The organism is Pseudomonas sp. MWU318, assembly GCF_016756945.1.
In the GTDB taxonomy this organism is placed as follows: Bacteria; Pseudomonadota; Gammaproteobacteria; order Pseudomonadales; family Pseudomonadaceae; genus Aquipseudomonas; species Aquipseudomonas putida_A.
The window spans coordinates 570595-625104 of sequence record NZ_JAESJL010000003.1 but is presented as its reverse complement, the minus strand read 5'-3'; the positions used below and the strand labels follow the sequence as shown (position 1 = coordinate 625104).

The 54510-nt window shown below is 60.8% G+C and carries 60 protein-coding genes (1 of these 60 only partly in view); 38 read left to right on the top strand and 22 right to left on the bottom strand.

What is annotated here, in order from left to right; translation table 11 throughout:
- Positions 1 to 61: 61 nt before the first annotated feature.
- From JN524_RS10925 to JN524_RS10895, 7 genes are all read left to right on the top strand, one after another.
- Entirely contained in the window at positions 62 to 1555 is a 1494-nt protein-coding gene (locus JN524_RS10925; protein WP_202369339.1) for an acetyl-CoA hydrolase/transferase family protein, read from the top strand.
- 320 nt (positions 1556 to 1875) lie between these two features.
- Positions 1876 to 2091, top strand: coding sequence for a DUF1127 domain-containing protein (locus JN524_RS10920; RefSeq protein WP_007962833.1), 216 nt, complete (start codon positions 1876 to 1878; stop codon positions 2089 to 2091).
- Between the two features lie 253 nt (positions 2092 to 2344).
- Positions 2345 to 2554: a DUF1127 domain-containing protein gene (locus JN524_RS10915; protein WP_027610194.1), complete on the top strand. Its 210-nt coding sequence runs from the start codon at positions 2345 to 2347 to the stop codon at positions 2552 to 2554.
- 134 nt (positions 2555 to 2688) lie between these two features.
- Complete coding sequence (locus JN524_RS10910) at positions 2689 to 3006, top strand: DUF2388 domain-containing protein (protein WP_007962831.1); 318 nt, start codon at positions 2689 to 2691, stop codon at positions 3004 to 3006.
- A 108-nt stretch (positions 3007 to 3114) separates the two neighbouring features.
- A complete protein-coding gene (locus tag JN524_RS10905; protein WP_202369338.1) occupies positions 3115 to 3420 on the top strand; it encodes a DUF2388 domain-containing protein in 306 nt (101 codons plus the stop codon).
- Positions 3421 to 3462: 42 nt separating this feature from the next.
- The gene (locus JN524_RS10900; protein WP_007911662.1) at positions 3463 to 3783 is read left to right on the top strand and encodes a DUF2388 domain-containing protein; all 321 of its coding nucleotides are present in this window, start codon (positions 3463 to 3465) and stop codon (positions 3781 to 3783) included.
- Positions 3780 to 5741: a DUF7844 domain-containing protein gene (locus JN524_RS10895; RefSeq protein WP_202369337.1), complete on the top strand. Its 1962-nt coding sequence runs from the start codon at positions 3780 to 3782 to the stop codon at positions 5739 to 5741. Before JN524_RS10900 ends, JN524_RS10895 begins: the two co-directional genes overlap by 4 nt.
- A gap of 86 nt (positions 5742 to 5827) precedes the next feature.
- Here JN524_RS10895 and JN524_RS10890 read toward each other — a convergent pair whose 3' ends face one another.
- The 3 genes from JN524_RS10890 to trpB form a co-directional block, all read right to left on the bottom strand.
- Positions 5828 to 6268: an anti-virulence regulator CigR family protein gene (locus tag JN524_RS10890; protein ID WP_202369336.1), complete on the bottom strand. Its 441-nt coding sequence runs from the start codon at positions 6266 to 6268 to the stop codon at positions 5828 to 5830.
- A gap of 121 nt (positions 6269 to 6389) precedes the next feature.
- Complete coding sequence (trpA, locus tag JN524_RS10885) at positions 6390 to 7202, bottom strand: tryptophan synthase subunit alpha (RefSeq protein ID WP_202369335.1); 813 nt, start codon at positions 7200 to 7202, stop codon at positions 6390 to 6392.
- On the bottom strand, positions 7202 to 8434 hold the full coding sequence (gene trpB / locus JN524_RS10880) for a tryptophan synthase subunit beta (protein WP_041074734.1): 1233 nt from the start codon (positions 8432 to 8434) through the stop codon (positions 7202 to 7204). Before trpB ends, trpA begins: the two co-directional genes overlap by 1 nt.
- A 114-nt stretch (positions 8435 to 8548) precedes the next feature.
- On the opposite strand from trpB, the gene JN524_RS10875 reads away from it, so the two are divergent.
- Complete coding sequence (locus JN524_RS10875; RefSeq protein ID WP_202369334.1) at positions 8549 to 9466, top strand: LysR family transcriptional regulator; 918 nt, start codon at positions 8549 to 8551, stop codon at positions 9464 to 9466.
- Here the strand turns inward: JN524_RS10875 and JN524_RS10870 are convergent.
- Positions 9439 to 9765 (bottom strand): DUF883 family protein, encoded by a 327-nt coding sequence (locus tag JN524_RS10870; protein ID WP_003220391.1) that lies wholly within the window; start codon positions 9763 to 9765, stop codon positions 9439 to 9441. The genes JN524_RS10875 and JN524_RS10870 overlap by 28 nt on opposite strands.
- 157 nt (positions 9766 to 9922) lie before the next feature.
- On the opposite strand from JN524_RS10870, the gene JN524_RS10865 reads away from it, so the two are divergent.
- A complete protein-coding gene (locus tag JN524_RS10865; RefSeq protein WP_027610201.1) occupies positions 9923 to 10138 on the top strand; it encodes a dodecin in 216 nt (71 codons plus the stop codon).
- 124 nt (positions 10139 to 10262) lie between these two features.
- Positions 10263 to 10484, top strand: a complete 222-nt coding sequence (locus tag JN524_RS10860; protein ID WP_135294675.1) for a DUF1161 domain-containing protein — start codon at positions 10263 to 10265, stop codon at positions 10482 to 10484.
- 168 nt (positions 10485 to 10652) lie between these two features.
- On the opposite strand, the gene JN524_RS10855 is transcribed toward JN524_RS10860, so the two are convergent.
- A complete protein-coding gene (locus JN524_RS10855; RefSeq protein ID WP_202369333.1) occupies positions 10653 to 11654 on the bottom strand; it encodes an LLM class flavin-dependent oxidoreductase in 1002 nt (333 codons plus the stop codon).
- A gap of 241 nt (positions 11655 to 11895) precedes the next feature.
- Between JN524_RS10855 and JN524_RS10850 the strand changes: the two genes are divergently transcribed.
- Both JN524_RS10850 and JN524_RS10845 read left to right on the top strand, forming a co-directional pair.
- Positions 11896 to 12327 (top strand): OsmC family protein, encoded by a 432-nt coding sequence (locus JN524_RS10850; RefSeq protein WP_202369332.1) that lies wholly within the window; start codon positions 11896 to 11898, stop codon positions 12325 to 12327.
- Positions 12328 to 12542: 215 nt separating this feature from the next.
- A complete protein-coding gene (locus tag JN524_RS10845) occupies positions 12543 to 12782 on the top strand; it encodes a DUF1161 domain-containing protein (protein ID WP_202369331.1) in 240 nt (79 codons plus the stop codon).
- Positions 12783 to 12788: 6 nt separating this feature from the next.
- On the opposite strand, the gene JN524_RS10840 is transcribed toward JN524_RS10845, so the two are convergent.
- Both JN524_RS10840 and JN524_RS10835 read right to left on the bottom strand, forming a co-directional pair.
- Positions 12789 to 13208, bottom strand: coding sequence for a PA0061/PA0062 family lipoprotein (locus JN524_RS10840; RefSeq protein ID WP_202369330.1), 420 nt, complete (start codon positions 13206 to 13208; stop codon positions 12789 to 12791).
- 40 nt (positions 13209 to 13248) lie between these two features.
- Positions 13249 to 13671, bottom strand: a complete 423-nt coding sequence (locus JN524_RS10835) for a PA0061/PA0062 family lipoprotein (RefSeq protein WP_202369329.1) — start codon at positions 13669 to 13671, stop codon at positions 13249 to 13251.
- Between the two features lie 58 nt (positions 13672 to 13729).
- Between JN524_RS10835 and JN524_RS10830 the strand changes: the two genes are divergently transcribed.
- Positions 13730 to 14806, top strand: coding sequence for an aminopeptidase (locus tag JN524_RS10830; protein ID WP_202369328.1), 1077 nt, complete (start codon positions 13730 to 13732; stop codon positions 14804 to 14806).
- A gap of 115 nt (positions 14807 to 14921) precedes the next feature.
- On the opposite strand, the gene JN524_RS10825 is transcribed toward JN524_RS10830, so the two are convergent.
- A complete protein-coding gene (locus tag JN524_RS10825; RefSeq protein ID WP_202369327.1) occupies positions 14922 to 15572 on the bottom strand; it encodes an HAD family hydrolase in 651 nt (216 codons plus the stop codon).
- Positions 15573 to 15600: 28 nt separating this feature from the next.
- Complete coding sequence (locus JN524_RS10820) at positions 15601 to 16146, bottom strand: gamma carbonic anhydrase family protein (protein ID WP_202369326.1); 546 nt, start codon at positions 16144 to 16146, stop codon at positions 15601 to 15603.
- Between the two features lie 62 nt (positions 16147 to 16208).
- Between JN524_RS10820 and prlC the strand changes: the two genes are divergently transcribed.
- Both prlC and JN524_RS10810 read left to right on the top strand, forming a co-directional pair.
- On the top strand, positions 16209 to 18287 hold the full coding sequence (gene prlC, locus JN524_RS10815; RefSeq protein ID WP_202369325.1) for an oligopeptidase A: 2079 nt from the start codon (positions 16209 to 16211) through the stop codon (positions 18285 to 18287).
- Entirely contained in the window at positions 18284 to 18568 is a 285-nt protein-coding gene (locus tag JN524_RS10810) for a YheV family putative zinc ribbon protein (protein ID WP_007962808.1), read from the top strand. The genes prlC and JN524_RS10810 overlap by 4 nt, the downstream gene beginning before the upstream one ends.
- 45 nt (positions 18569 to 18613) lie before the next feature.
- Here the strand turns inward: JN524_RS10810 and JN524_RS10805 are convergent, their stop codons facing one another.
- Positions 18614 to 19258, bottom strand: a complete 645-nt coding sequence (locus tag JN524_RS10805) for a dual specificity protein phosphatase family protein (RefSeq protein WP_027610212.1) — start codon at positions 19256 to 19258, stop codon at positions 18614 to 18616.
- Between the two features lie 311 nt (positions 19259 to 19569).
- On the opposite strand from JN524_RS10805, the gene JN524_RS10800 reads away from it, so the two are divergent.
- The 6 genes from JN524_RS10800 (at position 19570) to JN524_RS10775 (ending at position 27136) form a co-directional block, all read left to right on the top strand.
- The gene (locus JN524_RS10800; protein WP_202369324.1) at positions 19570 to 20316 is read left to right on the top strand and encodes a gluconate 2-dehydrogenase subunit 3 family protein; all 747 of its coding nucleotides are present in this window, start codon (positions 19570 to 19572) and stop codon (positions 20314 to 20316) included.
- A gap of 2 nt (positions 20317 to 20318) precedes the next feature.
- Positions 20319 to 22103 (top strand): GMC family oxidoreductase, encoded by a 1785-nt coding sequence (locus JN524_RS10795; protein ID WP_047597066.1) that lies wholly within the window; start codon positions 20319 to 20321, stop codon positions 22101 to 22103.
- Between the two features lie 12 nt (positions 22104 to 22115).
- Positions 22116 to 23417: a c-type cytochrome gene (locus tag JN524_RS10790; protein WP_202369323.1), complete on the top strand. Its 1302-nt coding sequence runs from the start codon at positions 22116 to 22118 to the stop codon at positions 23415 to 23417.
- A 74-nt stretch (positions 23418 to 23491) separates the two neighbouring features.
- Entirely contained in the window at positions 23492 to 24550 is a 1059-nt protein-coding gene (locus JN524_RS10785) for a PA0069 family radical SAM protein (protein WP_027610216.1), read from the top strand.
- 237 nt (positions 24551 to 24787) lie between these two features.
- A complete protein-coding gene (locus tag JN524_RS10780) occupies positions 24788 to 25519 on the top strand; it encodes a carbonic anhydrase (RefSeq protein ID WP_098966495.1) in 732 nt (243 codons plus the stop codon).
- Between the two features lie 90 nt (positions 25520 to 25609).
- Positions 25610 to 27136, top strand: a complete 1527-nt coding sequence (locus tag JN524_RS10775) for a SulP family inorganic anion transporter (RefSeq protein ID WP_202369322.1) — start codon at positions 25610 to 25612, stop codon at positions 27134 to 27136.
- 124 nt (positions 27137 to 27260) lie between these two features.
- Here JN524_RS10775 and JN524_RS10770 read toward each other — a convergent pair whose 3' ends face one another.
- On the bottom strand, positions 27261 to 27893 hold the full coding sequence (locus JN524_RS10770) for a hypothetical protein (RefSeq protein WP_202369321.1): 633 nt from the start codon (positions 27891 to 27893) through the stop codon (positions 27261 to 27263).
- A gap of 370 nt (positions 27894 to 28263) precedes the next feature.
- On the opposite strand from JN524_RS10770, the gene coxB reads away from it, so the two are divergent.
- The 4 genes from coxB (at position 28264) to JN524_RS10750 (ending at position 32654) form a co-directional block, all read left to right on the top strand.
- Complete coding sequence (gene coxB, locus JN524_RS10765) at positions 28264 to 29391, top strand: cytochrome c oxidase subunit II (protein WP_027610220.1); 1128 nt, start codon at positions 28264 to 28266, stop codon at positions 29389 to 29391.
- Positions 29392 to 29473: 82 nt separating this feature from the next.
- A complete protein-coding gene (ctaD, locus tag JN524_RS10760) occupies positions 29474 to 31060 on the top strand; it encodes a cytochrome c oxidase subunit I (RefSeq protein WP_007962785.1) in 1587 nt (528 codons plus the stop codon).
- Positions 31061 to 31189: 129 nt separating this feature from the next.
- Complete coding sequence (locus JN524_RS10755; RefSeq protein WP_003220348.1) at positions 31190 to 31741, top strand: cytochrome c oxidase assembly protein; 552 nt, start codon at positions 31190 to 31192, stop codon at positions 31739 to 31741.
- Positions 31742 to 31766: 25 nt separating this feature from the next.
- Positions 31767 to 32654: a cytochrome c oxidase subunit 3 gene (locus JN524_RS10750; RefSeq protein ID WP_134785096.1), complete on the top strand. Its 888-nt coding sequence runs from the start codon at positions 31767 to 31769 to the stop codon at positions 32652 to 32654.
- 7 nt (positions 32655 to 32661) lie between these two features.
- On the opposite strand, the gene JN524_RS10745 is transcribed toward JN524_RS10750, so the two are convergent.
- Entirely contained in the window at positions 32662 to 32865 is a 204-nt protein-coding gene (locus JN524_RS10745) for a twin transmembrane helix small protein (RefSeq protein WP_003220344.1), read from the bottom strand.
- Positions 32866 to 32935: 70 nt separating this feature from the next.
- On the opposite strand from JN524_RS10745, the gene JN524_RS10740 reads away from it, so the two are divergent.
- From JN524_RS10740 to JN524_RS10720, 5 genes are read left to right on the top strand one after another with little or no spacing between them, the layout of a single operon-like run.
- On the top strand, positions 32936 to 33679 hold the full coding sequence (locus JN524_RS10740) for an SURF1 family protein (protein WP_202369320.1): 744 nt from the start codon (positions 32936 to 32938) through the stop codon (positions 33677 to 33679).
- Positions 33645 to 34238: a hypothetical protein gene (locus tag JN524_RS10735; RefSeq protein ID WP_202369319.1), complete on the top strand. Its 594-nt coding sequence runs from the start codon at positions 33645 to 33647 to the stop codon at positions 34236 to 34238. The genes JN524_RS10740 and JN524_RS10735 overlap by 35 nt, the downstream gene beginning before the upstream one ends.
- A gap of 10 nt (positions 34239 to 34248) precedes the next feature.
- Positions 34249 to 35328 carry a COX15/CtaA family protein gene (locus JN524_RS10730; protein WP_027610226.1) on the top strand — a complete coding sequence of 360 codons (1080 nt, stop codon included), beginning with the start codon at positions 34249 to 34251 and terminating at the stop codon, positions 35326 to 35328.
- The gene (cyoE, locus tag JN524_RS10725; RefSeq protein ID WP_003220336.1) at positions 35316 to 36215 is read left to right on the top strand and encodes a heme o synthase; all 900 of its coding nucleotides are present in this window, start codon (positions 35316 to 35318) and stop codon (positions 36213 to 36215) included. Before JN524_RS10730 ends, cyoE begins: the two co-directional genes overlap by 13 nt.
- On the top strand, positions 36212 to 36847 hold the full coding sequence (locus JN524_RS10720; RefSeq protein WP_007962772.1) for an SCO family protein: 636 nt from the start codon (positions 36212 to 36214) through the stop codon (positions 36845 to 36847). Before cyoE ends, JN524_RS10720 begins: the two co-directional genes overlap by 4 nt.
- Before the next feature lie 182 nt (positions 36848 to 37029).
- On the opposite strand, the gene JN524_RS10715 is transcribed toward JN524_RS10720, so the two are convergent.
- The 3 genes from JN524_RS10715 to JN524_RS10705 form a co-directional block, all read right to left on the bottom strand.
- A complete protein-coding gene (locus tag JN524_RS10715; protein WP_202369318.1) occupies positions 37030 to 37800 on the bottom strand; it encodes a MetQ/NlpA family ABC transporter substrate-binding protein in 771 nt (256 codons plus the stop codon).
- 77 nt (positions 37801 to 37877) lie between these two features.
- Complete coding sequence (locus JN524_RS10710; protein WP_027610229.1) at positions 37878 to 38552, bottom strand: methionine ABC transporter permease; 675 nt, start codon at positions 38550 to 38552, stop codon at positions 37878 to 37880.
- On the bottom strand, positions 38552 to 39559 hold the full coding sequence (locus JN524_RS10705; RefSeq protein ID WP_027610230.1) for a methionine ABC transporter ATP-binding protein: 1008 nt from the start codon (positions 39557 to 39559) through the stop codon (positions 38552 to 38554). The genes JN524_RS10710 and JN524_RS10705 overlap by 1 nt, the downstream gene beginning before the upstream one ends.
- Before the next feature lie 260 nt (positions 39560 to 39819).
- On the opposite strand from JN524_RS10705, the gene katE reads away from it, so the two are divergent.
- Positions 39820 to 41961: a catalase HPII gene (gene katE, locus JN524_RS10700; RefSeq protein ID WP_098966480.1), complete on the top strand. Its 2142-nt coding sequence runs from the start codon at positions 39820 to 39822 to the stop codon at positions 41959 to 41961.
- A 93-nt stretch (positions 41962 to 42054) separates the two neighbouring features.
- On the opposite strand, the gene JN524_RS10695 is transcribed toward katE, so the two are convergent.
- The 4 genes from JN524_RS10695 to JN524_RS10680 are packed head-to-tail and all read right to left on the bottom strand — an operon-like array spanning position 42055 to position 44854.
- The gene (locus JN524_RS10695; RefSeq protein WP_202369317.1) at positions 42055 to 42768 is read right to left on the bottom strand and encodes a PA5502 family lipoprotein; all 714 of its coding nucleotides are present in this window, start codon (positions 42766 to 42768) and stop codon (positions 42055 to 42057) included.
- A gap of 37 nt (positions 42769 to 42805) precedes the next feature.
- Positions 42806 to 43594 (bottom strand): zinc ABC transporter permease subunit ZnuB, encoded by a 789-nt coding sequence (gene znuB / locus JN524_RS10690; RefSeq protein ID WP_008081222.1) that lies wholly within the window; start codon positions 43592 to 43594, stop codon positions 42806 to 42808.
- On the bottom strand, positions 43587 to 44372 hold the full coding sequence (gene znuC / locus JN524_RS10685) for a zinc ABC transporter ATP-binding protein ZnuC (RefSeq protein WP_202369316.1): 786 nt from the start codon (positions 44370 to 44372) through the stop codon (positions 43587 to 43589). Before znuC ends, znuB begins: the two co-directional genes overlap by 8 nt.
- Positions 44372 to 44854, bottom strand: a complete 483-nt coding sequence (locus JN524_RS10680) for a Fur family transcriptional regulator (protein WP_098966472.1) — start codon at positions 44852 to 44854, stop codon at positions 44372 to 44374. Before JN524_RS10680 ends, znuC begins: the two co-directional genes overlap by 1 nt.
- Before the next feature lie 66 nt (positions 44855 to 44920).
- Here JN524_RS10680 and JN524_RS10675 point away from each other — a divergent pair, with 66 nt between their 5' ends.
- On the top strand, positions 44921 to 45841 hold the full coding sequence (locus JN524_RS10675) for a metal ABC transporter solute-binding protein, Zn/Mn family (protein WP_202369315.1): 921 nt from the start codon (positions 44921 to 44923) through the stop codon (positions 45839 to 45841).
- A gap of 86 nt (positions 45842 to 45927) precedes the next feature.
- On the opposite strand, the gene JN524_RS10670 is transcribed toward JN524_RS10675, so the two are convergent.
- Both JN524_RS10670 and JN524_RS10665 read right to left on the bottom strand, forming a co-directional pair.
- Positions 45928 to 46881, bottom strand: coding sequence for a homoserine kinase (locus JN524_RS10670; RefSeq protein WP_202369314.1), 954 nt, complete (start codon positions 46879 to 46881; stop codon positions 45928 to 45930).
- Positions 46882 to 46942: 61 nt separating this feature from the next.
- Complete coding sequence (locus JN524_RS10665; protein WP_007962757.1) at positions 46943 to 47239, bottom strand: DUF2782 domain-containing protein; 297 nt, start codon at positions 47237 to 47239, stop codon at positions 46943 to 46945.
- 74 nt (positions 47240 to 47313) lie between these two features.
- On the opposite strand from JN524_RS10665, the gene polA reads away from it, so the two are divergent.
- Positions 47314 to 50118: a DNA polymerase I gene (polA, locus tag JN524_RS10660; RefSeq protein ID WP_202369313.1), complete on the top strand. Its 2805-nt coding sequence runs from the start codon at positions 47314 to 47316 to the stop codon at positions 50116 to 50118.
- A 409-nt stretch (positions 50119 to 50527) separates the two neighbouring features.
- On the opposite strand, the gene yihA is transcribed toward polA, so the two are convergent.
- On the bottom strand, positions 50528 to 51178 hold the full coding sequence (gene yihA / locus JN524_RS10655) for a ribosome biogenesis GTP-binding protein YihA/YsxC (RefSeq protein ID WP_007962753.1): 651 nt from the start codon (positions 51176 to 51178) through the stop codon (positions 50528 to 50530).
- Positions 51179 to 51369: 191 nt separating this feature from the next.
- Here yihA and JN524_RS10650 point away from each other — a divergent pair, with 191 nt between their 5' ends.
- The 5 genes from JN524_RS10650 to JN524_RS10630 form a co-directional block, all read left to right on the top strand.
- On the top strand, positions 51370 to 51675 hold the full coding sequence (locus JN524_RS10650; RefSeq protein ID WP_027610239.1) for a c-type cytochrome: 306 nt from the start codon (positions 51370 to 51372) through the stop codon (positions 51673 to 51675).
- Between the two features lie 32 nt (positions 51676 to 51707).
- On the top strand, positions 51708 to 52319 hold the full coding sequence (locus JN524_RS10645; protein WP_202369312.1) for a c-type cytochrome: 612 nt from the start codon (positions 51708 to 51710) through the stop codon (positions 52317 to 52319).
- A gap of 200 nt (positions 52320 to 52519) precedes the next feature.
- Positions 52520 to 53161, top strand: a complete 642-nt coding sequence (locus JN524_RS10640; RefSeq protein ID WP_027610241.1) for a thiol:disulfide interchange protein DsbA/DsbL — start codon at positions 52520 to 52522, stop codon at positions 53159 to 53161.
- Positions 53162 to 53175: 14 nt separating this feature from the next.
- Positions 53176 to 54054, top strand: a complete 879-nt coding sequence (locus JN524_RS10635; protein WP_027610242.1) for an endonuclease/exonuclease/phosphatase family protein — start codon at positions 53176 to 53178, stop codon at positions 54052 to 54054.
- Positions 54051 to 54510 carry the beginning of a GGDEF domain-containing protein gene (locus tag JN524_RS10630; RefSeq protein ID WP_202369311.1) on the top strand. The gene runs 1613 nt beyond the window's last position, so only the first 460 of its 2073 coding nucleotides appear in the window; its start codon is at positions 54051 to 54053; its stop codon lies beyond the right edge, outside the window. The genes JN524_RS10635 and JN524_RS10630 overlap by 4 nt, the downstream gene beginning before the upstream one ends.

Here is a 54510-nt window from a genome sequence, read left to right as displayed (position 1 = left end):
AGGCGCCCGCGAAATTCACTAGACTGCGCATCCTGCTACTCGCTTCCCGAGAAAATAATCCATGTACCGTGACCGTATTCGCCTGCCTTCGTTGTTGGATAAAGTGATGAGCGCCGCCGACGCCGCCGCGCTGATTGAAGACGGCATGACCGTCGGCATGAGCGGCTTCACCCGCGCGGGCGAAGCCAAAGCTGTCCCTCACGCACTGGCCGAGCGAGCCAAGGTCACGCCGCTGAAGATCAGCCTGATGACCGGCGCGAGCCTGGGCAACGACCTCGACAAGCAACTGACCGAAGCCGGCGTGCTGTCGCGGCGCATGCCGTTCCAGGTCGACAGCACCTTGCGCAAGGCGATCAACGCCGGCGAAGTGATGTTCATCGACCAGCACCTGTCGGAAACCGTTGAACAGTTGCGCAATCAGCAATTGAAGCTGCCGGACATCGCGGTGATCGAAGCCGTGGCCATCACCGAGCAGGGCCACATCGTGCCGACCACCTCGGTGGGCAACTCGGCAAGCTTCGCGATTTTCGCCAAGCAGGTGATCGTCGAGATCAACCTGGCGCACAACGCCAACCTCGAAGGCCTGCATGACATCTATATCCCGACCTATCGCCCGACGCGCACGCCGATCCCGCTGGTGAAAGTCGACGATCGCATCGGCAGCACCGCGATCCCGATCCCGCCGGAAAAGATTGTCGCCATCGTCATCACCCAGCAGGCGGATTCGCCGTCCACGGTGTCGACCCCGGATGTCGACACCAATGCCATCGCCGAGCACCTGATCACCTTCTTCAAGCAGGAAGTCGACGCCGGGCGCATGACCAACAGGCTCGGCCCGTTGCAGGCCGGGATCGGCAACATCGCCAACGCGGTGATGTGCGGTCTGATCGATTCGCCGTTCGAAGACCTGACCATGTACTCCGAAGTGCTGCAGGACTCGACCTTCGACCTGATCGACGCCGGCAAGCTGAGCTTCGCTTCGGGCAGCTCGATCACGTTGTCGGAGCGGCGCAACAGCGACGTGTTCGGCAACCTGGAGAAGTACAAGGACAAACTGGTGCTGCGTCCGCAGGAGATCTCCAACCACCCGGAAGTGGTGCGTCGCCTGGGCATCATTGGCATCAACACTGCGCTGGAGTTCGACATCTACGGCAACGTCAACTCCACCCATGTCTGCGGAACACGGATGATGAACGGCATTGGTGGCTCGGGCGATTTCGCGCGCAACGCGCACCTGGCGGTGTTCGTAACCAAATCGATCGCCAAGGGCGGCGCTATTTCCAGCGTGGTGCCGATGGTCAGCCACGTTGACCACACCGAGCATGACGTCGACATCCTGGTGACCGAAATCGGTCTGGCCGACCTGCGCGGTCTGGCCCCACGCGAACGCGCCCGGGTGATCATCGACAACTGTGTGCACCCGGACTATCGCCAGGCGCTGAACGACTACTTCACCGCAGCGTGCGCCATCGGCGGCCATACCCCACACATCCTGCGAGAAGCCCTGAGCTGGCACATCAACCTGGAAGAAACCGGACGCATGCTCGCGGTGTAATCACACATTCAAACCGCTGATGCAAACACAGTTTGTGTCAGCGGATTTTTTAACCCGCCACATCTGGCAAAAACTGTACTGCTGTACCGGTTGTTTCCTACAGATTTTGCCTACCTCCTTCCTCGAATTGAGCAAAAACGCACCACATTAGTGCTGACAGGTACAGTTTGCTCAATTTCGACCCGTACACCCCCTATAAACAGTTAACTGGTCACTCACAATACAGTTGAACTGTATCTAGAGAGACTAGGCAAACGAGAGGATCATGGGCACCAGTTAAACCACTACCTGATCCCGCCACAAGCGGAAGGATGTCAACCATGGAACGTACACTCAGTTCCGAACTGTTCTTCGAAGACAAAGCTGCAAAAAACCAGGCTTCCCTGCCTCTGCGCGTTATCGCCAACCTGATGTTGTGGCAGCGCCGCATCTCCAGCCGCCACCAACTGGCTCGTCTGGATTCGCGTCTCCTGGCTGACGCCGGTATCAGCGAAGCACAACGCTACGAAGAGCTGAGCAAGCCGTTCTGGCGCTAAGTAGCGTCGCTGGCTCTGGTCGTCAGACCCACCGCCAGCAACCCGAATTGAACACACAAGACCCGTCGCGGGAAACCGCGACGGGTCTTGTCGTTTCAGGGTTCGAGAATGCCCGTACAGCAGAATATTCAAAGCACAGGTACAGTTCTCAATAATCAACATCTGAACCAGTACAATTTCATGAGTGTATCTGCTCGCTAAACTGCATCGGGCGCAGCATGTCCTTAATCCTCCTCGGTTTAAGGAAAACGCCATGAAAGGCTTACAGGATGTGTCGACCGCTTCGACTCTACCCCGCGCTCACTCGCACCCGCTGCGGCGCCTGTTTCGACCCCTGTGGCAAGGACTGGAGCGCGCCAGGACGCGGCGCCTGCTGGCTCAACTGGACCAGCGCGACCTCGCGGATCTGGGCCTCAGCCATGCCGATCGGCTCAGAGAACTGGAGAAACCCTTCTGGCGCTAGCATTCTGCCCACTGTCCGAACCTCGCGCGCAGGCCTAATATCCACGCCAGAACGTGGCGAATCTTCTGTAACCCGCGTCTGACTCATCAGACACAAGCCACCTCTCAATACGGTTTACCTTCAGGAGATCCACAATGTCCCGTCTTCGCCTGCTCAGCGCTGCCGCCTTGCTGGCCGTGGCTGCCAACGCCAGTGCCTCCAGCTTCATCGTGACCACCGACGCCGTGGTTGGCGCGCTTAAGTCCTCCTCGGACGCCACCTCCGATGTCAGCTCTTCGCTGCGTGACAACAAAGTCGTGATCGCCGCCCGTGACGACGCTGCCAGCTTCGTCGCCAGTGAAGGCCAGATCCGTGGCGTGAAACTGGAAAGTGCTCTGGACCTGATCCGTCATCAGGCACCGCAACTGAACGCGACCGACTTCCAACTGGCGCAAGCCATCCTCGCGATCTGATCCGACGATGCCGCACGGGGCACGCCAGTCGTGTCCCGATGTTTCGCCGCTGGCTCTGGCCCGGGCATTTGCGCTAGCCTTGAAGCTCGTTAACCGTTACCGAGTCTCATGCGTTTATTCAGACTGCTTTTCCCTTCTGTGTTGATCAGCGCCTGCTGGGCGACCTCGGTCGATGCCTTTGATGTCTCCACACAAAACACCGTGGTCAGCGTTTGGGCGACCGGAATGGTGTCTTCCGCACCGTTCGACCGTAAACTGATCATCGCCGCTCACGATGACGCGGCGGCGTTTGTTGCCAGTGACGGTCAATTGCGCGGCGCGCAGCTCGAATCCGCCCTGCATTACTTGCGCAAATCCCGACCAAAACTTCATGTCAGCGACCTTGAACTGGCACAGGCAATTCTCGTCCAATAGTTATCATGATCCCTCGTTAACATTGCCCTCCGGAGTCGTTCCATGCGTAGCCCGCTGATTGCTGCCGCCCTTGGCCTGTTTTTGTTGGCCGACGTGGCCCAGGCACACACCCTGGTAGCCACCAGTAACATCATCGTTCGTGCCTCCCAGCGCACCATCGATTTCACCTCCGATACCACCACGTCGATTCGCGATTCGAAAATCATCCGCGAAGCCCACGACGATGCGGCCAGCTTCGTCGCCACCAATGGCGATATCCGTGGTGCGCACCTGGAGGCCGCCCTCAATACCTTGCGCACGCGTGTACCCGAAGCCCGCGACGCCAGTGATCAGGTGCTCGCCGAAGCCATCCTCGCCCTGTGAAGTCACTCGGCGCCTGGCTACTGGCCGGGGCGTTGTTGCTGCTAGGCAACAGCGCCCACGCCAGCCTGCAACTGCGGCTCAAGACCGACGGCCTGAGCCCCGCCCAGCAACAGGCCAGTCAAACGCTGCTCGATGAAGCCATGCAGAAACTGCCGCCCAGTTTCGTCGAACAGCTGGATCGGCGCATAGACGTCGGCTGGTCCGACGACATGCCCGGCAATGCGTACGGCCAGGCGACCCTGGTCGCCGAACTCGACCTGAATCGCAAACTGCTCGCCGGCCTCACCGACGGCAGCGCGGCCACAGAGAAAACCAATCGCCCCCATGGCACTGTGCGCCAGGAACTGCTGGCAACGGTGCTGCATGAGCTCACCCACATTTATGATCGCGCGCGCCTGTGGCCCGCCGCCGAGCGCACGCTGATTCAGCGCTGCACTCGCCGCAGCAACAGCGCCGGCCTGGTCGGCATTCCCGATGAGTGCCGTGGCCAGACTGAACGACGCTTTACCCTCAGCGATGATCCACGTCTGCTTGATCTCGCCGGTTGGCAACAGTACGTAGGCCGCCGCGGCGAGCGTGAACAGCACAACCGTCAGGTCGCTCGCAGTCCGGACCTGTACGAAATCTCCAGTCCGAAAGAGTTTGTCGCGGTCAACATGGAGTATTTCCTCCTCGACCCGAGCTATGCCTGCCGCCGTCCGACGCTCTATCGCTATTACAAGGAGCGCTTCGGCTGGGCACCACCGGCCAAGGACACCTGCAGCAATACCTTCGCCTTTCTCAACGCCGGCAACGACTTCGCCAAACAGCCCTTGGGCCAGGTCGACCCGGAGCGGGTGTATGCCGTCGATTATCTGCTGGCTGAAGCCAACCAGAACTGGGTCAGCCGCTGGGGCCACAGCATGCTGCGGCTGGTGATCTGCGCGCCGGGTCGACCACGGGGCCCGGATTGCCGGCTCGACCTCGACCAGCATCTGGTGCTGTCCTACCGCGCGTTTGTCGGTGACGTGCAGCTGTCGAGCTGGGACGGACTGGTCGGCAAGTACCCGTCGCGGTTGTTCGTGCTGCCACTGGCCCAAGTGATCGACGAGTACACCAAGACCGAGCTGCGCAGCCTTGCCTCCGTGCCGCTGAACCTGTCGCGCAGTGAGATCGAAGGCGTGGTCGAACACGCTGCCGAGATGCACTGGAGCTATGACGGCAACTACTTCTTCCTGTCGAACAACTGCGCGGTGGAAGGCCTGAAACTGCTGCGCAGCGGCAGCAACAACAAGCAACTTGTCGGCCTCGACAGCATCATGCCTAACGGCTTGCTGGAGGTGATGAAAGGTCGGGGGCTGGCCGACACCAACGTGCTCGACAATCCCAAGGAAGCGTTGCGTCTGGGCTATCGCTTCGACTCGTTTCGCGATCGCTATCAGGCAATGTTCGATGTGTTGAAGAAGCAGTTGCCGATCAAACAGACCAGCGTCGAAGATTGGCTCTCACTTTCCGCCGAAGAACGTCGCCAGTGGTTCGAACGTGCAGACCTGCGTACCAGCGCCGCATTGCTCCTGCTGGAACAGGCGAGTTATCGCCGCCAGTTGTTGCTGGCCCAGGACGAGGTCAAGCAGCGCTACCTCGGCGCCCGGGAGCTGGAAAACGGCGGCATGGACAAGGCCAACGCCACCCTGCAGGAAATTCTCGCCAACAGCGGCTTCCTCAGTCGTCCGGCGGAGCTGCTCGACAGCCGCGGCTACGGGCTGCCGCAACCGAGCGAGTTCAAGCGCCTGCAGGACGAAAGCGCCCAACGCCAGAAACAACTGCTGGCGCTGAGCGGCGATCTGGACAAGGAAGTGCGCAAGTTGCTGGAACCCAAGCGCGCGGCCGAAATTGCCGCCAGCGAAGCTAACGTGAAGCAGATCGGCGAGCATCTGCGCAAACTGCACAAGGCATCTGGCGGACTGGAGTTGCCTTAAAAGCAAAAAGATCGCAGCCTGCGGCAGTTCCTACAGAGATAAATGTAGGAGCTCCCGCAGGCTGCGATCTTTTTATTGCCTGTAAATCAGTACAAAACACCATCCAGAATTTCGTAAACGATTCCGGTACCCACTGCGATCAGCACGATATCGCCCCCGGCGCGGCGCCACTCATAACCCGGATACACCGGCAGACGGCTCAGCGCCCGACCGTCGAGTCGCTCGCCGTAATAGCCGTGGGGCAACGGCCGGCCGCGTTCCAGATGGATGCCCGGTGGCGGCGGTGCGCCGCGCACGAAGTAGCCGTGATTGTCGCGAATGGTCTGGCGTACCGGGCCGAAGTCGCGCGGCGGGCCACCTCGGTGGTCGATCTGCGGGCCACGGTGATCGTCACCACGGTTGTCGTAGTGGCCCTGCTGCGGGCCGCCGTGGTCATGATCATCGCGTGGATCGGCGCTGGCCAGCAGCGGCGTCGCGCTGAGCATCAGCACACCCAGTCCGGCAATCAGACGTTTCGGCATTTTCATCAAGTCTTCCTCACTGCACCAACAGCAAAAAGGGATTCAGAACGTGGTTCTGAATCCCTCGGTCTTGCTCAATTAGGCCGTGGTGTGAGGCGCTAATTCCTCTGTATCAGGAACTTTACCTTCAGTTGACGCGGGCCTGACGCACGCCTTCGGACAGCGCCTTGCACAGACCCAGCACACCATCGACAGCCTGGGCCGGCGTGGTCGCATTGGCGATGTGATCGATCAGTGCCGAACCCACCACCACCCCGTCCGCCAAACGAGCGATGGACGCCGCCTGCTCCGGAGTCCGGATACCGAAACCGATGCTGATCGGCAGTTCAGTGTGTCGACGCAGACGAGTCACCGCTTCTTCGACATGCTCCAGAGTCGCGGCACCGGCACCGGTCACACCGGCCACCGACACGTAGTAAACGAAGCCCGAGCTGCCATTGAGCACTTTCGGCAGACGCGCATCGTCAGTGGTCGGGGTGGTCAGGCGGATGAAGTCCAGACCCGCAGCCTGTGCCGGGTCGCACAGTTCATTATTGTGCTCTGGCGGCATGTCGACCACGATCAGACCGTCGACGCCCGCTTCCTTGGCATCAGCGATGAAACGCCCAACGCCATACATGTGGATCGGGTTGAAATAGCCCATCAGCACCAGCGGTGTGTCGCTGTTGCCTTCACGGAACTCGCGAACCATTTGCAGGGTTTTCGCCAGATTCTGCTTGGCGCCCAAGGCACGGATATTCGCCAGTTGAATCGCCGGACCATCGGCCATCGGATCGGTGAACGGCATACCCAACTCGATCACATCGGCGCCAGCGCCCGGCAGACCTTTGAGGATCGCCAGCGAAGTGTCGTAGTCCGGATCACCGGCGGTGACGAAGGTCACCAGCGCGGCGCGATTCTGTTGCTTGAGGTCGGCAAAACGGGTTTGCAGGCGGCTCATCAGTGTTTCTCCTGCTTCGACTGTTCCATATGGTGCATGACGGTCTGCATGTCTTTGTCGCCACGGCCGGAGAGGTTGACCACCATCAGGTGATCCTTCGGCAGTTTCGGTGCGCGTTTGAACACTTCAGCCAGCGCATGCGCGCTTTCCAGTGCCGGGATGATGCCTTCGAGGCGGCAGCACTGGTGGAACGCGGCGAGGGCTTCGTCGTCAGTCACCGAGGTGTACTGGACGCGGCCGATGTCATGCAACCAGGCGTGCTCAGGGCCGATGCCCGGGTAGTCGAGTCCGGCGGAAATCGAGTGGGCGTCGATGATCTGGCCATCGTCGTCCTGCAGCAGGAAGGTGCGGTTACCGTGCAGCACACCCGGTACACCGCCATTGAGGCTGGCCGCGTGCTTGCCGGTTTCGATGCCGTAACCGGCCGCTTCAACCCCGATGATTTCGACGCTTTGATCATCGAGGAACGGGTGAAATAGGCCCATGGCGTTGGAACCGCCGCCGATGCACGCCACCAGGCTGTCCGGCAGACGACCTTCCTGAGCTTGCAACTGCTCGCGGGTCTCCTTGCCGATCACCGCCTGGAAGTCGCGCACCATGGCTGGATACGGGTGTGGGCCGGCCACGGTGCCGATCAGGTAGAAGGTGCTGTCGACATTGGTTACCCAGTCACGCAGCGCTTCGTTCATCGCGTCTTTCAGGGTGCCGGTGCCGGCGACCACCGGGATCACTTCGGCGCCCAGCAGCTTCATGCGGAATACGTTGGCCTGCTGACGTTCGATGTCCGTGGTGCCCATGTAGATCACGCAATCCAGACCGAAACGTGCGGCCACAGTAGCGGTCGCCACGCCGTGCATGCCGGCACCGGTCTCGGCGATGATGCGTTTCTTGCCCATGCGCCGCGCCAGCAGGATCTGACCGATGCAGTTGTTGATCTTGTGCGCGCCGGTGTGGTTCAGCTCTTCGCGCTTGAGGTAGATCTTCGCGCCGCCGCAGAACTCGGTCAGACGCTCGGCGAAGTACAGCGGGCTCGGACGACCGACATAGTCACGCTGGAAGTAGGCCAGCTCTTCCTTGAACGCCGGATCTTCCTTGGCTGCTTCGTATTCACGGGCCAGATCGAGGATCAACGGCATCAGGGTTTCCGCCACGTAGCGGCCGCCGAACGCGCCGAACAGGCCGTTATCGTCAGGGCCGCTGCGCAGGTTGGAGGTGTTCGAAGTCTGGGTCATGATGTGCTCCAGGTGAATTCGGGTGAGAAGACAATGGCGTCCACTCTACCCCTGACCTTCCAGGCTGAAAACCGATAAGATCGCCACAACCTGTCAGGAAAACTCACAGATACCATGAGCCACGACCTTCCCCCGCTGAACGCCTTGCGCGCGTTCGAAGCCACCGCCCGGCTGAACAGCGTCAGCCAGGCGGCCGAACAGCTGCACGTCACTCATGGTGCAGTCAGCCGTCAGCTCAAAGTGCTCGAAGAGCATCTGGGCGTGAGCCTGTTCGTCAAGGATGGTCGCGGCTTGAAACTCACAGATTCCGGTGTTCGTTTGCGAGATGCCAGCGGTGAGGCCTTCGATCGCTTGCGCAGTGTGTGTGCCGAGCTGACGCAAAGCACCGCTGACGCGCCATTCGTGCTCGGCTGCTCCGGCAGTCTGTTGGCGCGCTGGTTCATCCCACGCCTCGGGCGGCTCAACGCAGACTTGCCGGATTTGCGACTGCATCTGTCCGCCGGTGAAGGTGATCTCGACCCCAGACGCCCCGGACTCGATGCCTTGCTGTTGTTCGCCGAGCCGCCATGGCCGGCAGACATGCAGGTCTACGAACTGGCCGCAGAACGCATCGGCCCGGTGATGAGCCCGCTGTTCAGTGGCTACCAACGCCTGCAAGCGGCGCCGGCGTCAGCCTTGCTCAGCGAGCCGCTGCTGCACACCACATCGCGCCCGCAAGCCTGGCCGAGTTGGGCACAGCAAAATCAACTCGACGCCAAGGCGTTGAAGTTGGGGCAAGGTTTTGAGCATTTGTATTATCTGCTGGAAGCCGCAGTGGCCGGACTTGGCGTTGCAATCGCGCCGGAGCCGCTGGTGGCCGAGGACTTGAAGGCCGGTCGCCTGGTTGCACCGTGGGGTTTTTGCGAAACCCCGGCGCAACTGGCGTTGTGGTTACCCAAGCGCGCCGCAGACGGGCGCGCTCGGCAACTGGCGCAATGGCTCAAGAATGAGCTGCGCCAGACGGATCACTCGCCGCGCTTGAACAGCAAATAAGCGGCGAGCAGACCGATTGCACCGACCGCCACACCGGCGGTGGTCCAAGGGTGTTCCTGAGCGTAATCGCGGGTGGCGATGCCGGTCTCGCGGGTTTTCACTTTAACTTCTTCATAGGCATCGCTGAGCAGGCTGCGCGAATGTTTCAGCGCGCTTTCAGCGTTGCTCTTGAGCGCCTTGAGGGTCTTGCGCGACTCGTCGGACGCGTCGTCCTTCAGGCTTTCCAACGATTTGAGCAGACTCTCGATCTCGGCTTCCATGCTTTGCAACGAGGCTTTACGTAAAGAGGTGTTGGCCATGGTGGCTCTCCTGCATTGGTGATGAGTGGCGTGTGTTGGTTGGGACTTCAGCGGTTTGAGAAAGTGCAGAAAATCTGAACTTCGCTTGCATTGAGCCGCCGAAATCAACAGTGCAGATTGACTGCTAGTCTCAATTCCACACATCCAGGAGATCGCCATGAGTGACCATCATACGTACAAGAAAGTCGAGCTGGTCGGCTCGTCCACCAGCAGCATCGAAGACGCCATCAACAACGCGTTGGCCGAAGCCAACAAGAGCATCAAACATCTGGAATGGTTTGAAGTGGTCGAGACCCGTGGCCACATCAAGGACGGCAAGGCTGCGCATTTCCAGGTAACACTCAAAGTCGGCTTCCGGATTGCCAGCAGCTGAGTTTGGGCTACGCTTCTGAACTTGCGCGCTGGCCGAGTGCCATAGGAATGGCAAAGCGCTACAAGGTGAGTGCATCGGCACAGCCGGTGCCCGCCTCTTTTAATCCGACCAGGGAGTGCGACCGATGAAGAAGTTCATATTGGCAGTAGGTTTGTTGAGCCTTGCGGGTGGCGCGTTTGCTGCTGGCAAGCCTTGTGAAGAGTTGAAAAGCGAGATCGCGGCGAAGCTGGATGCCAAGGGCGTTTCCGGGTATTCGCTGGAGGTTGTCGACAAGGGAGCCAATGGCGGAAAAGTTGTGGGCACCTGTGAAGGCGGCACCAAGGAAATCGTCTACAAACGCGGGTGATCGCGATTGAAATGCAAAAGCCGACGCGAAGGCGTCGGCTTTTTTTTGGGCGATGATTTTCCATCGCAGGAGCTGCGGCACGCTGCGATCTGTTGATCCTGGCTTTAAAAAATCAGATCAAAAGATCGCAGCCTCGTTTCACTCGACAGTTCCTACAGGGCGCGGCGTTTATCCCTTCATGACCTGCGCCAGCAGTTCGTAGGAATGCAGGCGATCGGCGTGCTCATACAGGTCGCAGGTGAAGATCAGCTCATCGGCATGCGTCTGCTCGACCAGCACCTCAAGCTTGGCGCGGATTTTCTGTGGGCTGCCGACCATCGCCAGACCGAGGAAATCCCCCACCGCCTCACGCTCATGGGGCAGCCATAGGCCGTCCATGGTTTTCACCGGTGGACGTTGCACCAGACTCTGCCCACGCATCAGCGCGAGAATTCGCTGGTACACCGAGGTCGCCAGATAGTCGGCCTGCTCATCGGTATCGGCTGCCACCAACGGCACCCCGAGCATCACATACGGCTTGTCGAGCACTGCCGACGGCTTGAAGTGGTTGCGGTAGACGCGAATCGCCTCATGCATGAAGCGCGGGGCGAAGTGCGAGGCGAAGGCGTAGGGCAACCCGCGCTCACCGGCCAGCTGCGCGCTGAACAGGCTGGAACCGAGTAACCAGATCGGCACGTTGGTGCCGGTGCCGGGCATGGCGATCACCCGTTGATCCGGGGTGCGCGGGCCGAGGAAGCGGGCCAGCTCGGCAACGTCTTCCGGGAAATCATCAGCACTGCCGGAGCGTTCGCGGCGCAGGGCGCGGGCGGTCATCTGGTCGGAACCCGGCGCGCGCCCCAGCCCCAGGTCGATGCGTCCCGGGTACAGGCTTTCAAGAGTGCCGAACTGTTCGGCGATCACCAGCGGCGCGTGATTGGGCAGCATCACCCCGCCGGAGCCGACACGAATCGTCGAGGTACCGCCGGCCAGGTATCCCAGCAACACCGAGGTGGCAGAACTGGCGATACCGTCCATGTTGTGGTGTTCGGCCACCCAGAAGCGGGTATAGCCGAGTTTCTCGACATGTTGTGCCAGATCCAGCGAGTTGCGCAGCGATTGCGCCGGGCTACCGTTCTCGCGCACCGGCACCAGATCGAGGGTGGAAAACTTTACGTCGGACAGTTGCTTCATAAACCTGCGTCTCCGAATGAGGAGGCAGGTTTTTCTTGCGAACGAAAACCTGCCCAATCCATAAGCGTGTTTTATGCAATGAGGGCATATACCCGAGTTTCAATAGCCGCGATGAAATTTCCTACTAAAAAAGTCAACGATTCAGCCGGGCTGAACTTTGTCCCGACGTCTATCCTCAGAAGCCTTGCAAGTAAAAACCACGACGGCGCGGCGTTCCGCGCCAGATCTTGAGGAGGCAGACATGGCTATCGTGAAGAAAGCATCCGCGCATTGGGCAGGCGATCTGAAAACCGGCATCGGCTCGATCTCCACTGAAACCGGTGTCCTCACAGAAGCCCCCTACGGCTTCAAGGCACGCTTCGAGGGCGGTAAGGGCACCAACCCGGAAGAACTGATCGGCGCCGCGCATGCCGGCTGTTTTTCCATGGCGTTTTCGATGATCCTCGGTGATGCGGGCCTGAAGGCCGAGAGCATCGACACTCAGGCAGAGGTCACGCTGGATCAGGTCGAGGGTGGCTTTGCCATCACCGCGATCAAGTTGATCCTCAAGGCGAAAATCCCGGGCGCTACTCAGGCGCAGTTTGAAGAACTGAGCAACAAGGCCAAGGAAGGGTGCCCGGTGTCCAAGGTGTTGAATGCGAAGATTACCCTTGAGGCTTCGCTGGTCAGCTGAATCGGCGCTGACTGACCCATTCGCGAGCAGGCTCGCTCCCACATTTGAAGTGAATTCCAATGTGGGAGCGAGCCTGCTCGCAAATGTAATCCACAAATCACTGCAGTTACCGAAGATGTGAGCGAAGTCAGAACCCGCCCTGCAAAAATATGGTCGAATAAGTGACAGCAGCTTCAGCGCACGCCCGTGCGCGCTGCCCCATGGAGCTTCAGGATATGAAACGTATTGGCTTGGCGATCCTCTGCAGTGCATTGGCCACAACGGTTCTTGCCGCACCGAAAGACTGTGAAGAACTCAGAAAAGAAATCGAAGTTAAGATCCAGGCGAACGCCGTGCCCACCTACACGCTGGAAATCGTCAGCAAGGAAGAGGCCGACAAGCACGACGTGGCCATGGTCGTCGGCACCTGTGAAAACGGCAGCAAAGCGATCATTTACCAGAAGAACGACAACTGATCCGTCTCAGCTGAGGCAGTCCATGTCGTGATCCTCGGCAACGATCTCACGCTTGGCGTTGTACAGGCGGGCGCTCGGTGTGAACCCTAGCGAACGCCCCTCCAGCAGATAACGCTGCCCCGCCTCGAAATGGTCATAGCGGACGTACAGATAGCACAGACGCTCGACCGGGCCGGTCATCAGACTGCCGCCGCCGCCAAACACCTCGAAGTCAAACCGCACCCGCAGCTCATGGCTGCCGGGGGTGACCTGGAAGAAACGCCCGTCGCTCAGACGTTGATTATCCAGGCGCTCGGCCATGAGCAGTTTTCCGCCGGGGGTCGGGGTCGAGAAATCAACCCAGGCCATCTGTGGGTCGACCGGCGGCAACGGGGTCTGGCAGCCCGCGACAACGCCGACCGCGACTAACAACACCAATTTGCGCATGATGGATGTCCAGGGATTCAGACCTCCAGCATAGCGCCGATCAGGTGCGTTGACAGCCTGCCGGCGAGCCTTGGCCGACCACGTTGCGCTGCTCGTCATAGAGCTTCGCCCATGGCCGGAAACCGATGCTGCCGGCTTGCAATTGATAACGCTGTCCGGCGTTGAATTCCTTGAATGTCAGCTTCAACTGGCAGTCGCGCCACAGAGGCTCGGCGTCGGGGCCGATGTTGGTGGCTTCGACCGGAAACTGATAACGCACCTTCAGTTCGTGGCTGCCGGGCTGCACTTCGAAATAACGTTTGTCGACAGTTGCCTTGTCATCGACTTTCAGCGCTTGCAACGCCGAGTCCTGTTGCCGGGCATCGAGATCGATCCAGGCTTGCGAGGGGTCAGGATCGGGCATTCCGAATCCGGCACAACCGGCCAGCGTCAGCAGGCCTCCTGTCAGCAACAACATGCGCATAGCGAAGCTCCAAATGGCGGGATAGTCTTGCGGGCAGACTTTCCAAAGGATTTTTATTTTGAGCAGGCCGCTTCCAAGCCATGGGTTACTTGATCGCGTTTTTCGGATTTTGTTTCCGGGGGTGATGCTTTTGTTGCTCAACGGTTGTTCCAGCATCAGCTATTACAGCCAACTGGCCGGTGGTCAGTTGCAGCTGCTGCGGGCACGTGAGCCGGTGGCCAAGGTGATTGCCGACCCGAGCCGCGACGCTAAGCTGCGCACGCACCTGATCCAGTCGCAAAAGGCCCGCGCCTTCGCCAGCGAACAGCTGCACCTGCCGGACAACCAGAGCTATCGGCTGTACGCCGATATTGGCCGGCCGTACGTGGTGTGGAACGTGTTCGCCACCCCGGAGTTTTCCCTGACCCCGCAGAACCACTGCTTCCCGATCGCCGGTTGCGTGGCCTATCGCGGCTACTACACCCAGAGCGCCGCGCGCGGCGAAGCGGCGCTCCAGCGCCTGCAAGGCATGGATGTGGCGATTGGCGGCGTCGAGGCCTATTCAACCCTCGGCTGGTTCAATGACCCGATCCTCAATTCGATGATGGGCTGGGGCGATGAGCGCCTGGCCACGCTGATTTTTCATGAACTGGCGCATCAGCGCTTCTATGTGAAGGACGACACCGAGTTCAACGAGTCCTTTGCCACGTTTGTCGAACAGGAAGGCACCCGCCAGTGGCGGGCGTTTCGTGGATTGCCGCCGGACACCGATGCCAGGCTCAAGCAGCGCGATCAGTTCATTGAGCTGGTGCTGGAAGCGCGCTCACGCCTGGAAAAACTCTACGCACAGCCGCTGCCGGCCGAGCAGATGCGCGAACGCAAAGCGGCGACGTTCGAGCAGTTTCGTCGCGAATATCGATTGATGCGCGACCGCCAGTGGGCCGGGGACAAGCGTTACGACGCCTGGGTCAACATGCCGCTGAACAATGCGCGGTTGCTGCCGTTCGGGCTGTATGACCAGTGGGTGCCGGCGTTTGCGGCACTGTTCAGACAGGTTGGGGGGGATTGGCTGCGGTTTTATGCTGAGGTCGAGAAGCTGGGCGGTTTAGCTCTCGAGAAACGCAAGGCGGCTTTGAAAGCTTTGGCCGGATCTTGAATTGATGTCGGCTGATCCGGCCTCATCGCTGGCAAGCCAGCTCCCACATGGATTCGGGTGAACGTGCGCACACTGCTCACCTGTGGGAGCTGGCTTGCCAGCGATGGCCGACTCATCAGCGCCGCAAAAACGCCTGATGCAACTCAGCCAAAGTCTCAAAATGATAAGCCGGCGCTTCGGCACTCAACTCTTCAAAACTGCCAAACCCATAGCCCACCGCCGCCGCGTCCACGCCGTTGCTGCGCGCGCCGATCAGGTCATGTTTGCGATCGCCGATCATCAGCGTAGTGGCCGGATCCAGCCCTTCTTCTGCAATCAGGTGCGCAATCAGCTCGACCTTGTTGGTTCGCGTGCCATCCAGCTCACTGCCGTAGATCACTTTGAAATGTTTGGCGAAGTCGAAATGCCGGGCGATTTCCCGGGCAAATTCCCAAGGTTTGGAGGTCGCGATGTACAGCTGCCGCCCCTGGCCGCTCAAGGTTTCCAGCAACGGCGTGACGCCGTCGAACACACGGTTCTCGTACAGGCCGGTGACCTTGAAGCGCTCACGATAGAAATTCACCGCCTCCCAGGCCTTGGCCTCGTCGAAGCCATAGAACTGCATGAACGCCTGCAACAGCGGCGGGCCGATGAAGTGTTCGAGTTTGCTCAGGTCCGGCTCGTCGATGCCGAGTTTGCTCAAAGCGAACTGGATGGAACGGGTGATGCCCTCACGCGGGTCGGTCAGGGTGCCATCGAGGTCGAACAGTACGGTCTGGTAATGCATGAGAAATCCTGAGCAGGTGTAGGTCGATTCAGAGCTGGTCGTAGCCTTCGGCCAGATGCAGGTCCTTGAGCTTCACGTAGTTCGCTGCGCTGTAGGTGAAGAAGGCGCGCTCCTTGTCGGTCAACGAGCGGACTTGTTTCACCGGGCTGCCCACGTACAGGAAACCGCTTTCCAGGCGCTTGCCCGGCGGTACCAGGCTGCCGGCGCCGATGATCACGTCGTCCTCGACCACCGCACCGTCCATGACGATGCTGCCCATGCCGATCAGCACGCGACTGCCGACGCTGCAGCCATGCAGCATGACCTTGTGGGCGATGGTCACGTCATCGCCGATCAGCAACGGAAAACCGTCCGGGTTGAACGGCCCGGCGTGAGTGATGTGCAGCACGCAACCGTCCTGCACGCTGGTGCGCGCACCGATGCGGATGCGGTGCATGTCGCCACGGATTACGGTCAGCGGCCACACGGAGCTGTCTTCGCCGATTTCGACGTCGCCGATCACCACCGCCGAGGCGTCGACAAACGCGCCTTGACCGAGCTGCGGGGTGTGATTCTGGTACTTGCGAACGGACACGATAAGTTCTCTCTCTGTCGCCGATAGCTGCGGTGAGTGTCGATTGTAATTAAGATGGGCGCATGTTTCTTCCAGCCAAGGTGCCAACCGTGAGCGTGAACAACCCTCTTCTGCAGTCCTACGACCTGCCGCCGTTCTCCACGATCCGTGCCGAACACGTGCTGCCAGCCATCGAAACCATCCTGGCCGACAACCGCGCCGCCATCGCCGAAATTCTCAAGACCCAGGTTCAAAACCCGACCTGGGCCGGCCTGGTACTGGCGATGGACGAACTCAACGATCGCCTCGGCGCTGCCTGGAGCCCGGTCAGCCACCTCAATGCCGTGTGCAACAGCGCCGAACTCCGCGAAGCCTACGAGTCGTGCCTGCCGGCCCTGAGCGCCTACTCCACCGAGATGGGCCAGAACCGCGAGCTGTTCCAGGCCTATGAAGCGCTGGCCAACAGCCCGGAAGCCGCTGGTTTCGACGTGGCGCAAAAAACCATTCTGGAACACGCCCTGCGTGATTTCCGTCTGTCGGGTATCGACCTGCCGGAAGCCGAACAGAAGCGCTACGCCGAAGTGCAGAGCAAACTGTCCGAGCTGGGCAGCCGCTTCTCCAACCAACTGCTCGACGCCACACAAGCCTGGACCAAGCACGTCACTGAAGAGGCTGCCCTCGCCGGCCTGACTGATTCGGCCAAGGCGCAAATGGCTGCCGCCGCGCAGGCCAAAGGTCTCGATGGCTGGCTGATCACCCTGGAATTCCCGAGCTACTACGCGGTGATGACCTACGCCCAGGATCGCGCGCTGCGTGAAGAAGTCTATGCCGCCTACTGCACCCGTGCGTCGGACCAAGGCCCGAACGCCGGGCTGAACGACAACGGCCCGGTCATGGAAGAGATCCTCGACCTGCGTCAGGAACTGGCAAAACTCTTGGGCTTCGCCAGTTTCTCCGAGCTGAGCCTGGCCACGAAAATGGCCGAGTCCAGCGATCAGGTGCTGAGCTTCCTGCGCGACCTGGCCAAACGCAGCAAGCCGTTCGCTGCGCAGGATCTGCAGCAGCTGCGCGCTTACGCCGCCGAACAGGGCTGCGCTGATCTGCAAAGCTGGGACAGCGGTTTCTACGGGGAAAAACTCCGCGAGCAACGCTACAGCGTCGCTCAGGAAACCCTGCGTGCGTACTTCCCGATCGATAAAGTCCTCGGCGGTCTGTTCGCTATCGTCCAGCGTCTGTACGGCATCGAAATCGCCGAACTGAAAGGCTTCGACACCTGGCACCCGGACGTGCGCCTGTTCGAAATCAAGGAAAACGGCCAGCACGTCGGCCGCTTTTTCTTCGATCTCTACGCCCGCGCCAACAAGCGTGGCGGTGCGTGGATGGACGGCGCCCGCGACCGCCGCCGTACCGCTGACGGCGTGCTGCAAAGCCCGGTGGCCAACCTGGTGTGCAACTTCACCCCGGCAGACAGCGGCAAGCCTGCGCTGCTGACCCACGATGAAGTGACCACCCTGTTCCACGAATTCGGTCACGGCCTGCATCACCTGCTGACCCGCGTTGATCACGCCGGTGTTTCCGGGATCAACGGCGTGGCGTGGGATGCGGTCGAGCTGCCGAGCCAGTTCATGGAGAACTGGTGCTGGGAGCCGGAAGGCCTGGCGCTGATCTCCGGTCACTACGAAACCGGCGAGCCGCTGCCACAGGACCTGCTGGAGAAAATGCTCGCGGCGAAAAACTTCCAGTCCGGGCTGATGATGGTCCGTCAGCTGGAATTCTCGCTGTTCGACTTCGAACTGCACGCCACTCACGGTGACGGCCGCAGCGTGGCGCAAGTGCTGGAAGGCGTGCGCGACGAGGTGTCGGTGATGCGTCCACCGGCGTACAACCGCTTCCCCAACAGCTTCGCGCACATCTTCGCCGGCGGTTACGCCGCGGGTTACTACAGCTACAAGTGGGCGGAAGTGCTGTCAGCCGATGCCTTCTCCAAGTTCGAAGAAGACGGCGTGCTCAACGCCGAAACCGGTCGCGCCTTCCGCGAAGCGATTCTCGCGCGTGGCGGCTCCCAGGCACCGATGGTGCTGTTCGTCGACTTCCGTGGCCGTGAGCCATCGATTGACGCACTCTTGCGCCATAGCGGCCTGAGTGAGGACGCAGCAGCATGAGTGAGGCACCTGTGATTACCAAGAAGCGCTTTATCGCCGGGGCTGTCTGCCCGGCGTGCAGCGAGCCGGACAAACTGATGATGTGGAACGAGGACAGCGTGCCGCACCGCGAGTGCGTGGCCTGCGGTTACTCGGATACATTGAACGAGCAAGGTCTGTCGGTTCCGAAGGAACTGGGCACGCGGGTCAATACCAGCGCGCTCAAGCCGGCGCCGGACAAGACTGTCCAGGCCGTGCAGTTCTTTCCGAATCCGAAGCTGAAGAAAAAGTCCGAAGACTGAGCCGGCAAATAACCCTCCACGGTGCAATGCCGTGGAGGGTGCGGCTTACTTGAGGTTGACCGACTGGAACCAGCTCTTCATCGAGCAGGTGGCAAACGCACTGGTGCTGCAGTCGCCGTTGGCCAGCGCGGTGCGCAGCTTGTCGACATCGGCTTGCATCACATAACGCACGCCATCCTTGAAATGGCCGCTTTCACCAAAACCGCCCTGCGTCATTTCGTTCAGCGCGTCTTCCTTGCTCCAGCCCTGCACCACGATTCGGTACATCGCCGCCATCAGGCCGGTGCGGTCGGAACCGTGTTTGCAGTGCATCAGCACCGGGCCATTGGCTTCGGCAGCCTGAATCGCGCGCAGCGTCTTGAGCACATCGGCGTCATCGACGTGGTTGGTGCGATAAGGCAGTTGCACTTGATTGATGCCCGGCTCCGACAGCCAGCTGCTGTCAGCTTCCGGCAGGAAGTTGATCACCGTCGCCACTTTCAGGTTCTTCAGCAACGGCACTGCGCCGCCATCCGGCAAGGCGCTGCGGTAGAGGGTTGGCGACATCTGGAACAAGTTGTACTGCACTTCAACCGGTTGCGCCCATTCAGGGGGACGCGATGTTGCAGCGGCGTCAGCCTGGGCCGGCATCAAGTGCAACAGGGCAACAAGCGACAAACACAAAGCAGGGAAAAGGCGCACTCGAGACATGCTGGGCTGACCGTATCGGAATTCATCAATGAAAGGCCTCGCAGCTTCCACGTCTGACGGTCAAAGCCCCGTGAGGCACTTGTCAAAGAATCGTGAATCCGTGCGATTTCATTGAGCACTCAGGTAAAAAAACCGCAGCTTTTTCCGCTGAATCGGTTCAACCCGATGCATAGCCTGCTACCATTTGTCACACGATGTTGCAGGCGTCCCCCTTTTCCCGGTCAACCACCGGGCCACGCCGCGACGAAAAAATGCTCACGCCGTTCGCAGAAACGGCGGACAACCATCAATGCCTGATGAGGTGCACCCCCATGTCTGACGTAGATCGAGACAACCCGCGGCGTGAGTTCTTGCGCAAATCCCTGACCCTGATTCCCGTGGTCACCCTCGCCGGTAGCGGTCTGGGCAGCAGCGTATTGCAAGCTGCGCCTGAAGCGGCCCCGGCGGCGCCCGCAGCAACACCGGCCAAAGCTGACGCCAGCGCTTATCAGCCGAGCTATTTCACCGCCGAGGAATGGGCCTTCATCAACGCCGCCGTGGCGCACCTCATCCCCAATGACGAGCAAGGCCCGGGGGCTCTGGAAGCCGGCGTGCCGGAATACATCGACCGCCAGATGAACACCCCGTACGCCGCCGGTGCCCTGTGGTACATGCAAGGTCCGTTCAACGCCGACGCCGCGCCGGAGATGGGCTGGCAGAGCAAACTGGTGCCAAAAGAGATCTATCGCCTGGGCATCGCTGCCACGGATCAGTGGGCAAAATCCCTCAACGGTAAAACATTTGCTGAGCAAGACAGCGCTACCCGAGAAGATTTGCTCAAGCAGCTCGAAGCCGGCAAACCACAGTTCGATGCGGTTCCAGCGAAGATTTTCTTCAGTCTGCTGCTGCAAAACACCAAGGAAGGGTTCTTCTGCGACCCGATCCACGGCGGCAACAAAGGCATGGTCGGCTGGACCATGATCGGCTTCCCCGGCGCCCGCGCCGATTTCATGGATTGGGTGGAACGCAACGAGCAATACCCCTTCCCGGCAGTTTCGATTCGCGGCGAGAGGGCTTGAGCATGGCAACCGTAATGAAGAAGGTCGACGCAGTGATCGTCGGTTTCGGCTGGACTGGCGCGATCATGGCCAAGGAGCTGACCGAGGCCGGGCTCAACGTGCTGGCGCTGGAGCGCGGGCCGATGCAGGACACCTACCCCGACGGCAACTATCCACAGGTGATCGACGAACTCACCTACAGCGTGCGGAAAAAACTCTTTCAGGACATCTCGAAAGAAACCGTCACCATCCGCCACAGCGTCAACGACATCGCCCTGCCGAATCGCCAGTTGGGTGCGTTTCTGCCGGGCAATGGCGTCGGCGGCGCCGGTTTGCACTGGTCGGGCGTGCACTTTCGCGTCGATCCGATCGAACTGCGTATGCGCAGCCACTACGAAGAGCGCTACGGCAAAAGCTTCATCCCCAAGGACATGACCATCCAGGACTTCGGCGTCAGCTATGAAGAGCTGGAGCCGTTCTTCGATTTCGCCGAGAAGGTCTTCGGCACCTCCGGCCAGGCCTGGACCGTGAAAGGCCAACTGGTCGGTCAGGGCAAGGGCGGTAACCCTTACGCACCGGATCGCTCCAATCCGTTCCCGCTGGAAGCGCAGAAGAACACCGTTTCCGCACAACTGTTCGGCAAAGCGGCGACAGAGGTCGGTTACAAACCCTACAACCTGCCCTCCGCGAATACCTCAGGCCCGTACACCAATCCCTACGGCGCACAGATGGGCCCGTGCAACTTCTGCGGGTTCTGCAGCGGTTACGTTTGCTACATGTACTCCAAGGCCTCTCCGAACGTGAACATTCTGCCGGCGCTCAAGCCCCTGCCGAATTTCGAGCTGCGGCCCAACTCGCATGTGCTGCGGGTCAACCTCGACAGCACCAAGTCCAAGGCCACCGGCGTGACGTACATCGACGGCCAGGGCCGCGAGATCGAGCAGCCGGCGGATCTGGTGATCCTCGGCGCCTTCCAGCTGCACAACGTGCGCCTGATGCTGCTCTCGGGCATCGGCAAACCGTACGACCCGATCAGCGGCGAAGGCGTGGTCGGGCGTAACTTCGCCTACCAGAACATGGCGACCATCAAGGCGTTCTTCGACAAGGACACCCACACCAACAACTTCATCGGTGCCGGCGGTAACGGCGTGGCGCTGGACGATTTCAACGCCGACAACTTTGACCACGGCCCGCACGGCTTCGTCGGTGGCTCGCCAATGTGGGTCAACCAGGCGGGCAGCCGCCCGATTGCCGGCACTTCGAACCCGCCCGGCACTCCGGCCTGGGGCAGCCAGTGGAAACGCGCGACCGCCGATTACTACACCCACCAGGTGTCGATGGATGCCCACGGCGCGCATCAGTCCTACCGTGGCAACTACCTCGATCTGGATCCGGTGTACCGCGATGCCTACGGCTTGCCGCTGCTGCGCATGACCTTCGACTGGCAGGAAAACGACATCAAAATGAACCGCTTCATGGTCGAGAAAATGGGCAAGGTCGCTCAAGCCATGGGCCCGAAAGCCATCGCGGTGATCGGCAAGCAGGTCGGGGATCATTTCAACACCGCGGCCTACCAGACCACCCACCTCAACGGTGGCGCAATCATGGGCACCGATCCGAAGAAGAGTGCCCTGAACCGTTATCTGCAGAGCTGGGACGTGCACAACGTGTTCGTGCCAGGTGCGTCGGCGTTCCCGCAAGGCTTGGGTTACAACCCGACCGGGCTGGTGGCGGCGTTGACCTACTGGTCGGCCAAGGCGATTCGTGAGCAATACCTGAAAAACCCCGGCCCGCTGGTTCAGGCATAAGGAGCGATGACCATGAAAAATCTTGTTATCGCCATCTTGGCGCTGCTCGGCAGCACGGCTGTACACGCCGCCGACGTTGATCAGGCGTTGATCAAACAAGGCGAATACCTCGCCCGCGCGGGTGACTGCGTGGCCTGCCACACCGCCAAGGGCGGCAAACCGTTCGCCGGCGGCCTGCCGATGGAAACGCCGATCGGCACGATCTACTCAACCAACATCACCCCGGACAAAAACGGCATCGGTGATTACAGCTTCGAGGATTTCGACAAAGCGGTGCGCCACGGCGTCGCCAAAAACGGTAGTACGTTGTACCCGGCGATGCCGTATCCGTCCTACGCCCGTGTCAGCGAAACCGACATGCAGGCGCTGTACGCCTACTTCATGCACGGCGTCGAACCAGTGGCGCAGGAGAACAAGGCCAGCGACATTCCATGGCCGCTGAGCATGCGCTGGCCGTTGATGGGCTGGCGCTGGCTGTTTGCGCCGAAGGTCGAGGACTACAAGGCCACCTCGGATGATCCGGTGATCGATCGTGGCGCCTATCTGGTCGAAGGCCTCGGCCATTGCGGCGCCTGCCATACGCCACGGGCGCTGACCATGCAGGAAAAATCCCTGAGCGCGGCGGACGGCAACAACTTCCTCGCCGGCAGTGCGCCGCTGGAAGGCTGGATCGCGAAAAGTCTGCGCGGTGATCACAAGGATGGCCTGGGCAGCTGGAGCGAAGAGCAGCTGGTGCAATTCCTCAAGACCGGTCGCAGCGACCGCAGTGCAGTGTTCGGCGGCATGAGCGATGTGGTCACCCACAGCATGCAATACATGACCGACGCCGACCTGACCGCGATCGCCCGCTACCTCAAGTCGCTGCCCGCAACTGATCCGAACGATCAGCCGCACCAGTACGATGAGAAAGCGGCCAAAGCCCTGTGGAACGGCGACGACAGCCAGCGTGGCGCAGCGGTGTACATCGACAACTGCGCGGCCTGCCACCGTACCGACGGCCATGGCTACACCCGGGTGTTCCCAGCGCTGGCGGGCAATCCGGTGCTGCAATCGGAAGACCCTACCTCGCTGATTCACATCGTGCTCAAGGGCGGCACCCTGCCGGCGACACACACTGCACCGTCGACCTTCACCATGCCGGGATTCGCCTGGCGGTTGTCGGATCAGGAAGTGGCGGATGTGGTGAGTTTCATCCGTGGCAGTTGGGGCAACAAAGGGGCGCCGGTGAAAGCCGCTGACGTCGCCGAGTTGCGTAAGGAGGATATGAAGCACACCTCCGGCGATGACCTCGGTCAGGTCACGCAACACAACTGACCAGTCGCCCGACGGCACTAGCCAGATGAGCAACGCCCCGATACTGTATATGCACACAGTATCGGGGCGTTTTCATGTCTACTCCATTGCCACCACGGGGTCGCGGCACCGCGACCAACCCGCACAACCGCTTTGCGCCGAACCGTTCGGTGGCCGAGGACGACGGCTGGTATCAGGAAGTGCCCGAAACGCAGAACACCGAGGTGATGATCGAAACCGCGAAAACCATCATTACCCGCAACACCTCGCCGGACCTGCCCTTCGACCGCTCGATCAATCCCTATCGCGGTTGCGAGCACGGCTGCATCTATTGCTATGCGCGACCGAGCCACGCCTATTGGGACATGTCGCCGGGGCTGGATTTCGAAACTCGGCTGATCGCCAAGACCAACGCCGCCCAGGTGCTTGAGGAACAGTTGAGCAAACGCGGTTACCAATGCGCGCCGATCAATCTTGGCTCCAACACCGATCCGTATCAGCCCATCGAGCGCGAGCACAGGATCACCCGGCAGACTCTTGAAGTGCTGCTGCGCTACCGGCACCCGGTAACCATTGTCACCAAAGGTTCGCTGATTCTGCGCGACCTCGACCTGCTCACCGAGCTGGCGCAGCAACGGCTGGTGGCGGTGATGATCAGCCTGACCACGCTGGACGATGAACTCAAACGCATCCTCGAACCCCGTGCCGCTGCACCGAAAGCACGGCTGCGGGCGATCCGGGTGATGCGCGAAGCAGGCATTCCGGTGGGGGTGCTGTGTTCGCCGATGATCCCTATGATCAACGACAGCGAAATCGAAAGCCTGCTGACCGAGGCACATGCCGCCGGTGCACAAAGTGCCGCCTATATGATGCTGCGCCTGCCGCTGGAAGTGGCGCCGTTGTTCGAGGAGTGGTTACAGGCGCACTATCCGCAGCGTGCGGCCCATGTCCTGAGCCTGATCCGCCAGAGCCGAGGCGGTGAGCTCTACGACAGCCGGTTCGGTGCGCGGATGCGCGGCGAGGGGCCGTTCGCCGACCTGCTCGCGCAACGTTTCGCCAAAGCCATTAAACGTCTCGGTTTAAACCACCGTGAGGGCTATAACCTGGACTGCACGGCCTTCTGTCCGCCGGGTCGCCAGATGTCGTTGATTTAGCGACAATTGCCTATGGTTGCCGGGTTGGAGTCCTTCCGTCGAAATACCTCAGTCACGTTTTTTGTGACCTGGAACACACGTTCTAGAGCGCTTGATTCAGTTTGAGTTAAGTTTCGGCGGCTACCTTGTTCATCGAGTGACTGACGGGTCGGGATGGCCCGGATGTTTTAAACAGCCACTGGCTTCATACCGGAATACACGGGAACGACTCCCCGAATCCGCCAAAGAGGATGAATCATGAGTGACAAGGATAAACAGCCGTTGGCTGCGTCGGCGCAAGCCGTCCCTGGGGCGGAATCCGCCGATGCAGCGCTGCGCACGATCGTTGACGGCTTTTTGCATTTTCATCATGAGGTCTTCCCGCAGCAGGAAGAACTCTTCAAGAAACTCGCCACGGCGCAATCGCCGCGGGCGATGTTCATCACCTGCGCCGACTCGCGCATCGTGCCCGAGCTGATCACCCAGAGTTCGCCAGGCGATCTGTTCGTGACCCGTAACGTCGGCAACGTTGTACCGCCTTACGGCCAGATGAACGGTGGCGTTTCCACTGCCATCGAATACGCGGTACTGGCGCTGGGCGTGCAACACATCATCATCTGCGGCCACTCCGATTGCGGTGCCATGCGCGCAGTGCTCAATCCGGACAGCCTGGAAAAAATGCCGACGGTCAAAGCCTGGTTGCGCCACGCCGAAGTGGCAAAAACCATGGTGCACGAAAACTGTAACTGCACCGACGAAAAAGAAAGCATGCCGATCCTCACCGAGGAGAACGTCATCGCCCAACTGCAGCACTTGCGTACCCATCCTTCGGTAGCCTCACGCATGGCGAACGGTCAACTGTTCATCCATGGCTGGGTCTACAACATCGAAACCAGCGAAATCAAGGCTTACGACGCGGATCAGGGACGCTTCCTGCCGCTCGACGGCAGCCATCCGATTCCGGTGGCGACGCCCAAAGCGCGCTTCTAAATCCTCCTAAAAATCTGTGTGGTTTGATGCCGGCCGCTGTTTCAGCGGTTCGGCGAAGCCATGCCTGAAGAAAACTTCGGGAGAGTCACCATGCGTGCTGCTCAATTGAAAGCGGTGTTGCCACGGGAGCTGCTGGCTTCGGTGGTTGTGTTTCTGGTCGCGCTGCCGCTGTGCATGGGTATCGCGATTGCTTCCGGGTTGCCACCGGCCAAAGGCCTGATCACCGGGATCATCGGTGGTCTGGTGGTCGGTTGGCTGGCGGGTTCACCGTTGCAGGTCAGCGGGCCGGCGGCAGGTCTGGCGGTGTTGGTGTTCGAGTTGGTGCGCCAGCACGGGATCGAGATGCTCGGGCCGATTCTGCTGCTCGCCGGGTTCCTGCAACTGGTGGCCGGGCGCCTGAAGCTCGGGTGCTGGTTTCGGGTCACGGCGCCAGCGGTGGTCTACGGCATGCTCGCCGGGATCGGCGTGTTGATCGTGCTCTCACAAATCCATGTGATGCTCGATGCCAAACCGCAACCGTCCGGGCTGGATAACCTCACGGCCTTCCCCGGCGCAGTGGCGCAAGCCTTGCCGTCGTTCGGCTGGCAGGCCGGCTTGCTCGGCTTAGCGACCATTGCGGTGATGTGGCTGTGGGAGAAATTTCGCCCGCATTCGCTGCGCTTCATTCCCGGTGCGCTGCTCGGCGTCGGTCTGGCCACGGGCGCCAGCCTGCTGTTGGCGTTGCAGGTTAAACGGGTCGAGGTGCCGGAGAATCTGGCCGAGGCCATCGACTGGCTGAAACCGGCGGACTTGCTCAGCCTCACTGATCCAACCCTGCTGATTGCGGCTTTTGCCGTGGCGTTCATCGCCAGCGCCGAAACGCTGTTGTCCGCTGCTGCGGTGGATCGCATGCACAACGGCGTGCGCTCGGATTTCGACCGTGAGCTGTCGGCGCAAGGTGTCGGCAACATGCTCTGCGGTCTGGTCGGTGCGCTGCCGATGACCGGGGTGATCGTGCGCAGTTCGGCCAACGTCCAGGCCGGCGCGACCACCCGTTATTCGACGATCTTCCATGGTCTGTGGCTGTTGGCGTTCGTGTTGTTGCTGTCGAGCGTGTTGCAAAGCATTCCGGTGGCGAGTCTGGCGGGGGTGCTGGTGTATACCGGGTTCAAACTGGTGGACTTGAAAGCCTTTCGCGGCCTGGGCCGTTACGGACGGATGCCGATGTTCACCTACGCCGCCACGGCACTGGCGATCATCTTCACCGACCTGCTGACCGGTGTGCTGATCGGTTTCGGTCTGACGATGTTGAAACTGGCGTTCAAGGCATCGCGCCTGAAGATCAGCCTGATCGACCTGCCGCAGGACGGCGAGATGGAATTGCGTCTGGTGGGCGCGGCGACCTTTCTCAAGGTACCGGCGCTGACCCAGGTGCTGGGCAGCATTCCGCAGGGCACGACGGTGCATGTGCCGCTCAATAACCTGAGCTACATCGACCATTCGTGTCTGGAGTTACTGGAGGAGTGGGGCCGGGCGAATGCGGCGAAGGGGTCGAAGCTGTTGATCGAGTCGCGTGGGTTGAAGCGACGGTTGGAGGGGCGGGTTCGCACAACAACAGGCATCGGCGCTGCCGGTTAAATCTGCGGGTTGAACTCAACCCCTGTAGGAGCTGCCGCAGGCTGCGATCTTTTGCTCTTGATTGTTAAAAACAACATCAAAAGATCGCAGCCTGCGGCAGCTCCTACATTGGATTGTGTGTAACTCAGGCAGCGGGCTGGTCGAGCTCCAGGCCCACGCCGAGGCGACGGCCCATGCACGGCCAGCGCTTCCACGCCGCTCCGGTGTCCGGACTGCTGAGTTTGTCACGGTAGGCCTCTACCGATTCCAGCGCAAAACTCTCGTCGTCGAGCATCTTGTCGATGGCGTGATGCACCACTTCGTCCAGTTGATTGGCAAATTCCTCACCGAGCAATTGGTGAGCAATCAGATTGGCGACCGTCATGTCCAAGGGGATCAGTGGCTGGCCGAGGTGCTTGATGTACAGGTCGTTGACCTCTTCGACAAAGCGGTGCGCCAGATAGGCTTCATCCAGCAGGCTGTCCAGACCGACCGGCGGCTGGAGGAAGTACTGCTCGGCGATTTTCAGCACCGGTTTGATCTGCGACTCGATTCCCGCTTCCCTGGCAACTTCATTGGCTGCGTCCAGCATGTCTGGTACTTCATCGATATAGGCGGTGACGAAACTGGTCAACGCTTCTTCGCGGTTGGCGTCTGGCAACTGGATGGCGGAATGCAGATGAGGCAGTTTGGCTTCCAGCTGACGCTTGAGCCGTCCGGTTTCGTTTTCGGTTTGTCGGGCTTTTTGGATCTGCTCGCGCAATGCGGCGGTGTTCATGAAAACTCCAGGAAACAAGGCAATGAAATAGGGAAGACATAACTTAGCTGGCTTACGAAAAATGCTAAGACGCATTTGTCATAATTATTTCATCCTTGATACACCTGCGTTATATCAGTTTGCCGCCACTCGTCTGCATCCTTCTCCATTCGCACCCTTGAGCGCAAGCCCCGGCTGTTTCAGATCATTTACGCGTCGACATTGCAATTCCCGATGGCTGTCTATACTCGCCATTGAATGGAGTTAGCTGATGACGCCCGACTGCCCACGCAGCAAGGCCCGGCGATTCAAGTTCGTAGTCTGATGCAGCCGCTCCCTTGCCGAAGGCGTTGCGCCTACGGGATAACAAGAACGATAAGGGGAACCCGCAATGATGCGACATCCACACGTCTGGATGGGCCTCCTGTTGTGGTCGATTTTCAGCCCGGCTCAAGCGGCCTGGACTGTGAATATGGCGCCTGGAGCGACTGAAATCAGTCACGCAGTATTCGACCTGCACATGACCATTTTCTGGATCTGTGTGGTGATCGGGATCATCGTCTTCGGCGCCATGTTCTGGTCGATGATCGTGCATCGTCGCTCGACCGGGCAGGTCGCCGCAAAATTCCACGAAAGTACCACCGTCGAGATTCTCTGGACTGTCGTGCCGCTGCTGATCCTGGTGGCGATGGCGGTCCCGGCGACCGCTACCCTGATCCGCATGTACGACACCAGTGAGCCGGATATCGATATCCAGATCACCGGATATCAGTGGAAGTGGCACTACAAATACCTCGGTCAGGATGTCGAGTTCTTCAGCAACCTGGCCACCCCCGCCGAACAGATCCACAACAAGGAAGCCAAGGGCGAGCACTACCTGCTCGAAGTCGACAAGCCGCTGGTGCTGCCGGTCGGCGCCAAGGTGCGCTTCCTCGTGACCTCCGCCGACGTTATCCACTCGTGGTGGGTGCCGGCCTTCGCGGTCAAGCGCGATGCGATCCCGGGATTCGTCAACGAAGCCTGGACCCGCATCGACAAGCCCGGCCTCTACCGTGGCCAGTGCGCCGAACTGTGCGGCAAGGATCACGGCTTCATGCCGATCGTGGTCGACGTCAAGGAGAAGGCCGACTACGACAAGTGGCTTGCCGACCGCAAAGCCGAAGCCGCGCAGCTCAAGGAGCTGACCAGCAAGGAATGGACGCTGGACGAGCTTAAAGAGCGCGGCGACAAGATCTATCACACCACCTGCGTGGCCTGTCACCAGGCTGAAGGTCAGGGCCTGCCGCCGATGTTCCCGGCGCTCAAGGGCTCACCGATTGCCACCGGGCCCAAAGCCGACCACCTGCACCGCGTGTACTTCGGCAAACCCGGCACCGCCATGGCAGCGTTCGGCAAGCAGTTGTCGGAAGTCGATATTGCAGCGGTCGTGACCTACGAACGTAACGCCTGGGGCAACAACAAGGGCGACATGGTCACGCCAAAAGAAGTGCTTGAGCTCAAACAGGCGGAAAGCAAATGAGCCGGTCTATCGCGTACTTCGTGAATCGGTCGGGGCAATGCGCCCCGGCCCGCCCCGTCCACTCACGTAAAGGAGACCGGCCATGAGCGCTGTAATCGATGACCACGGTCATGCCGACCACGCCCACGGCCCCGCCAAAGGCCTGATGCGTTGGGTGCTGACCACCAACCACAAGGACATCGGCACTCTGTATCTGTGGTTCGCGTTCTGCATGTTCCTGCTCGGCGGCACGTTCGCCATGGTGATCCGCGCCGAGCTGTTCCAGCCCGGGCTGCAGATCGTCGAACCGGCGTTCTTCAACCAGATGACCACCATGCACGGCCTGGTGATGGTCTTCGGCGCGGTGATGCCGGCGTTCGTCGGCCTCGCCAACTGGATGATCCCGTTGATGATCGGCGCGCCGGACATGGCCCTGCCACGGATGAACAACTTCAGCTTCTGGCTGCTGCCGGCGGCGTTCCTGCTGCTGGTCTCGACCCTGTTCACCGCCGGTGGCGGGCCGAACTTCGGCTGGACGTTCTACGCCCCGCTGTCCACCACCTACGCGCCGGAAAGCGTCACCTACTTCATTTTCGCTATCCACTTGATGGGGATCAGTTCGATCATGGGCGCGATCAACGTGATCGCCACCATCCTCAACCTGCGCGCCCCCGGCATGACCCTGATGAAAATGCCGCTGTTCGTCTGGACCTGGCTGATCACCGCGTTCCTGCTGATCGCGGTGATGCCGGTTCTGGCCGGATGCGTGACGATGATGCTGATGGACATCCACTTCGGCACCAGCTTCTTCAGTGCCGCCGGTGGCGGTGACCCGGTGTTGTTCCAGCATGTGTTCTGGTTCTTCGGACACCCCGAGGTGTACATCATGATCCTGCCGGCCTTCGGCGCCGTCAGCCAGATCATCCCGACCTTCTCGCGCAAGCCGCTGTTCGGCTACACCTCGATGGTCTATGCGACGGCGAGCATCGCGTTCCTGTCGTTCATCGTCTGGGCGCACCACATGTTCGTGGTCGGCATCCCACTGGTGGGCGAGTTGTTCTTCATGTATGCGACCATGCTCATCGCCGTGCCGACCGGGGTGAAGGTGTTCAACTGGGCCAGCACCATGTGGCAAGGCTCGCTGACCTTCGAGACGCCGATGCTGTTCGCCGTAGCGTTTGTGATCCTGTTTTCCATCGGCGGTTTTTCCGGGCTGATGCTGGCCATCGCCCCGGCGGACTTCCAGTACCAGGACACCTACTTCGTGGTCGCGCACTTTCACTACGTGCTGGTGCCGGGGGCGATCTTCGGGATCTTCGCTTCGGCCTATTACTGGCTGCCGAAGTGGACCGGGCACATGTACGACGAAACCCTCGGCAAGCTGCACTTCTGGCTGTCGTTCGTCGGCATGAACCTGACCTTCTTCCCGATGCACTTCGTGGGATTGGCGGGGATGCCGCGACGGATTCCGGACTATAACCTGCAGTTCGCCGACTTCAACATGGTTTCCTCGATCGGCGCGTTCATGTTCGGTGCCACGCAGATCTTCTTCCTGTTCATCGTGATCAAGACCATTCGCGGCGGCCCGCCAGCCCCGGCCAAACCGTGGGACGGCGCCGAAGGTCTGGAGTGGAGCGTGCCGTCACCGGCGCCGTATCACACCTTTACTACGCCGCCGGAAGTGAAATGAAACGCCTTGCCTTTGTGGGAGGGGGCTTGCTCCCGAATGCGTCAGATCATTCCACTCATGTGTTGAATGATGAACTGCATTCGCGAGCAAGCCCGCTCCCACAGGGGATCTCGGCTGAGGCTGAAAATCATGGCTGACTCGATCTCGCTGAAAAAACTGGTCACCCGCCTGCTCGGCGTGGTGGTGGCGATGTTTGTCTTCGGCTTTGCTCTGGTGCCGATCTACGACGTGATGTGCAAGGCCTTCGGCATCAATGGCAAAACCGCCGGGCAGTACGAGGGTGAGCAGGTGGTGGATAACTCGCGGCAAGTGCGCGTGCAGTTTCTGTCGATGAACAACGCCGACATGCCGTGGGAGTTCTACCCCAAGGGTGAGGAACTGGTGACCCATCCTGGCGGCGTAAACGAGATGATCTTCGTCGCCCGCAACCCCACCGACAAACCGATGAGCGCCCAGGCCGTGCCGAGTATCGCACCCAGCGAAGCGGCGGCGTATTTCCACAAGACCGAATGCTTTTGCTTTACCCAGCAGGTGCTGCAGCCCGGTCAGCAGATCGAGATGCCGATGCGTTTCATCATTGACCGCGACATGCCCAAGGACGTGAAGCACCTGACGCTTTCCTACACGCTGTTCGATATCACCGCCCGTCATCCTCCGGTGGCTGCAAACACTGGCGGTTAAGCGTGCCCGATAAGGAGAACAATAAATGGCAACTCATGAGCACTATTACGTCCCGGCCCAGAGTAAATGGCCGATCATCGCCACCTTCGGCATGGTCATCACCGTGTACGGCCTGGCGACCTGGTTCAACGATCTGAAGGCAGCGCGCCCGGAATCCCACGGCCCGTACATCTTCTTCGTCGGCGGGCTGTTGCTGGCGTACATGCTGTTCGGCTGGTTCGGGGCGGTGATCAAGGAAAGTCGTGCCGGGCTGTACAGCCCGCAGCTCGACCGCTCGTTCCGCTGGGGCATGAGTTGGTTCATCTTCTCCGAGGTGATGTTCTTCGTCGCTTTCTTCGGTGCGCTGTTCTACGTGCGGCACATTTCCGGGCCGGCGCTGGGTGGCGAAGGCCCGAAAGGCATCGCGCACATGCTGTGGCCGAACTTCCAGTTCACCTGGCCGCTGCTGCACACCCCGGACCCGAAACTGTTCCCGCCGCCCAAGGAAGTCATCAGTCCGTGGGGCCTGCCGCTGATCAACACGATCCTGCTGGTCAGCTCCAGCGTGACCATCACCATCGCCCACCACGCCTTGAAAAAAGGCCATCGCGGTGCGCTGAAAATCTGGCTGGCGATCACCGTGCTGCTGGGCTGCGGCTTCCTCGCCTTGCAGGCCGAGGAGTACATGCACGCCTATCACGAACTGGGCCTGACCCTGGGTTCGGGCATCTACGGCGCGACGTTCTTCATGCTCACCGGTTTCCACGGTGCCCACGTGACCATCGGCACGATCATTCTGTTCGTGATGCTGATGCGCATCATGAAGGGGCATTTCGATGCCGAGCATCAGTTCGGTTTCGAGGCGGCGAGCTGGTATTGGCACTTCGTCGATGTGGTGTGGATCGGTTTGTTCGTCTTCGTTTACGTGCTCTGAGCACTGATTACCAAGGCGCGTGCGACACCAGTTGGCCGCTGTAGAAGCCCCAGGCGATCAAGCCGACGGTGGCAGCGGCCAGTGCCACCCGAACACTCAAGGCGATCACCAGGCGATTGGAGCTGCTGTCGTCCTTGACCAGGAAAAACAGGCCGCTGAACAGGCTGATCACCGTGGCAATCAGCAGCAGGACGATGGCTGCTTTGAGCATGGGAAGACTCCGGGGGACAGGCGATGCAGTTGAGTATAGCGATCGCGACGACTGACTTTGTGGCGCGGCCATGAAGCGCTTCCGCCCGGGCGTGATACCGACCGTGGTGGTGGTGGCGTTGCTGCTGCCGCTGCTGGTGTCGCTGGGTTTCTGGCAACTGGGCCGGGGCGCGGAAAAAACCGCCCTGCTCGCCACTTACGCCGAGCGCCGCGCCGCCGAGCCGATGGCCAGCAGCGAATTGCTGCACAGCGCCGACCCGGCCTTTCGCCGTGTGCATCTGTACGGCCAGTTCGATAGCGCCCACAGCCTGCTGCTGGACAACCGTCAGCGCAACGGCAAGGTCGGCATCGAACTGCTGCAGCCGTTTCAGGATCGGGCCACCGGCCAGTGGCTGCTGGTCAATCGCGGCTGGCTGCCATGGCCGGATCGCCGGGTGACGCCGCAATTCGCAACCCCCACCGACGCGGTCAACCTGGATGCCTGGGTCTACGTCGCCCCCGGCGCGACCTTCCAGTTGCACGCCGACCCGGCCAGCAGCACCTGGCCGCAAACGATCACCGCCGTCGAGCCGGCGAAGCTGTGGAAAACCCTCGAACGCGACGGCTTCGCCTACGAACTTCGTGCCGAACCCGGCCCCGCCAGCTATGAGGCCGACTGGCCGGTCGTCGCCATGGGCCCGGAAAAACACCTTGGATACGCCGTGCAGTGGTTCGCCATGGCCACCGCCCTGCTCGGCCTCTACGTCTATTTGGGCTTGCACAACGCAAAGGAGAAAACCCATGGGAACGGCCATGAATCCACCCAGCATGTCTGAGGCAAAAACACCGGCCACCCGCCGTCGCGGGCGGATCCAGCTGTTGCTGATTGTGCTCGGCGTAGTCGGCCCGATGATTCTCGCCACCGGCATGTACAAATTGCAGTTCTGGGTGCCGGAAGGCCGCAGCTATCACGGCGAACTGATCGGCAACGGCCAGACCCGCGCCGACCTCGGCATCCAGGCCGACGAAACGCGCTGGCAGATGCTGGTCACCGCACCGAAGGACTGCGCAGTGGACTGTCAGCAACTGGTGTACCTCGCCCGGCAGATTCAGATCGGTCTCGGTCGCGATGCCGGGCGCGCCAGCCACGCCCTCGCCGCTGCACAGCCGCTGAGCGCCGACTACGAAGCCAAGCTGAGCCGCGAATACCCGCAGCTGCAACGCTACCCGCTGGACAGCGCAGCGTTGAGCAAGGCCACCGGCGACAAGGCCACGCCGCAGCTGTGGATCATCGACCCCCACGGCAACCTGGTGCTGCGCTACGAGCCGAGTGTGAAGGGCAAGGATCTGCTCAACGACCTGCGCCACCTGCTGAAACTGTCGAACATCGGATAAGGGCATCGTCATGGCCAAACCTGGATTTCGCCTCGCGCTGTTTGCCACTCTGCTGGCACTGCTCGTCGTGCTGCTCGGCGCCTACACCCGCCTGACCCATGCCGGCCTCGGCTGTCCGGACTGGCCGGGCTGCTACGGGTTCATCAGCGTGCCGAAAAGCGAAGCCCAACTGGCCCATGCCGAACTGCATTACCCCGACTCGCCGGTGGTGGCGCACAAGGGCTGGAACGAGATGATCCACCGCTACTTCGCCGGCACTCTCGGCCTGCTGATTGCGATTCTCGCCGGGCGTGCCTGGGTCAATCGTGGTCATCCGGGCCAGCCGCTGAAACTGCCACTGTTTCTGCTGGCGGTGGTGTTCGCCCAAGCGGCGTTCGGCATGTGGACGGTGACGCTCAAGCTCTGGCCGCAAGTGGTCACCGGGCATTTGCTCGGCGGTTTTGCGACCTTGAGTCTGTTGTTTTTGCTGACGTTGCGATTGTCCGGGGTGCTGCCGGCACTGACCGTCCCCAAGCGTTTGCAGTATTGGGCGACGGCGGGGCTGTTGCTGGTGATCGGCCAGATCGCACTGGGTGGTTGGGTCAGTTCCAACTACGCGGCGGTGGCCTGCATCGACTTCCCGACCTGCCACGGTCAATGGCTGCCACCGGCGGACTTCGCCAACGGCTTTCACCTGACCCAGCACATCGGCCCCAATTATCTCGGCGGCCAACTCGACAGCGATGCACGCACAGCGATTCACCTGACCCACCGCATCGGCGCGCTGCTGGTGACGATCGTCCTGCTCGGTCTGGCCTGGCAACTCAGGGCTGTCGGCATGACGCGTTTGGCCGGGCTAGTCGTCATTGCCCTCGGCGCACAGATCACCCTCGGCATCAGCAACGTGCTGTTTCATCTGCCGCTGCCGGTGGCCGTGGCGCACAACGCCGGTGGCGCCGCACTGCTGCTGAGCATGGTGCTGGTCAATTACCACGCGCGCACCAGTCTGGTTCGGGTCAAACAGCCGATGTTGGCGCGCTGGCGTTTGAGCCCACGTAAACATTCGGCTGCGCCCATCACGATAAAAGGAGAAACGCCATGGCGCTTCTGATCGGCGAACGTCCCGCGCAAGCGCTATGGCGTGACTATCTGGAGCTGACCAAGCCGAAAGTGGTGGTGCTGATGCTGATCACCTCGCTGGTCGGCATGTTCCTCGCGACCCGCGCCGGGGTGCCGTGGACGGTGCTGGTGTTTGGCAATCTGGGGATTGCGTTGTGTGCCGGTGGCGCGGCGGCGGTCAATCATGTGGTGGACCGGCGCATCGATGCGGTGATGGCGCGCACGCACAAACGGCCATTGGCCGAGGGCCGGGTTTCACCGGCAGCGGCGCTGACCTTTGCGCTGGTGCTGGCCCTGCTCGGGCAGGCGATGCTGCTGACTTTCACCAATGCGCTGACCGCGTGGCTGACCCTCGCTTCGCTGCTCGGCTACGCGGTGATCTACACCGGTTTCCTCAAGCGTGCAACGCCTCAGAACATCGTCATCGGTGGCCTGGCCGGCGCCGCCCCACCGCTGCTCGGCTGGACCGCCGCCACCGGTCACGTCAGCGCCGAACCGTTGCTGCTGGTGCTGATCATCTTCGCCTGGACCCCGCCGCACTTTTGGGCGCTGGCGATTCATCGCAAGGAGGAATACGCCAAGGCCGACATCCCGATGCTGCCGGTGACCCACGGCGAGCACTACACCAAGGTGCACATTCTGCTCTACACCTTCGCCCTGCTCGCGGTGAGTCTGCTGCCGTATGTGATCCACATGAGCGGCGTGCTCTACCTGATCTGCGCCCTCGCGCTGGGCGCAAGGTTTCTGCAATGGGCCGTGGTGCTGTACCGTGGCACTCGGCCGCACGCGGCGATCAACACCTTCAAGTACTCTATTTATTACTTGTTCCTGTTGTTCATCGCCCTGCTCGTAGACCATTACTTACTGTTGAACCTATGACTCGAACCCAGAAAACCGTTTTCATCCTCGTCGCCGTGATCGCGCTGATCCTGGGACTGACCGTCAACAAAGTCCTGAGTGGCAAGGGCCAGGGCGACCCCACCGCGCTGATCGACGCCGGCATCATCCTGCTGCCGCAGAGCCGCACGTTGCCGGGCGTGACCATGACCAATCAGGATGGCCAACCGGTCGCCATCGACGAGTTGAAAGGCAAGTGGAGTCTGCTGTTCTTCGGCTACACCTTCTGCCCGGACATCTGCCCGACCACCCTCGCCCAACTGCGCCAGATCAAGAGCGAGTTGCCCAAAGACGCGGTGGATAAATTGCAGATCGTACTGGTCAGCGTCGACCCGAACCGCGACAACCCGCAGCAATTGAAGCAGTACCTGGGCTACTTCGATCCACAGTTCGTGGGCCTGACGCCAAAGTCGATCGAAGAGCTGCAGAAGGTGGCGAATGCCGTGAGCATCCCGTTCATTCCAGCCGATACCAGCAAACCGAACTACACCGTCGACCACAGTGGCAACCTCGCCGTGATCGGCCCGGACGGCACGCAACGCGGCTTCATCCGAGCGCCGCTGAACAACGCCAAACTTGTCGCGCAGCTGCCGGTCATGCTCAACCGCAAGTAATCAGGGCGAGACATTCCTGTGTAGGAGCTGCCGAAGGCTGCGATCTTTTGCTCTTGATCTTCAACAGCAAGATCAAAAGATCGCAGCCTCGTTTCACTCGACAGCTCCTACAGGGGAATTTGCCCCATAAAAAAGGCGATCCCGAGGGATCGCCTTTTTTATTGCGCCTGTCTCGTCCTGAATCAGAACGCCGGCAATACGGCGCCTTTGTACTTCTCGGTGATGAATTTCTTCACTTCCGGGCTGTGCAGCGCAGCCGCCAGTTTCTGCATCGCGTCGCTGTCCTTGTTGTCCGCACGGGACACCAGGATGTTCACGTACGGCGAGTCGTTGCCTTCGATCACCAGCGCATCCTTGGACGGATCGAGCTTGGCTTCCAGCGCGTAGTTGGTGTTGATCAGCGCCAGATCGACCTGGGTCAGCACGCGCGGGATGGTCGCGGCTTCCAGTTCACGGATTTTCAGGTCTTTCGGGTTCTGCGCGATGTCTTTCGGGGTCGACAGAATGTTGGTCGGATCCTTCAGGGTAATCAGGCCAGCCTTGGCCAGCAGCAACAGCGCACGGCCGCCGTTGGTGGCGTCGTTCGGAATCACCACGTTGGCGCCGCTTGGCAGGTCCTTCAGATCCTTGATCTTGTTCGAGTAGGCGCCCAGTGGCTCCAGATGCACGCCGTTCACCGCCACCAGGCTGGTGCCCTTGGCCTTGTTGAACTCATCGAGGTACGGCTGGTGCTGGAAGAAGTTGGCGTCCAGGCGCTTTTCAGCCACCTGCACGTTCGGCTGAATGTAGTCGGTGAAGACCTTGACCTTCAGATCCACGCCTTCTTTGGCCAGGGCCGGCTTCACGAATTCGAGGATTTCCGCGTGCGGCACCGGGGTGGCGGCGACAGTCAGGGTTTCAGCGTGGGCCGAAAAAGCGGCTACGGCAGCGAAAGCAGCGATCAGTTTTTTCATTCAGCTAACTCCTTATGAGGCGCCCGTCTGGCGCCTGCCAGCGAATGGCCGGCTCATTTCTTGATTACAAAAACCGGTTATTTGCGCGAGAAATGCACGACCAGTCGGTCGCCCACCATTTGCAGCACTTGTACCAGAATCAGCAGCAATACCACGGTGACGATCATCACGTCAGTCTGGAAACGCTGGTAGCCGAAACGGATCGCCAGGTCACCCAGACCACCGGCGCCGACCACACCGGCCATCGCCGTGTAGGACACCAGGGTAATCGCGGTCACCGTAATCGCTGCGAAGATGCCCGGACGGGCTTCCGGCAGCAAGGCGTTCATGATGATCTGCCGGGTGGTCGCGCCCATCGACTGGGTGGCTTCGATGATGCCGCGATCGACTTCACGCAGCGCGGTTTCCACCAGACGCGCGAAGAACGGCGTCGCACCCACCACCAACGGCGGAATCGCACCGGCCACGCCCAGCGAAGTGCCGGTGATCAGCACGGTGAACGGAATCATCACGATCAGCAGAATGATGAACGGCAGCGAACGCAGGATGTTCACCGCCAACGACATGAAGGCGTAGAGGCCACGGTTTTCCAGCAACTGACGCGGACTGCAGAGAAACAGCAGCACGCCCAGCGGCAGGCCGAGCAATACGGTGAACAGCAGCGAACCACCGAGCATCAGCATGGTGTCGCCAGTGGCCAGCCAGATTTCCAGCCAATCGATGTTTTCGAAGAAAGCCTTGAGCATTTCCATTAACGCAGCACCTCCATATGAACGTCAGCGGCGGTGAAGCGGGCGAAGGCCGCTTCCATGTCGCCACCGGTGACGGCGAGGGTCAATTGCCCGTAAGGAATGTCTTTGATGCGGTCGATGCGGCCGGCGAGGATGCTGTAGTCGACCCCGGTTTCCCGGGCCACGGTACCGAGCAACGGCGCGTAGGTCGCTTCGCCCTGGAAGGTCAGACGCACGATGCGACCCGGCACGTGAGCGAAGTCATCGCGCTGTTCGCTTTCGTCGATCTGCTCGCTTTCCTGAACGAAACGCTTGGTGGTCGGGTGCTGCGGATGCAGGAACACATCGGCCACCGAACCTTGCTCGACGATCACCCCGGCGTCCATCACCGCGACCTGATCGCAAACGCGACGGATCACGTCCATCTCGTGGGTGATCAGGACGATGGTCAGCTTCAGTTCACGATTGATCTCGGCCAGCAGTTGCAGAACCGACGCGGTGGTCTGCGGGTCGAGGGCGCTGGTGGCCTCGTCGCACAGCAGAATCTTCGGCTTGGTCGCCAGGGCGCGGGCGATGCCGACGCGCTGTTTCTGGCCGCCGGACAATTGTGCCGGGTACTTCTTGGCGTGATCGGACAGACCGACCCGTGCCAGCAACTCAGCGACACGCTGATTGATCTCGCTGCTCGACAGCTCGCCCGCCAGGGTCAGGGGCAGCGCGACGTTGTCGGCCACGGTCTTGGAGGCGAGCAGGTTGAAGTGCTGGAAGATCATCCCGACTTGCTGACGGAAGCGGCGCAGGCCGTTGGCGTCCAGCGCGGTGACTTCTTCGCCGTCGACGATGATCTTGCCGCCGCTGGAGTCTTCCAGGCGATTGATCAGACGCAGCAGGGTACTTTTTCCCGCACCGGAATGGCCAATCAGGCCGAAGACCTGACCGTTTTCAATCGAAAGACTGGTCGGGTGCAGGGCGGGGATGTCCTTACCGGCGACGCGGTAAGTTTTGTGGACGTTTTGAAACTCGATCACGTAGCGAACCTTGTGGGGCGCGTTAGAAAAGGATCAGCGGTTAGCCGGGCGCGCATTTTAGCCTGTCCGTATAGAGGTTCTTAGCATTTATTTCGCAATTAACCTTCGATTTGGCAATAACAAGATCAAAGGTCATAAAAAAGGAACGCCCATTCCTGCTCATTGGTCACTAGTTAAGCGACTTGAAACCCTGGGTAACCGTGCCCGGAAACGCTCAAGAGTCCCCGTTGAAACGGGGTCAACCGAGGAGTTTACGTCTGATGAGCAGCAAGAAACCTACGACCGACAAAAGCCAACTGGCCGGAACCGATACCAAGGATCGCGCCAACACCAACGCCAAACTCGACAGTCTGGAGAAGTTTCGCTCCGACGCGACCGGCCAGGCCCTGCGCACCAATCAGGGAGTGAAGGTCGCCGATAACCAGAACACCCTCAAGGCCGGCCCGCGCGGGCCGTCGTTGCTGGAAGACTTCATCATGCGTGAAAAGATCACGCACTTTGACCACGAACGCATTCCGGAGCGCATCGTCCATGCGCGCGGTACTGGCGCGCATGGTTTCTTTCAGGCCTACGAGAACCATTCGACACTGACCAAGGCCGGCTTCCTGCAGGATCCGGGGAAAAAGACCCCGGTGTTCGTGCGTTTTTCCACGGTGCAGGGGCCGCGCGGTTCCGGCGATACCGTGCGTGACGTGCGCGGTTTTGCCGTGAAGTTCTTCACCGACGAAGGCAACTTCGATCTGGTCGGCAACAACATGCCGGTGTTCTTCATCCAGGACGCGATCAAGTTTCCCGACTTCGTCCACGCGGTGAAACCCGAGCCACACAATGAGATCCCTACCGGCGGCTCGGCCCACGACACCTTCTGGGACTTCGTCTCGCTGGTGCCGGAGTCGGCGCACATGGTGATCTGGGCGATGTCCGACCGGGCAATCCCGAAAAGCCTGCGCAGCATGCAGGGCTTTGGCGTGCACACCTTCCGCCTGGTCAACGCCGAGGGCAAATCACGCTTCGTCAAATTCCACTGGCGCCCGACTGCCGGCACCTGTTCGTTGGTGTGGGACGAGGCGCAGAAGCTCGCCGGTAAAGACACCGATTACCACCGTCGCGATCTCTGGGAAGCCATCGAGATGGGCGACTACCCGGAATGGGAGTTGGGTGTGCAGATCATCGAGGAGGAAAACGAACACGACTTCGATTTCGACATCCTCGACCCGACCAAGCTGATCCCCGAAGAAATCGTGCCGATCACCCCGCTGGGCAAGATGACCCTCAACCGTAACCCGGACAACTTCTTCGCCGAGACCGAGCAGGTCGCATTCTGCCCCGGCCACATCGTGCCCGGCATCGACTTCTCCAATGACCCGCTGCTGCAAGGTCGGCTGTTTTCCTACACCGACACGCAAATCAGCCGACTGGGTGGGCCGAACTTTCATGAGCTGCCGATCAACCGCCCGGTGGCACCGTTCCACAACGGCCAGCGCGACGCGCAGCACCGCACAGTAATCGACAAGGGGCGCGCGTCCTACGAGCCGAACTCGATCGACGGCGGCTGGCCGAAAGAAACTCCGCCAGCCGCGCAGGACGGCGGCTTCGAGAGTTACCCGGAACGCATCGATGCGAACAAGATCCGTCAGCGCAGCGAGTCGTTCAGCGACCACTTCTCGCAAGCGCGGCTGTTCTTCAACAGCATGAGTGAGCACGAGAAGGAGCACATCATTGCCGCCTACAGCTTCGAGCTGGGTAAGGTCGAACGCGAGTTTATCCGTGCACGGCAGGTGAATGAGATTCTCGCCAACATCGACCTGGAATTGGCCAAGCGCGTGGCGGCCAACCTCGGGTTGCCGGCGCCGAGCAAAGGCACGGTCGAGGTGCGCAAGACTTCGTTCGATCATTCACCAGCGCTGAGTCAGGCGAATCTGCTGCCAGAGGACATCAAAACCCGCAAAGTGGCGATTCTTGCCGCTAACGGCGTCGATGGTGCAGCGATCGATGCGATGAAAAAGGCCTTGGAAGCAGAAGGTGCGCACGCCAAGCTGCTCGGCCCGACTTCGGCACCGGTGAAGACTGCCGACGGCAAAGCCCTGCCGGTGGACGCATCCATGGAAGGTATGCCTTCAGTGATCTTCGATGCGGTGTTCGTGCCGGGTGGTGCGGCGTCGATCAAGGCGTTGAGTGGCGACGGCGTGGCGCTGCATTACCTGCTGGAAGCCTACAAGCACCTCAAGGCGATTGCGCTGCACGGCGAGGCCAAGCAGTTGCAGGATCTGCTGAAGCTGGAAGCAGATGCGGGACTGCTGCAGGGCAAGGATGTGCCGGGGTTGACCAAGCCGTTCTTCGCGGCGATCGGGCAGCATCGGGTCTGGGCGCGGGAGCCTAAGGCCAAGGCCATTCCAGCTTAAGTTCTTGGCTGGCTGAGAGGACGCTTTCGCGAGCAGGCTCGCTCCCACAGGGTTCACGCTTTACCTGTGGGAGCGGGCTTGCTCGCGAAGCTTTTAAGGTTTACGCGGGCTCAAGACCATCTGCGCCGGCACCGTGCGCAGAATCTGCTTCTCGATGCGCAACTCGAAATCCGGATTCAGTTTCTTCACCCGCTTGCTCAGCAGAGTCGCCAGCCAAGGGTAATCCTGGGTGCGCGGCGCCTGAATGCTCACGGCACACTCATAATTCACCACATCGGCGGCGATCGCGTCGAGTTGCCGGCGAAGCTTGCGGCTATCGTTAATGTTCAGCGCCACCGTGGTGCTTTCGGCAGTCGGATCGATGAGCTTGGCTTTCGGCTTGGCTTCGGCCGCCAGCAGCGCCGCTTCGGCTTTCTCCAGCTCGGCTTTGCGCGCTTCGGTGATGGCACCATTGACGCCACCGGTCAGCGCCGGGGCTTTCGGCATCAGGGCACGGGCACGGCTCAGCGCAGTGGCTGCGGCGTTCACATCACCCTTTTGCAATACGATCTGGCTGCGGCGCAGGTAGGCCTCAGCCAACTGGCGCTGGTATTGCTCCAGGGACTGATCGTTGGGGGTTTGTGCCTGCAAGGCGGCCAGTTGGTCTTCGGCGGTGGCCAGTTCGCTGCTGGCCAGGCTTTGCTCCAGCTGTGCGATGGCCGTGGCCCGCGCGTCGGGGGCTTCGGCCACCGGCGGCGTGCTTTGGCAGGCGCCCAGCAGCACGGAAAATGCGACAAGGAGCAGATAACGGGAGGCGAACGGCTTCATTCCTGCGACTCTCTAATTGCGCAAAAAGCGAGCAAGTCTACACCCCTCGACGGGGCAGAACAAAACTCAGCAGAAACAGTGCGGCCGCCGTCACAACGATCGACGGCCCCGCCGGGGTGTCCTTGAACCATGACAACGCCAGCCCGCCACACACGGCGAGCATGCCCAGCAGGCTCGCGCCCACGGCCATCTGCTCCGGCGAGCGGGCGTGACGTTGTGCCGCAGCCGCCGGAATGATCAGCAGCGAAGTAATCAGCAACACACCGACGATTTTCATCGCCACCGCGATCACCACCGCAATCAACAGCATCAGCGCCATGCGCAGGCCCGCCACCGGCAGGCCTTCGACCTTGGCCAATTCCTCATGCACGGTGATCGCCAGCAGCGGCCGCCACAGCGTCACCAGCAACACCAGCACCGCCGCGCTGCCGCCGAGGATCCACGCCAGATCGGTCGGGCTGATCGCCAGCAGGTCGCCGAACAGATAGGCCATCAGGTCGATCCGCACTTCATGCATGAAGCTTAGTACCACCAGCCCGAGAGAGAGCGTGCTCGGTGCGAGAATTCCCAACAGCGTGTCGGAGGCCAGCGGCTGACGCTGTTGCAAGGTCACCAGCAGCACCGCCAGCAACAGGCAGCCGACGGTCACCGCGACCGTTGGACTGACATCCAGCAGAAAGCCCAGGGCCACGCCAAGCAGCGCGGCGTGGGACAGGGTGTCGCCGAAATAGGCCATGCGCCGCCAGACCACGAACGAACCCAACGGCCCGGCAACCAGCGCCAGCGCCAGACCTGCAAGCAGGGCATACAACAGAAAATCAGCCATGCTTGCAGTGGTCTCCGTGAACGTGGGTGTGGCCCGCAGCGGGCGCCTTGACCACCGAACCGTGCAGGTCGTGGGCGTGGTCGTGATGGTGGTGATAGATCGCCAGGCTCGGTGCGTTCTTGCCGAACAGCTCGACGAACGCCGGATCGCCGCTGACCTGCTCCGGATGCCCGGAACAGCAGACGTGTCGGTTGAGGCAGACCACCTGATCGGTGGTGCTCATCACCAGATGCAAATCGTGCGAGACCATCAGCACCCCGCAACCATGCCGGTCGCGCAGGCGGGTGATCAGGCTGTACAGCTCGGCCTGGCCGGCGACATCCACGCCCTGCACCGGCTCGTCGAGCACCAACAATTCCGGCTCGCGCAACAGCGCCCGGGCCAGCAGCACGCGCTGCATTTCGCCGCCGGAAACGGTCTGCACCGGGCTGTCGATAACGTGCTCGGCGCCGACTTCCTTCAGCGCAGCCAGCGCACGCGGGCGATCAACACCCGGCACCAGACGAAGGAAGCGCAGCACCGACAGCGGCAAGGTCGGGTCGACGTGAAGTTTTTGCGGCATGTAGCCGACGCGCAGTTTCGGCTTGCGCCAGACACTGCCGCTGTCAGGCTTCAGCAGGCCAAGCACGGCGCGCACCAGTGTGGTCTTGCCGGCGCCGTTGGGGCCGATCAGGGTGACGATCTGCCCCGGTTCGACACTCAGCTCGATGTTGTCCAGCACGGTCTGCCCGGCAAACGTGACGGCAACCTGCTCAAGACGGATCAACGGGTTGCTCATCAAGCCCCCTGGCAACCGGAGCACAGGCCGACCACTTCGACGGTCTGCGCTTCGACGATGAAACCGACATCCCTAGCGCTATTGATGATCGCGTCGCTGATAGCTTTCTGTTCCAGCTCAATGGCGGCGTGGCAGTCGCGGCAGATCAGGAACTGGCCCTGATGCGCATGTTCCGGATGCACGCAACCGACAAAGGCGTTGAGCGAAGAAATGCGGTGCACCAGGCCATTTTCCAGGAGGAAATCCAGCGCGCGGTACACGGTCGGCGGCGCGGCGCGGCGGCCGTCCTGCTCGCTGAGCACCGCCAGAATGTCGTAGGCGCCCAGCGGCTTGTGGCTCTGCCACACCAGCTCCAGCACCCGCCGGCGCAACGCAGTCAGGCGCAGGCCTTTCTGGGCGCACAAGGTATCGGCCTCGGTCAGTGCGCTGTGCACGCAATGAGAGTGGTCGTGGGGACGGCTGGCAATCGGTGTAATAGGCATGGGCGGCGACGCGTTTTGATAGAGACGTTATTATGTTACCCGTTCTCGCCTCCTTGAGTGGTCATCGTGTCCCGACTTTTTTCTGTTTTTGTGGCGTTTATCGCCAGTTTTCTGCTGATCGGTTCGGCTCAGGCCGAGGTCAGGGTTCTCACCAGCATCAAACCGCTGCAGTTGATTGCCGCGGCGGTGCAGGACGGGATCGCCATTCCGGAAGTGCTGCTGCCACCGGGTGCCTCGCCGCACAATTACGCCCTGCGCCCGTCCGACGTACGGAAGGTGCAATCGGTGGATCTGCTGTACTGGATCGGCCCGGACATGGAAGGTTTCCTGCCGCGCGTGCTGAACGGTCGTACGCTGCCGAGCGTCGCCGTGCAGGACCTGCCGGGCATGAAGTTGCGCCGCTTTGCCGAAGACAGCCACTCCCACGCCGAAGACGCCGACGAGCACGATCACGATCATCGCCCGGGCACGCTGGACGCGCATTTGTGGCTATCGCCGGTGAACGCGCGGGTTATTGCCGACAAAATGGCCGCCGACCTCAGCATTGCCGACCCAGTCAACGCTGAGCGCTATCAGAGCAACGCCAAGGCCTTCGACGAACGTCTTGATGCGCTGGACGCTCGACTTAAAAAACGTCTGGCCAGCGTTGAAGGCAAACCCTACTTCGTGTTCCACGAGGCCTTCGACTACTTCGAGGACGCTTACGGTCTGAAGCACACTGGCGTATTCAGCGTGGCCGCCGAGGTGCAGCCAGGCGCGCAACACGTCGCAGCGATGCGCAAGCGTCTGCAGGAAGTGGGCAAGACCTGTGTGTTCAGCGAACCGCCGCTGCGTCCGCGCCTGGCGGAAACCCTGGTGGCGGGCCTGCCGGTGAAGCTGGCGGAACTGGATGCGCTGGGCGGATATACGCCGGCGACAGCTCAGGGGTATGAGCAGGTGCTGGAGAAGTTGGGCAACGATCTGGCCAGGTGCCTGGAATCGTTGTAACCCCCCAAAGAAAAAGATCCCAGCCTTCGGCCGCTCCTACAGGGTGATCCCCTGTAGGAGCGGCCGAAGGCTGCGATCTTTTGATCTTAGAGGGCGAAAGGCAGCGGTGTATGCACCTGCTGCCGCTGCGCCAAGCGCTGCTCGAACTCCTGCGGATCGTGAATCAGCACGTCCTGCCCGGCAAACTGCTCGGCGGCGATCAACCGCGACAGCCAGAACCGTACACAGGCCACGCGCAGCATGGTCGGCCAGAGTTCAGCTTCAGCGGCAGTGAACGGACGCAGCGCCGCATAGGCACCGAGGAATGCGCGGGCACGCGGCCCGTCAATCAAGCCGTCCTCGTCCGAACACCAGTCATTCAAGGCAATCGCAACATCATAGAGCATCGGCCCCGAGCAGGCGTTGTAGAAGTCGATCAACCCGGTCAGGTGCGTGCCTTCGAACATCGCGTTATCGCGGAACAGATCCGCATGAATGTTGGCCCGTGGCAGCGCGAGAATTCTGTCTTTCTGCGCAGTAATCTCCTCCAGTGCCTTGTGCAGCAGCGCACGCGGCTCGTCCGCCAGATGCGAAAGAAACTCCGTGCCCTCCTCCTGCATCCAGTCCAGGCCGCGATCGGTCTTGCGCTTGATCATGCGCTCGCCCTGGGTCGCCAGGTGCAGATGCGCCTGCAACTCGCCGACCTGCGCGCAATGCTGGGCGTTGGCGACTTTGATGTGCTTGCCGGACAACCGCGGCTGGAGCAAGGCCGGTTTACCCTTGAGCTCACGCAGAGCCACGCCGTCGGTGGTGCGCAGCGCGTAGGGCACCGGCAGATCAGCCTCGTGCAGCACGTCGAGCAGGTCGATGAAGAACGGCATCTCCTGCACCGGGCCGCGTTCGACCAGGGTCAGGACGAACTCGCCCTGTTCCAGGCTGATAAAGAAATTGGTGTTTTCGCTGCCGGCGGCGATCCCCTGGAAATCAAGCAGACGGCCGAGCCCATAAGGGGCGAGAAAGGTTTCCAGCTCGGGCCGAGCCAGGGGGGTGAACACAGACATGGTTAAAAACTGCTCAGTTCGGGCGCCGCGATCAAGCGGCGCCGATTAAAAGTCGGGAATCTTACTTCCAGGTAAAGATTTCCCACGACGGAATCAGCATATCCGGCTGGTCGGAACGGATGTAGTTCACGTCCGAACCATCGGCGCGCACCAGGAAATACGGTTTGCCGCCCTTCGGCGTGACCTTGATCGCATATACAAAGCCACTGCGGCTGTATTCCTGAATGACCTTGTCGCCTTCGGTGTGCGTGTTAATGGTAACTTCCGGCTCCTTTGACGGCGCATCATCCGCCGCCATCGCGGCCAATGGTGAGGCCGCAATCAAACCGACCAGCAGCAAGCGATTTAACGTACGCATGATAACCTTGTCCCTTTGTCGTCAACGGTCCCGCTATTCTAGCGCCGGGCCCGCCGAAAAGGTTGATTCTGCTCATGAGCCAAGCCCCCCTCGTCCTGGTGGACGGTTCGTCTTACCTGTACCGCGCTTTCCACGCACTGCCACCGCTGACCACCTCCAAAGGCCTGCCGACCGGCGCGGTCAAAGGTGTGCTGAACATGCTCAAGAGTCTGCGCAAGCAGTACCCGGACAGCCCGTTCGCCGTGGTCTTCGACGCCAAGGGCGGGACATTTCGCGATGAGATGTACGCCGAATACAAGGCCAACCGCCCAAGCATGCCCGACGACATGCGGGTGCAGATCGAACCGCTGCACCAGAGCGTGATCGCTCTCGGCTTTCCGCTGCTGTGCGTGGAAGGCGTCGAGGCCGACGACGTGATCGGCACCCTCGCCCGCAGCAGCGCGGCGGCGGATCGCCCGGTGATCATCTCCACCGGCGACAAGGACATGGCGCAACTGGTCGACGGCCACATTACCTTGGTCAACACCATGTCCGGTAGCTCGATGGACGTGGAGGGCGTGAAGGAGAAATTCGGCGTCGCTCCCGAGCAGATCATCGATTATCTGGCGCTGATGGGCGATTCTTCCGACAACATTCCAGGCGTTCCCGGCATCGGTCCAAAGACCGCCTCCGGCCTGCTGGTCGGCGTCAACGGCGGCCTGACCGAGCTGTACGCGAATCTCGACATCGTGCCGACCCTGCCGATTCGTGGGGCCAAGACCCTGCCGGCCAAGCTCGAAGAGCACAAGGAGATGGCATTTCTCTCCTATCAACTGGCGACCATCAAGGTCGACGTGCCGCTGGACATCGGCCTCGATGACCTGCAAATGGGCGCGGAAGACCCGGCCAAGCTCTACGAGCTGTACACCTTGCTGGAATTCAAGAGCTGGCTGAACGACCTCGATCGTGACGCCAAGCGCCAGGAACTGAGCGCTGCCGCCGAACCTGCGCCGGCTGGCGATCTGTTCAGCGCCCCCGCAGAAGAAGCCCCTGCCGCTCCAACCGAAGCAGCGTATGAAACCATCCTTGATCAGGCGCGTTTCGATGTCTGGCTGGAGAAACTGAACAACGCCAAGCTGTTCGCCTTCGACACCGAAACCACCGGCATCGACGCGCAACAGGCGCAACTGGTCGGCCTTTCGTTCGCGGTGCAGGCCAACGAAGCGGCGTACATTCCGCTGACCCACTCCTACATCGGCGTGCCCGAGCAACTGGATCGCGACACCGTGCTGCGCGCGCTGAAGCCGATTCTGGAAGATCCGAGCAAGCTCAAGGTCGGCCAGCACGCCAAGTTCGACATGAACATTCTGGCCAACTGCGCCATCGGCGGTGATCAGAACGAAGGCATCACCGTGCGCGGCATCGCTTTCGACACCATGCTTGAGTCCTACGTGCTCAATTCCACCGCCACCCGCCACGACATGGACAGCCTCGCGCAGAAATACCTGGATCACACCACTGTGAGCTTCCAGGACATCGCCGGCAAAGGCGCCAAGCAGCTGACCTTCGACCAGATCGCCCTGGAGCAGGCCGGCCCGTACGCCGCAGAAGACGCCGACATTACGCTGCGTCTGCACCAGACCCTGTTTGAAAAACTCAGCGCAATCCCGAGTCTGGCCAGCGTGCTGACCGACATCGAAATCCCGCTGGTGCCGGTGCTGGCGCGCATCGAGCGTCAGGGCGCGTTCGTCGATGCCGAACTGCTCGGCATCCAGAGCATCGAGCTGGGCAACAAGATGGTCGCGCTGGAGCGTGAAGCCTTCGAAATTGCCGGTGAAGAATTCAACCTCGGCTCGCCGAAGCAACTGGGCGTGATCCTCTACGAGAAACTCGGCCTGCCGGTGCTGAAGAAGACCGCCAAGGGCCAGCCGTCCACCGCCGAAGAAGTGCTGGCAAAACTCGCTGAGGACGATCACCGCTTGCCAAAAGTGCTGATGGAACACCGTTCCATGAGCAAGCTGAAAAGCACCTACACCGACCGCCTGCCGGAACAGATCAACCCGCGCACCGGGCGTATCCACACCTCGTACCACCAAGCCGTGGCATCGACCGGGCGCTTGTCCTCCAGCGATCCGAACCTGCAGAACATTCCGGTGCGTACCGTTGAAGGCCGACGGATCCGTCAGGCGTTCGTCGCGCCCAAAGGCTACAAACTGCTGGCGGCGGACTATTCGCAGATCGAACTGCGGATCATGGCCCACTTGTCCAAGGACGAAGGCTTGATGAACGCCTTCCGCAACAATCTGGACGTGCACACCGCGACCGCCGCTGAAGTGTTCAAGGTCGAGCTGAACGAAGTGACTTCCGACCAGCGCCGTGGTGCCAAGGCGATCAACTTCGGCCTGATCTACGGCATGGGTGCGCAGAAACTCGGCAAGGACATCGGCGTCGACACCAAGACCGCCAAGGCCTACATCGACACCTACTTCGCCCGCTACCCGGGTGTGCGCGAATATATGGAGCGCACCCGCAAGCAGGCCGCCGACCAAGGCTATGTAGAGACCTTCTTCGGTCGTCGTCTGTACCTGCCGGAAATCAACTCGAACAAGCCGCAGGAACGCGCTGCCACCGAACGCACGGCGATCAACGCGCCGATGCAGGGCACCGCAGCGGACATCATCAAGAAAGCCATGGTGGCGGTGGATAACTGGCTGGCATCGTCCGGGCTGGACGCCAAAGTCATCTTGCAGGTGCACGACGAACTGGTACTGGAGGTTCGCGAGGATCTGGTCGAGCAGGTGAGTCAGGAAATCCGCCTGCACATGAGCGAAGCGGCGAAACTGGACGTGCCGTTGCTGGTGGAAGTCGGCGTCGGCAACAACTGGGATGAGGCGCACTAAGGCTCTGGCACGGGCGTTTGCCGCGACACACTGACGCGGCAAACGCCCGAAAAGCGCTTATTTCGAAACGCGCTTGCGGTTATTCCAAAGCTTTTTGAAAAAAATCTGAACTAATCTGACAACTCACTACTCAGAGATACTGAATGGCTGGTGAAGCCCTTCGATGCTCCTATGTTGTGTTAAGTGTTGGCAGATATCTGAACCCCGCCCTAGCGGTTCGGAACTTGAACCCCGGAACTTCTCCCTCCCCATATGAAGTCCGGGGCTTTTTTTGCCTCAAAACTGCCTGTGGCGCAGCCATGCTGCGTTAAAAGCGCAACAAAAAATGCTCATTTAGGTCCCCTAAACTCCGCTTTTTTGTTGCACTTTTGCCTTGCCTGGCAGCACCACAGACAGTTTTGAAATTCCCTTATTCTGCCTCGGTCGCCGCTTCGGCGCCCTTGTCGGCCAGTTCCATCCAGCCTGCCAACACAGTGTAGGCCTCTTCCAGGCCCATGCGTTTTGGCGCCGAGAACAGCTGGATCGTCACCAGATCGCCCCAGCCCTTGCGGATTTCCGCCTGCACCTTCAGCAGCGTGTTCTTGGCAGCGCCGTAGGTCAGTTTGTCGGCCTTGGTCAGCAGAATATGCATCGGCATGCCGGCGGCAACGGCCCAGTCGAGCATCAGCAGGTCGAAGTCGGTCATTGGATGACGGATGTCCATCATCAGAATCAAACCCTTCAAACTCTCCCGGCCACCGAGGTACGCCTCGAGGTGACGCTGCCAGTGTTGCTTGAGCGGGATCGGTACTTTTGCATAACCGTAGCCCGGCAGGTCGACCAGACGCCGTTCATCGTCTAGCTTGAAGAAGTTCAACAGCTGTGTGCGACCCGGGGTTTTCGAGGTGCGCGCCAGACTGGCGTGAGTCAGGGTGTTCAGTGCGCTGGATTTACCGGCGTTGGAACGACCGGCGAACGCCACTTCGAAGCCTTCGTCGTCAGGGCATTGATCGACTTTGGCGGCACTGAGCATGAACGTGGACTGTTGGCACAGGCCGAGGATGGGATTCTTGAGTTGCATGGGATTTCCGATGTGGGCGGCGCCGGGATTGGGCGCGGAACGCGGTGTCGCTTCCGTTTCAGTGACGCCAGTATATAATGCCGCAGATTTTGTGTGTGCTTTGTCCCAGCGAAGGATGAAGTTCACGAGAGCCAAAGACCTTGATTGCGCATCAGAACGCAGAACGCTCTCAACCCTGAAAAGGTCGTTTTATGACGAAATGGCTGCTGGCTGCCGGAGTCCTGATACCGCTTTGCGGCGCACAGGCTACACAGGAACCGGAAGCCGTGTACAACCGTGTTTGTGGTGCCTGTCATTCCGGCCAACTACCCATGGCGCCCGCAAGAGGCGATCAGGCAGCTTGGACGCCGAGGTTGGCGAAAGGTATGGAGACGCTGGTGCAACACGTGACCCAGGGTTTCAAGGCGATGCCGCCGCGTGGTTTGTGCATGGACTGCAGTGCCGAGGATTACCAGGCCATCATCCTTTGGATGAGCGAGAGTAAACCCGGTCCATAACTCTTAACCCTTAGCCGTAGTTGGATTAGCTGATGAACAAATTGATCGTGAGTCTGCTGTTGACCGTGGGAATTTCAGGCTTCGCCCATGCTGCCGGTGATGCCGCCGCCGGCCAGGCGAAAGCTGCCGTCTGCGGAGCCTGCCATGGCCCGGACGGGAACAGCATGGCGCCAAACTTCCCGAAACTGGCCGGTCAGGGTGAACGCTACCTCGACAAGCAGTTGCACGACATCAAATCGGGTAAGCGCGTCGTTCTGGAAATGACCGGCCTGCTGACCAACCTGAGCGATCAGGATCTGGCCGACATCGCCGCCTACTTCGCCAGCCAGAAAGGCAGCGTCGGCGCTGCCGATCCAAAAATCGTCGCGCGTGGTGAAGCCCTGTTCCGTGGCGGCAACCTGGACAAAGGCCTGCCAGCCTGTACCGGCTGCCATTCGCCGAACGGTGCCGGCAACGCCGCCGCAGGCTTCCCGCACCTGGGTGGCCAACACGCTCAATACATCGCCAAACAACTGACCGAATTCCGCAAGGAAGAAGGCGGTCGCGCCAACGACGGCGACGCGATGACCATGCGCACCATCGCGCGCAAACTGAGCGACGAAGACATCGCCGCAGTCGCCAGCTACATCCAGGGCCTGCACTAACCGCCCTGAATCGAGCGTTAACGCTGATGGACATCTCCTGCAACGTTAACGCTCGATTAATCCGACGCATCAAGTATAAAAAGGGTGGCTTTGGCCGCCCTTTTTTGTGGCTGCTGCCGTTACACTACAGAACTCATGCCCGCCAGGATCTGTCTGAAAACAGGTCGCGCGAGGCGACCAAAATTGTCCAGGAGTAAAGCATGCGTAATCTGATCATCAGCGCCGCTCTCGTCGCTGCCAGCCTGTTCGGCGTGACCGCCCAGGCCGCCGAAGCACCCGCTGCCCCTTATGTCGAACTGGCCAACCCGGTGCCAGTGGCAGAGCCTGGCAAGATCGAAGTCGTAGAGCTGTTCTGGTACGGCTGCCCGCATTGCTACGCGTTCGAGCCGGTGATCAATCCCTGGGTTGAAAAACTGCCGTCCGACGTCAACTTCGTACGCATTCCTGCCATGTTCGGCGGCCCGTGGGATGCTCACGGCCAAATGTTCCTGACCCTGGAAGCAATGGGCGTCGAGCACAAGGTTCACGCTGCGGTTTTCGAAGCAATTCAGAAACAACACAAGAAGCTGACCGACAAGAACGACATGGCTGACTTCCTCGCCACACAAGGCGTGGACAAGGACAAGTTCCTCGCCACCTTTGACTCGTTCGCGATCAAAGGTCAGATCGTCAAAGCGCGTGAGCTGGCCAAGAAGTATGAAATCACTGGCGTGCCAACCATGATCGTCAACGGCAAGTACCGCTTCGACATCGGCTCTGCCGGTGGTGCCGAGCAAGCCCTGAAACTGGCTGATCAACTGGTCGCCAAAGAGCGAGCGGCCAACAAGGCAGCCGCCAACTAAGCGCGGTAACCGCCATGCGCCGCTGGGGCACCGAACGCAGCGTTGGCCTGCATGATCCGCAGGTCAACGAGCATCACCTGGAGTCCACGGGCCTGCCCGCAGACCATCGTCTGCGCTTGCTCAGTTTCAATATCCAGGTCGGCATCAGCACCGAGCGCTATCGGCATTATCTGACCCGCAGCTGGCAGCACCTGCTGCCGCACACCGGGCGCTCAGGCAATCTGCAGAAAATCGGTGACCTGCTTGGCGACTTCGATCTGGTCGCCCTGCAGGAAGCCGATGGCGGCAGTCTGCGCTCAGGCTACGTCAATCAAGTCGAACACCTGGCCCACCTCGGCGCCTTCCCCTACTGGTATCAACAACTCAATCGCAACCTCGGCCGACTGGCCCAGCACAGCAATGGCGTGCTCAGTCGCCTGAAGCCGTGGGCGATCGAAGATCATCCGCTGCCCGGCCCGAAAGGTCGCGGCGCGATCCTGCTGCGCTTCGGTGAAGGTCCGGAGGCGCTGGTGGTGGTGATGATGCATCTGGCGCTCGGCGCACGGGTGCGCAGCCTGCAACTGGCCTATATTCGTGACCTGATCAGTGGCTACAAGCACCAGATATTGATGGGCGACATGAACACCCATGCCAGTGATCTGCTACAACAGTCACCGTTACGCGATCTCGGCCTGCTGGCCCCGCAGATGCAAGCCACCTTTCCCAGTTGGCGGCCACAGCGATGCCTTGATCATATTTTGCTCAGCCCGACCCTGACCCTGGAAAAGGTCGAAGTGCTGGCCCAACCCATTTCCGATCACCTGCCGGTCGCGGTAGAGATTCGTCTGCCGGGTTCGCTCACGGCCGATGCATTGCCCGCGTTGAGTCCTGCCCCTCGCGGAACCCCTGAATGAGCGACGACGCCCAGCGCTGGAAAGAGAAGTACCTCAAAAGCATCGAACAACAGGACAAGCTCGAACGTCGCTGGGCCGCCCGGCTCGACTTGCTGCGCCGCGGTCTGGTGCGCAGCACGCTGGCCGCTGAAGGCACCGACAAGGTCGTTGATCAGTGCATGAAAGAGATGCGCGACGTGGTGCGCACCGACGACATGGACGCCGGCCTCGCCGCCCTGCTGCCGCGCCTGGAAAAAGCCGTGCTCGATTCCGAGCAACGTCGCGAAACCCGAATCGATCAGGTCAGCACCGCGCTTACCGCGCTGGTCACCCAGCTACAAGCACTGCCGCTGCCCCGGGAAGTCGCCCAGCCGCTGAAGAAATTCGCCAAGCAACTCGACAGCCGGGTCGGCCAGGCGCGGGAAATGCCGCTGCTGCTGAGTGAGCTCAGCGGTTTGCAGGGCAAGGCGTTGAGCC

What these genes read in the sequence shown, in the direction of transcription:
- trpB (WP_041074734.1), bottom strand. Translation starts at nt 8,434, where the DNA reads ATGACCCAGACTTCGAACACCTCCAACCTGCGCAGCGGCCCTGACGAT.
- JN524_RS10710 (WP_027610229.1), bottom strand. Translation starts at nt 38,552, where the DNA reads ATGGAAATGCTCAAGGCTTTCTTCGAAAACATCGATTGGCTGGAAATC.
- JN524_RS10720 (WP_007962772.1), top strand. Translation starts at nt 36,212, where the DNA reads ATGACTCGAACCCAGAAAACCGTTTTCATCCTCGTCGCCGTGATCGCG.
- JN524_RS10745 (WP_003220344.1), bottom strand. Translation starts at nt 32,865, where the DNA reads ATGCTCAAAGCAGCCATCGTCCTGCTGCTGATTGCCACGGTGATCAGC.
- JN524_RS10925 (WP_202369339.1), top strand. Translation starts at nt 62, where the DNA reads ATGTACCGTGACCGTATTCGCCTGCCTTCGTTGTTGGATAAAGTGATG.
- JN524_RS10835 (WP_202369329.1), bottom strand. Translation starts at nt 13,671, where the DNA reads ATGCGCATGTTGTTGCTGACAGGAGGCCTGCTGACGCTGGCCGGTTGT.
- JN524_RS10900 (WP_007911662.1), top strand. Translation starts at nt 3,463, where the DNA reads ATGCGTAGCCCGCTGATTGCTGCCGCCCTTGGCCTGTTTTTGTTGGCC.
- znuB (WP_008081222.1), bottom strand. Translation starts at nt 43,594, where the DNA reads ATGGCTGATTTTCTGTTGTATGCCCTGCTTGCAGGTCTGGCGCTGGCG.
- JN524_RS10750 (WP_134785096.1), top strand. Translation starts at nt 31,767, where the DNA reads ATGGCAACTCATGAGCACTATTACGTCCCGGCCCAGAGTAAATGGCCG.
- JN524_RS10800 (WP_202369324.1), top strand. Translation starts at nt 19,570, where the DNA reads ATGTCTGACGTAGATCGAGACAACCCGCGGCGTGAGTTCTTGCGCAAA.
- JN524_RS10810 (WP_007962808.1), top strand. Translation starts at nt 18,284, where the DNA reads ATGAGTGAGGCACCTGTGATTACCAAGAAGCGCTTTATCGCCGGGGCT.
- JN524_RS10795 (WP_047597066.1), top strand. Translation starts at nt 20,319, where the DNA reads ATGGCAACCGTAATGAAGAAGGTCGACGCAGTGATCGTCGGTTTCGGC.
- JN524_RS10775 (WP_202369322.1), top strand. Translation starts at nt 25,610, where the DNA reads ATGCGTGCTGCTCAATTGAAAGCGGTGTTGCCACGGGAGCTGCTGGCT.
- JN524_RS10635 (WP_027610242.1), top strand. Translation starts at nt 53,176, where the DNA reads ATGCGCCGCTGGGGCACCGAACGCAGCGTTGGCCTGCATGATCCGCAG.
- JN524_RS10780 (WP_098966495.1), top strand. Translation starts at nt 24,788, where the DNA reads ATGAGTGACAAGGATAAACAGCCGTTGGCTGCGTCGGCGCAAGCCGTC.
- katE (WP_098966480.1), top strand. Translation starts at nt 39,820, where the DNA reads ATGAGCAGCAAGAAACCTACGACCGACAAAAGCCAACTGGCCGGAACC.
- znuC (WP_202369316.1), bottom strand. Translation starts at nt 44,372, where the DNA reads ATGAGCAACCCGTTGATCCGTCTTGAGCAGGTTGCCGTCACGTTTGCC.
- ctaD (WP_007962785.1), top strand. Translation starts at nt 29,474, where the DNA reads ATGAGCGCTGTAATCGATGACCACGGTCATGCCGACCACGCCCACGGC.
- JN524_RS10665 (WP_007962757.1), bottom strand. Translation starts at nt 47,239, where the DNA reads ATGCGTACGTTAAATCGCTTGCTGCTGGTCGGTTTGATTGCGGCCTCA.
- JN524_RS10915 (WP_027610194.1), top strand. Translation starts at nt 2,345, where the DNA reads ATGAAAGGCTTACAGGATGTGTCGACCGCTTCGACTCTACCCCGCGCT.
- JN524_RS10875 (WP_202369334.1), top strand. Translation starts at nt 8,549, where the DNA reads ATGAGCCACGACCTTCCCCCGCTGAACGCCTTGCGCGCGTTCGAAGCC.
- JN524_RS10645 (WP_202369312.1), top strand. Translation starts at nt 51,708, where the DNA reads ATGAACAAATTGATCGTGAGTCTGCTGTTGACCGTGGGAATTTCAGGC.
- JN524_RS10905 (WP_202369338.1), top strand. Translation starts at nt 3,115, where the DNA reads ATGCGTTTATTCAGACTGCTTTTCCCTTCTGTGTTGATCAGCGCCTGC.
- JN524_RS10855 (WP_202369333.1), bottom strand. Translation starts at nt 11,654, where the DNA reads ATGAAGCAACTGTCCGACGTAAAGTTTTCCACCCTCGATCTGGTGCCG.
- JN524_RS10860 (WP_135294675.1), top strand. Translation starts at nt 10,263, where the DNA reads ATGAAGAAGTTCATATTGGCAGTAGGTTTGTTGAGCCTTGCGGGTGGC.
- JN524_RS10755 (WP_003220348.1), top strand. Translation starts at nt 31,190, where the DNA reads ATGGCTGACTCGATCTCGCTGAAAAAACTGGTCACCCGCCTGCTCGGC.
- polA (WP_202369313.1), top strand. Translation starts at nt 47,314, where the DNA reads ATGAGCCAAGCCCCCCTCGTCCTGGTGGACGGTTCGTCTTACCTGTAC.
- JN524_RS10770 (WP_202369321.1), bottom strand. Translation starts at nt 27,893, where the DNA reads ATGAACACCGCCGCATTGCGCGAGCAGATCCAAAAAGCCCGACAAACC.
- JN524_RS10715 (WP_202369318.1), bottom strand. Translation starts at nt 37,800, where the DNA reads ATGAAAAAACTGATCGCTGCTTTCGCTGCCGTAGCCGCTTTTTCGGCC.
- JN524_RS10740 (WP_202369320.1), top strand. Translation starts at nt 32,936, where the DNA reads ATGAAGCGCTTCCGCCCGGGCGTGATACCGACCGTGGTGGTGGTGGCG.
- JN524_RS10910 (WP_007962831.1), top strand. Translation starts at nt 2,689, where the DNA reads ATGTCCCGTCTTCGCCTGCTCAGCGCTGCCGCCTTGCTGGCCGTGGCT.
- yihA (WP_007962753.1), bottom strand. Translation starts at nt 51,178, where the DNA reads ATGCAACTCAAGAATCCCATCCTCGGCCTGTGCCAACAGTCCACGTTC.
- JN524_RS10805 (WP_027610212.1), bottom strand. Translation starts at nt 19,258, where the DNA reads ATGTCTCGAGTGCGCCTTTTCCCTGCTTTGTGTTTGTCGCTTGTTGCC.
- JN524_RS10730 (WP_027610226.1), top strand. Translation starts at nt 34,249, where the DNA reads ATGGCCAAACCTGGATTTCGCCTCGCGCTGTTTGCCACTCTGCTGGCA.
- JN524_RS10785 (WP_027610216.1), top strand. Translation starts at nt 23,492, where the DNA reads ATGTCTACTCCATTGCCACCACGGGGTCGCGGCACCGCGACCAACCCG.
- JN524_RS10840 (WP_202369330.1), bottom strand. Translation starts at nt 13,208, where the DNA reads ATGCGCAAATTGGTGTTGTTAGTCGCGGTCGGCGTTGTCGCGGGCTGC.
- JN524_RS10920 (WP_007962833.1), top strand. Translation starts at nt 1,876, where the DNA reads ATGGAACGTACACTCAGTTCCGAACTGTTCTTCGAAGACAAAGCTGCA.
- JN524_RS10865 (WP_027610201.1), top strand. Translation starts at nt 9,923, where the DNA reads ATGAGTGACCATCATACGTACAAGAAAGTCGAGCTGGTCGGCTCGTCC.
- JN524_RS10850 (WP_202369332.1), top strand. Translation starts at nt 11,896, where the DNA reads ATGGCTATCGTGAAGAAAGCATCCGCGCATTGGGCAGGCGATCTGAAA.
- JN524_RS10870 (WP_003220391.1), bottom strand. Translation starts at nt 9,765, where the DNA reads ATGGCCAACACCTCTTTACGTAAAGCCTCGTTGCAAAGCATGGAAGCC.
- JN524_RS10640 (WP_027610241.1), top strand. Translation starts at nt 52,520, where the DNA reads ATGCGTAATCTGATCATCAGCGCCGCTCTCGTCGCTGCCAGCCTGTTC.
- cyoE (WP_003220336.1), top strand. Translation starts at nt 35,316, where the DNA reads ATGGCGCTTCTGATCGGCGAACGTCCCGCGCAAGCGCTATGGCGTGAC.
- trpA (WP_202369335.1), bottom strand. Translation starts at nt 7,202, where the DNA reads ATGAGCCGCCTGCAAACCCGTTTTGCCGACCTCAAGCAACAGAATCGC.
- JN524_RS10695 (WP_202369317.1), bottom strand. Translation starts at nt 42,768, where the DNA reads ATGAAGCCGTTCGCCTCCCGTTATCTGCTCCTTGTCGCATTTTCCGTG.
- JN524_RS10845 (WP_202369331.1), top strand. Translation starts at nt 12,543, where the DNA reads ATGAAACGTATTGGCTTGGCGATCCTCTGCAGTGCATTGGCCACAACG.
- JN524_RS10890 (WP_202369336.1), bottom strand. Translation starts at nt 6,268, where the DNA reads ATGAAAATGCCGAAACGTCTGATTGCCGGACTGGGTGTGCTGATGCTC.
- JN524_RS10670 (WP_202369314.1), bottom strand. Translation starts at nt 46,881, where the DNA reads ATGTCTGTGTTCACCCCCCTGGCTCGGCCCGAGCTGGAAACCTTTCTC.
- prlC (WP_202369325.1), top strand. Translation starts at nt 16,209, where the DNA reads ATGTTTCTTCCAGCCAAGGTGCCAACCGTGAGCGTGAACAACCCTCTT.
- JN524_RS10825 (WP_202369327.1), bottom strand. Translation starts at nt 15,572, where the DNA reads ATGCATTACCAGACCGTACTGTTCGACCTCGATGGCACCCTGACCGAC.
- JN524_RS10735 (WP_202369319.1), top strand. Translation starts at nt 33,645, where the DNA reads ATGGGAACGGCCATGAATCCACCCAGCATGTCTGAGGCAAAAACACCG.
- JN524_RS10680 (WP_098966472.1), bottom strand. Translation starts at nt 44,854, where the DNA reads ATGCCTATTACACCGATTGCCAGCCGTCCCCACGACCACTCTCATTGC.
- coxB (WP_027610220.1), top strand. Translation starts at nt 28,264, where the DNA reads ATGATGCGACATCCACACGTCTGGATGGGCCTCCTGTTGTGGTCGATT.
- JN524_RS10790 (WP_202369323.1), top strand. Translation starts at nt 22,116, where the DNA reads ATGAAAAATCTTGTTATCGCCATCTTGGCGCTGCTCGGCAGCACGGCT.
- JN524_RS10650 (WP_027610239.1), top strand. Translation starts at nt 51,370, where the DNA reads ATGACGAAATGGCTGCTGGCTGCCGGAGTCCTGATACCGCTTTGCGGC.